General features: G+C 59.6%; 51 protein-coding genes (1 of these 51 cut by a window edge). 25 read left to right on the plus strand and 26 right to left on the minus strand.

Annotated elements, in window-relative coordinates; genetic code table 11:
• Positions 1-334: hypothetical protein (locus KDL09_RS24405; protein ID WP_294391284.1), on the plus strand; the 334-nt coding region annotated here is incomplete at its 5' end.
• Between the two features lie 67 nt (positions 335-401).
• Here the strand turns inward: KDL09_RS24405 and KDL09_RS24410 are convergent.
• Complete coding sequence (locus KDL09_RS24410; RefSeq protein ID WP_294391287.1) at positions 402-626, minus strand: hypothetical protein; 225 nt, start codon at positions 624-626, stop codon at positions 402-404.
• A 203-nt stretch (positions 627-829) separates the two neighbouring features.
• On the minus strand, positions 830-1,354 hold the full coding sequence (locus KDL09_RS24415) for a hypothetical protein (RefSeq protein ID WP_294391291.1): 525 nt from the start codon (positions 1,352-1,354) through the stop codon (positions 830-832).
• A gap of 122 nt (positions 1,355-1,476) precedes the next feature.
• Here KDL09_RS24415 and KDL09_RS24420 point away from each other — a divergent pair, with 122 nt between their 5' ends.
• The 3 genes from KDL09_RS24420 (at position 1,477) to KDL09_RS24430 (ending at position 3,894) form a co-directional block, all read left to right on the plus strand.
• Positions 1,477-2,532 carry an ROK family protein gene (locus KDL09_RS24420; protein ID WP_294391293.1) on the plus strand — a complete coding sequence of 352 codons (1,056 nt, stop codon included), beginning with the start codon at positions 1,477-1,479 and terminating at the stop codon, positions 2,530-2,532.
• A gap of 66 nt (positions 2,533-2,598) precedes the next feature.
• Positions 2,599-3,429 carry a cyclase family protein gene (locus tag KDL09_RS24425; protein ID WP_294391296.1) on the plus strand — a complete coding sequence of 277 codons (831 nt, stop codon included), beginning with the start codon at positions 2,599-2,601 and terminating at the stop codon, positions 3,427-3,429.
• Between the two features lie 3 nt (positions 3,430-3,432).
• On the plus strand, positions 3,433-3,894 hold the full coding sequence (locus KDL09_RS24430; RefSeq protein ID WP_294391303.1) for a CYTH domain-containing protein: 462 nt from the start codon (positions 3,433-3,435) through the stop codon (positions 3,892-3,894).
• 3 nt (positions 3,895-3,897) lie between these two features.
• Here KDL09_RS24430 and KDL09_RS24435 read toward each other — a convergent pair whose 3' ends face one another.
• Together KDL09_RS24435 and KDL09_RS24440 are read right to left on the minus strand one after the other, a co-directional pair.
• Positions 3,898-5,226: a carbon-nitrogen hydrolase family protein gene (locus KDL09_RS24435; protein WP_294391305.1), complete on the minus strand. Its 1,329-nt coding sequence runs from the start codon at positions 5,224-5,226 to the stop codon at positions 3,898-3,900.
• Between the two features lie 44 nt (positions 5,227-5,270).
• A complete protein-coding gene (locus KDL09_RS24440; protein ID WP_294391308.1) occupies positions 5,271-8,003 on the minus strand; it encodes a zinc-dependent metalloprotease in 2,733 nt (910 codons plus the stop codon).
• Between the two features lie 184 nt (positions 8,004-8,187).
• Here KDL09_RS24440 and KDL09_RS24445 point away from each other — a divergent pair, with 184 nt between their 5' ends.
• The 3 genes from KDL09_RS24445 (at position 8,188) to KDL09_RS24455 (ending at position 14,306) form a co-directional block, all read left to right on the plus strand.
• Complete coding sequence (locus KDL09_RS24445; RefSeq protein ID WP_294391311.1) at positions 8,188-10,371, plus strand: DUF1549 domain-containing protein; 2,184 nt, start codon at positions 8,188-8,190, stop codon at positions 10,369-10,371.
• A 24-nt stretch (positions 10,372-10,395) separates the two neighbouring features.
• Positions 10,396-11,694 (plus strand): DUF1501 domain-containing protein, encoded by a 1,299-nt coding sequence (locus KDL09_RS24450; RefSeq protein ID WP_294391313.1) that lies wholly within the window; start codon positions 10,396-10,398, stop codon positions 11,692-11,694.
• A gap of 74 nt (positions 11,695-11,768) precedes the next feature.
• On the plus strand, positions 11,769-14,306 hold the full coding sequence (locus tag KDL09_RS24455) for a tetratricopeptide repeat protein (protein WP_294391316.1): 2,538 nt from the start codon (positions 11,769-11,771) through the stop codon (positions 14,304-14,306).
• A gap of 115 nt (positions 14,307-14,421) precedes the next feature.
• On the opposite strand, the gene KDL09_RS24460 is transcribed toward KDL09_RS24455, so the two are convergent.
• From KDL09_RS24460 to KDL09_RS24485, 6 genes are all read right to left on the minus strand, one after another.
• Complete coding sequence (locus KDL09_RS24460) at positions 14,422-15,003, minus strand: hypothetical protein (RefSeq protein WP_294391319.1); 582 nt, start codon at positions 15,001-15,003, stop codon at positions 14,422-14,424.
• A 208-nt stretch (positions 15,004-15,211) separates the two neighbouring features.
• Positions 15,212-15,799, minus strand: coding sequence for a DUF4256 domain-containing protein (locus KDL09_RS24465; RefSeq protein ID WP_294391321.1), 588 nt, complete (start codon positions 15,797-15,799; stop codon positions 15,212-15,214).
• A 68-nt stretch (positions 15,800-15,867) separates the two neighbouring features.
• Complete coding sequence (locus KDL09_RS24470; RefSeq protein WP_294391323.1) at positions 15,868-16,734, minus strand: FAD:protein FMN transferase; 867 nt, start codon at positions 16,732-16,734, stop codon at positions 15,868-15,870.
• Positions 16,731-18,326 (minus strand): flippase activity-associated protein Agl23, encoded by a 1,596-nt coding sequence (locus KDL09_RS24475; protein ID WP_294391325.1) that lies wholly within the window; start codon positions 18,324-18,326, stop codon positions 16,731-16,733. Before KDL09_RS24475 ends, KDL09_RS24470 begins: the two co-directional genes overlap by 4 nt.
• Positions 18,327-18,364: 38 nt before the next feature.
• Positions 18,365-18,862 (minus strand): hypothetical protein, encoded by a 498-nt coding sequence (locus KDL09_RS24480; protein ID WP_294391326.1) that lies wholly within the window; start codon positions 18,860-18,862, stop codon positions 18,365-18,367.
• A 64-nt stretch (positions 18,863-18,926) separates the two neighbouring features.
• Positions 18,927-21,347: a fused MFS/spermidine synthase gene (locus KDL09_RS24485; RefSeq protein ID WP_294391330.1), complete on the minus strand. Its 2,421-nt coding sequence runs from the start codon at positions 21,345-21,347 to the stop codon at positions 18,927-18,929.
• Positions 21,348-21,507: 160 nt separating this feature from the next.
• Here KDL09_RS24485 and KDL09_RS24490 point away from each other — a divergent pair, with 160 nt between their 5' ends.
• Both KDL09_RS24490 and KDL09_RS24495 read left to right on the plus strand, forming a co-directional pair.
• Positions 21,508-22,308, plus strand: coding sequence for a class I SAM-dependent methyltransferase (locus KDL09_RS24490; protein WP_294391333.1), 801 nt, complete (start codon positions 21,508-21,510; stop codon positions 22,306-22,308).
• 141 nt (positions 22,309-22,449) lie between these two features.
• Complete coding sequence (locus KDL09_RS24495; RefSeq protein WP_294391340.1) at positions 22,450-22,824, plus strand: VOC family protein; 375 nt, start codon at positions 22,450-22,452, stop codon at positions 22,822-22,824.
• 77 nt (positions 22,825-22,901) lie between these two features.
• On the opposite strand, the gene KDL09_RS24500 is transcribed toward KDL09_RS24495, so the two are convergent.
• From KDL09_RS24500 to KDL09_RS24510, 3 genes are read right to left on the minus strand one after another with little or no spacing between them, the layout of a single operon-like run.
• Positions 22,902-23,396 (minus strand): thioredoxin family protein, encoded by a 495-nt coding sequence (locus KDL09_RS24500; protein WP_294391344.1) that lies wholly within the window; start codon positions 23,394-23,396, stop codon positions 22,902-22,904.
• A gap of 23 nt (positions 23,397-23,419) precedes the next feature.
• Complete coding sequence (gene dprA, locus KDL09_RS24505) at positions 23,420-24,520, minus strand: DNA-processing protein DprA (protein ID WP_294391347.1); 1,101 nt, start codon at positions 24,518-24,520, stop codon at positions 23,420-23,422.
• A 13-nt stretch (positions 24,521-24,533) separates the two neighbouring features.
• Complete coding sequence (locus KDL09_RS24510; protein WP_294391350.1) at positions 24,534-25,049, minus strand: hypothetical protein; 516 nt, start codon at positions 25,047-25,049, stop codon at positions 24,534-24,536.
• Between the two features lie 93 nt (positions 25,050-25,142).
• Here KDL09_RS24510 and purQ point away from each other — a divergent pair, with 93 nt between their 5' ends.
• Complete coding sequence (gene purQ / locus KDL09_RS24515; protein WP_294391353.1) at positions 25,143-25,853, plus strand: phosphoribosylformylglycinamidine synthase I; 711 nt, start codon at positions 25,143-25,145, stop codon at positions 25,851-25,853.
• A 6-nt stretch (positions 25,854-25,859) separates the two neighbouring features.
• On the opposite strand, the gene KDL09_RS24520 is transcribed toward purQ, so the two are convergent.
• The gene (locus KDL09_RS24520; RefSeq protein WP_294391355.1) at positions 25,860-26,348 is read right to left on the minus strand and encodes a hypothetical protein; all 489 of its coding nucleotides are present in this window, start codon (positions 26,346-26,348) and stop codon (positions 25,860-25,862) included.
• 194 nt (positions 26,349-26,542) lie between these two features.
• On the opposite strand from KDL09_RS24520, the gene KDL09_RS24525 reads away from it, so the two are divergent.
• The gene (locus KDL09_RS24525; protein WP_294391358.1) at positions 26,543-29,836 is read left to right on the plus strand and encodes a fused MFS/spermidine synthase; all 3,294 of its coding nucleotides are present in this window, start codon (positions 26,543-26,545) and stop codon (positions 29,834-29,836) included.
• Between the two features lie 64 nt (positions 29,837-29,900).
• A complete protein-coding gene (locus tag KDL09_RS24530; RefSeq protein WP_294391361.1) occupies positions 29,901-31,220 on the plus strand; it encodes an ABC transporter permease in 1,320 nt (439 codons plus the stop codon).
• 21 nt (positions 31,221-31,241) lie between these two features.
• On the opposite strand, the gene KDL09_RS24535 is transcribed toward KDL09_RS24530, so the two are convergent.
• The gene (locus KDL09_RS24535; RefSeq protein ID WP_294391364.1) at positions 31,242-32,633 is read right to left on the minus strand and encodes a deoxyribodipyrimidine photo-lyase; all 1,392 of its coding nucleotides are present in this window, start codon (positions 32,631-32,633) and stop codon (positions 31,242-31,244) included.
• A 158-nt stretch (positions 32,634-32,791) separates the two neighbouring features.
• Here KDL09_RS24535 and KDL09_RS24540 point away from each other — a divergent pair, with 158 nt between their 5' ends.
• From KDL09_RS24540 to ccsA, 5 genes are all read left to right on the plus strand, one after another.
• Positions 32,792-33,901 carry a c-type cytochrome domain-containing protein gene (locus KDL09_RS24540; protein ID WP_294391367.1) on the plus strand — a complete coding sequence of 370 codons (1,110 nt, stop codon included), beginning with the start codon at positions 32,792-32,794 and terminating at the stop codon, positions 33,899-33,901.
• A 50-nt stretch (positions 33,902-33,951) separates the two neighbouring features.
• Positions 33,952-35,964, plus strand: coding sequence for a c-type cytochrome domain-containing protein (locus tag KDL09_RS24545; RefSeq protein ID WP_294391370.1), 2,013 nt, complete (start codon positions 33,952-33,954; stop codon positions 35,962-35,964).
• Positions 35,965-36,114: 150 nt separating this feature from the next.
• Positions 36,115-36,768, plus strand: a complete 654-nt coding sequence (locus KDL09_RS24550; protein ID WP_294391375.1) for a hypothetical protein — start codon at positions 36,115-36,117, stop codon at positions 36,766-36,768.
• Between the two features lie 34 nt (positions 36,769-36,802).
• Entirely contained in the window at positions 36,803-38,113 is a 1,311-nt protein-coding gene (locus tag KDL09_RS24555; protein ID WP_294391378.1) for a cytochrome c biogenesis protein ResB, read from the plus strand.
• 18 nt (positions 38,114-38,131) lie between these two features.
• Positions 38,132-40,150: a cytochrome c biogenesis protein CcsA gene (ccsA, locus tag KDL09_RS24560; RefSeq protein ID WP_294391381.1), complete on the plus strand. Its 2,019-nt coding sequence runs from the start codon at positions 38,132-38,134 to the stop codon at positions 40,148-40,150.
• Positions 40,151-40,162: 12 nt separating this feature from the next.
• Here the strand turns inward: ccsA and KDL09_RS24565 are convergent, their stop codons facing one another.
• The 6 genes from KDL09_RS24565 to KDL09_RS24590 form a co-directional block, all read right to left on the minus strand.
• Complete coding sequence (locus tag KDL09_RS24565) at positions 40,163-40,798, minus strand: N-acetylmuramoyl-L-alanine amidase (RefSeq protein WP_294391384.1); 636 nt, start codon at positions 40,796-40,798, stop codon at positions 40,163-40,165.
• 178 nt (positions 40,799-40,976) lie between these two features.
• Positions 40,977-41,861, minus strand: coding sequence for a prepilin-type N-terminal cleavage/methylation domain-containing protein (locus KDL09_RS24570; protein WP_294391386.1), 885 nt, complete (start codon positions 41,859-41,861; stop codon positions 40,977-40,979).
• A gap of 241 nt (positions 41,862-42,102) precedes the next feature.
• On the minus strand, positions 42,103-42,921 hold the full coding sequence (locus KDL09_RS24575; RefSeq protein WP_294391390.1) for a prepilin-type N-terminal cleavage/methylation domain-containing protein: 819 nt from the start codon (positions 42,919-42,921) through the stop codon (positions 42,103-42,105).
• Between the two features lie 149 nt (positions 42,922-43,070).
• Positions 43,071-43,886, minus strand: coding sequence for a UDP-2,3-diacylglucosamine diphosphatase LpxI (lpxI, locus tag KDL09_RS24580; RefSeq protein ID WP_294391394.1), 816 nt, complete (start codon positions 43,884-43,886; stop codon positions 43,071-43,073).
• A 4-nt stretch (positions 43,887-43,890) separates the two neighbouring features.
• Positions 43,891-44,691, minus strand: coding sequence for a TatD family hydrolase (locus KDL09_RS24585; protein ID WP_294391397.1), 801 nt, complete (start codon positions 44,689-44,691; stop codon positions 43,891-43,893).
• A gap of 14 nt (positions 44,692-44,705) precedes the next feature.
• On the minus strand, positions 44,706-44,984 hold the full coding sequence (locus tag KDL09_RS24590; protein ID WP_294391400.1) for a hypothetical protein: 279 nt from the start codon (positions 44,982-44,984) through the stop codon (positions 44,706-44,708).
• A gap of 82 nt (positions 44,985-45,066) precedes the next feature.
• Here KDL09_RS24590 and moeB point away from each other — a divergent pair, with 82 nt between their 5' ends.
• Together moeB and KDL09_RS24600 are read left to right on the plus strand one after the other, a co-directional pair.
• Positions 45,067-46,203, plus strand: a complete 1,137-nt coding sequence (gene moeB, locus KDL09_RS24595) for a molybdopterin-synthase adenylyltransferase MoeB (protein ID WP_294391403.1) — start codon at positions 45,067-45,069, stop codon at positions 46,201-46,203.
• Positions 46,203-46,394: a Trm112 family protein gene (locus KDL09_RS24600; protein ID WP_294391404.1), complete on the plus strand. Its 192-nt coding sequence runs from the start codon at positions 46,203-46,205 to the stop codon at positions 46,392-46,394. The genes moeB and KDL09_RS24600 overlap by 1 nt, the downstream gene beginning before the upstream one ends.
• Here KDL09_RS24600 and KDL09_RS24605 read toward each other — a convergent pair.
• The 3 genes from KDL09_RS24605 to KDL09_RS24615 form a co-directional block, all read right to left on the minus strand.
• A complete protein-coding gene (locus KDL09_RS24605) occupies positions 46,377-47,270 on the minus strand; it encodes an alpha/beta hydrolase (RefSeq protein ID WP_294391406.1) in 894 nt (297 codons plus the stop codon). The genes KDL09_RS24600 and KDL09_RS24605 overlap by 18 nt on opposite strands.
• Positions 47,271-47,294: 24 nt before the next feature.
• Entirely contained in the window at positions 47,295-48,146 is an 852-nt protein-coding gene (locus KDL09_RS24610; RefSeq protein WP_294391409.1) for a TIGR00730 family Rossman fold protein, read from the minus strand.
• A 142-nt stretch (positions 48,147-48,288) separates the two neighbouring features.
• Positions 48,289-48,891 (minus strand): RNA-binding protein, encoded by a 603-nt coding sequence (locus tag KDL09_RS24615; protein WP_294391412.1) that lies wholly within the window; start codon positions 48,889-48,891, stop codon positions 48,289-48,291.
• A 449-nt stretch (positions 48,892-49,340) separates the two neighbouring features.
• Between KDL09_RS24615 and KDL09_RS24620 the strand changes: the two genes are divergently transcribed.
• Genes KDL09_RS24620 through KDL09_RS24630 form a run of 3 tightly spaced genes read left to right on the plus strand, consistent with a single transcriptional unit; the run spans position 49,341 to position 51,236 of the window.
• Positions 49,341-49,589, plus strand: coding sequence for a glutaredoxin family protein (locus tag KDL09_RS24620; protein ID WP_294391415.1), 249 nt, complete (start codon positions 49,341-49,343; stop codon positions 49,587-49,589).
• Positions 49,590-49,614: 25 nt separating this feature from the next.
• Positions 49,615-50,229: a DUF6580 family putative transport protein gene (locus KDL09_RS24625; protein ID WP_294391417.1), complete on the plus strand. Its 615-nt coding sequence runs from the start codon at positions 49,615-49,617 to the stop codon at positions 50,227-50,229.
• Entirely contained in the window at positions 50,226-51,236 is a 1,011-nt protein-coding gene (locus KDL09_RS24630; protein ID WP_294391420.1) for a spermidine/putrescine ABC transporter substrate-binding protein, read from the plus strand. Before KDL09_RS24625 ends, KDL09_RS24630 begins: the two co-directional genes overlap by 4 nt.
• 4 nt (positions 51,237-51,240) lie before the next feature.
• Here KDL09_RS24630 and KDL09_RS24635 read toward each other — a convergent pair whose 3' ends face one another.
• Entirely contained in the window at positions 51,241-52,494 is a 1,254-nt protein-coding gene (locus tag KDL09_RS24635; RefSeq protein ID WP_294391423.1) for a competence/damage-inducible protein A, read from the minus strand.
• 35 nt (positions 52,495-52,529) lie between these two features.
• The gene (locus KDL09_RS24640) at positions 52,530-53,162 is read right to left on the minus strand and encodes an AAA family ATPase (protein WP_294391425.1); all 633 of its coding nucleotides are present in this window, start codon (positions 53,160-53,162) and stop codon (positions 52,530-52,532) included.
• Between the two features lie 96 nt (positions 53,163-53,258).
• On the opposite strand from KDL09_RS24640, the gene KDL09_RS24645 reads away from it, so the two are divergent.
• The 3 genes in view from KDL09_RS24645 to KDL09_RS24655 are tightly spaced (at most 55 nt apart) and all read left to right on the plus strand, a layout consistent with a single transcriptional unit that may run on beyond the window.
• Complete coding sequence (locus KDL09_RS24645) at positions 53,259-53,678, plus strand: c-type cytochrome domain-containing protein (protein ID WP_294391428.1); 420 nt, start codon at positions 53,259-53,261, stop codon at positions 53,676-53,678.
• 55 nt (positions 53,679-53,733) lie between these two features.
• Positions 53,734-55,128, plus strand: a complete 1,395-nt coding sequence (locus KDL09_RS24650) for an aspartate aminotransferase family protein (protein ID WP_294391431.1) — start codon at positions 53,734-53,736, stop codon at positions 55,126-55,128.
• A gap of 17 nt (positions 55,129-55,145) precedes the next feature.
• Positions 55,146-57,064, plus strand: partial view of a DUF1553 domain-containing protein gene (locus tag KDL09_RS24655; protein WP_294391434.1) — the 5' portion only. 718 nt of this gene lie beyond the right edge of the window; only the first 1,919 of its 2,637 coding nucleotides appear in the window; the start codon lies at positions 55,146-55,148; the stop codon falls past the right edge of the window.

Genomic DNA, 57,064 nt, shown 5'->3' on the forward strand with positions numbered 1-57,064 from the left:
CGGTCGGATGGAGCAAACCATTGGTCGGATGGGGCAAACCATCGGTCGGATGGAGCAAACCATTGGTCGGATGGGGCAAACCATCGGTCGGATGGAGCAAACCATTGGTCGGATGGAGCAAACCATTGGTCGGATGGAGCAAACCATTGGTCGGATGGAGCAAACCATCGGTCGGATGGGGCAAACTACCGGTCGTATGGAGCAAACTACCGGTCGGATGGAGCAAACCATCGGTCGGATGACCTTGGAAAAGAGCTTTCCACGGGGGCTCCCGTTGGATTCCCCCCAGCAGGCAAGAGTTTTCCAGACCCGCCGGACGTTCCTTGGCCTCTGAAAAACAAAAAACTCCTGCCGCGGAGGTGAGTCCGCAGCAGGAGCGAATTCATACGAGAGACAGCGGCCTAGTGGTGATGGTGCTTGCTCGCGTAGTGCGTCGATTTGTACTTGGGCTTGATGCCGTGTGAGCTGGCGGGGTTATACCAGTTCGGATGGTGCCCTGCGGGAGAGTTCCAGCCGGGATGGTAACCGTAGCGTTTGGCGTGACCGGGCGGGACGCCGTAGGGGTAGCAGGAGGTCAGGGTCACCAGCAGGAGACCGAGACTGAGGCAGGCAAGTGCGCGTTTCATCGTCGTTCGGGGTTGATGGTTCCTCCATAGGTTACGCATCACCGCGCGGAGAGGGTGAGGTTTTCTGAGGGGGGGCGTGAGGCGTGACAGGGGCGGTGGGTGGAATCCAACCTTCTCCTGCGAGAGCCGCGGGAGGGCCGAAACCGGTCCTTTCATGATTGTGCGCCGCCTATCGCTCTGAGGGCAGGCTTCAAAGCCCAACCTCAGTAATTGTAGCCGTTGAAGCCACCAAATCCGCCACCGAATCCTGAATAGGACGACGAGGAGGGCGAGGCCCGCATGAGGGCCGAGTTCATCCGGAACGACGACTCTTGGTCCATCATGTTGGCTGTCTGATTGAGCGCGGCCGCTGCTGCCTGCCTCTCGGCCAGGTCTCGTGCAGCCCTCTCTTCCTCCAGCTGTTTCAGCTCCACGATCAGACTCGCGTGCTCTTTTTCACTGATCTTCCCCGCGTCGGCGGCGCGATTGATCGCCACGAGCTGCGGATGATCGGCCGCATAGCGTTTGAGGAAGGAGTCGATCTTTTTGGGATTCCACTTGTTCTCCAAAGGCTTGCCCTGGGATTTTTCCGCCACCAGCGCCTCCTCGCCGCCCTTGTGTGCGACGCCCAGTTCGACCGCTCTTCTGGCATAGGCTCTGGCTTCGGCCACACTGCCCGCTTCATAATTCGCCGGGGTCTGACAGGCTGAGAGGAATGCGATGTTCAGGAGAAGGAGGATGTGTTTCATGGGCCGGATTCTGGAGAGCGTGCTGTGAACCACAAGCCCAAGCAGCGGCGCTCACCAAAGCAAAGCGGCACGCATTCTTCTCGACCACAGCCGGTTCGCTCTCCAACTTCCGGCCCCCGATTATGCCCACCGTTACCCGCGACATCTTTCTCGGCACCGACTCCGGCGCCACCACTTCGAAAACCGGCGGCGTCTTTGCCAATGGCGAGCCTGTCTCACGCCAGCTCCGTCAAAGTTCGACCAACTCGCAGAACGGCACCGCGGCCGTGGTGGCGGGATGGGTGGAAGGTGCGGAAGGATTTCTGAAGGACAACGGCCTCACCTGGGACCGCGTGGCCGCCGCAGGTCTCGCACTGCCGGGGCCTTATCAGGCATACGGCATTCTCGACAAGTCCTCCAACCTTCCCGATGCGTTCACCGGCTGGAATTTCCATGCCGACTACTCGGCGGCGATCGCGAAGGCGGCGGGCCGTGAGATCCCGCTCTTCGTGGGGAACGACGGCGACCTCGGCGGTGTGGGCGAAGCGGCGCGAGTGCGCGGCGAGACGAAGGCCACCGTGCTTCTGCTCGCTCCGGGTTCGGGTCTGGGCGCGGCCTACGTGGATGCAAATGGCCTTCCGCTCACTGGCGATCACTTTGCCGGCATGGAAGGCGGTCACATGCCGATCCCGCGTCATCTTCTCGGTCATGGCCTCGATGAGGTGCCGGCATTTCGCTGCGGCTGTGGTCGCGACTGGGGCTGCATTGAAGCCTATTCCACGATCTCCGGCCTGCCGCAGTTCCTCGAGTTCTTCCTGCCAAAGCATCCGGAACATCCGCTCGCGTCGAGCACCGAAACGCCGAAGAACAAAGGCCTCTCCCTGCGCGGTCTGGCGCAAAAGGGCGACGAGCTCGCTCTCAAGATCTTCGACATCCAGGCGCGCGCGCTCGGCATCCATGTGGCGAATCTGTCGATGGCGCTGGATCCCGGCATCGTCGTCATCGGCGGCGGTCTGATGGATCCTGACAGCACCTCGCCCGAGTTCCGCGAGCGCTACCTCGGCGGCATCCGCGCCGCAGCGCTGCCCTACTTGTTTCCGAAGCAGCGCGCCGAACTAAAGCTCGTGCCTGCGACGCTCGGCGAACTCTCCCAGTCCATCGGCGCCGCGCTCGTCGCGCTTTATTCGCTGAAGGACTGAGCTCGTAAGCTCGCGCCTGCTCAATACGTCGTGGAAAAGGAGGCGGAACTCGGTTAGAACCCGGGCATGAAAGCGATTCTCTTTCCCCTCGGTCTTCTCGCTCTCGTTTCACTCGCCTGGATCTTCGATCCTGCCAAGGCGGCGCCGCCTGCCGCAGAGGTTTCTCCCTTTGCCGGAGGGCGGTGGATCGATCTCACGCACGAGTTCTCCTCGAAGTCGCTCTACTGGCCAACGGCGCAGCGGTTTGAACTCGAAGTGGAGTCCCACGCGTTTACCGATCGTGGTTACTTCTATGCGGCGAACCGCTACCGTGCCTCCGAGCACGGAGGCACGCATCTCGATGCTCCGATTCATTTCGCCGAGAAGGGGAAGACCGTGGACCAGATGCCCATCGAACAGTTCATCGGCGCGGCGGCCGTGGTGGATGTCTCGTCGAAGGCGGCGGCGAACGCCGACTATCTCGTGAGCGTGGCCGATCTGGATGAGTGGGAAAAGAAGCACGGGCGCATCCCTGACGACGCCATCTTGCTGCTGCGCACGGGCTTTGCCCAATACTGGCCGGATGCGAAGAAGTATCTCGGCACGGATCAACGCGGCGCGGAGGCGGTGGCGAATCTGCACTTCCCCGGCCTGCATCCGGACGCCGCGCGCTGGCTCGTGGCGGAACGCAAGATCAAGGCTGTTGGACTCGACACGGCGAGCATCGACTACGGCCAGTCCACGCTGTTCGAGAGCCATCGCATCCTGCTGGGGAAGAACATCCCCGCCTTTGAAAACGTGGGAGCGATGGACGAACTCCCGGCGACGGGCGCGTTCGTGATGGCGCTGCCGATGAAGATCAAGGACGGCAGCGGCGCACCGCTGCGCATCGTCGCATGGGTGCCGGAGAAACACTGAGTCATGGCCACCGAGATCGAACGCAAATACCTCCTCAAACCCGGCGCGTGGAGGCCGGAGAGCGAAGGACGTCGCCTGACGCAGGGCTATCTCTCACGTGATCCGGATCGCACGGTGCGCGTGCGCATCGCGGGTGAGGGGGCGTTCATGACGGTGAAGAGCCGGCGCACGGGCATCTCTCGCACGGAGATCGAGTTTCCCATCACGCTGGAGCAGGCGCGTGATCTGATGGCGCTCTGCTTTCAACCGGTGATCGACAAGACCCGCCATGAGGTGATGCACGACGGCATGCTGTGGGAGGTGGATGTCTTCCACGGTGCGAATGACGGACTCATCGTGGCAGAGATCGAACTGCCCGCCGAAGACACTCCGTTTACGCTGCCGGAGTGGATCGGTGAGGAGGTTTCCCACGATCTGCGCTACACGAACTCGCGGCTCTCGGCAGAGCCTTTCACCACGTGGTGAGGACTACTCCTTCAACGCGGGCGGGCGGTGGCTGGGGATCTGCGCTTTGAAGTCGCCGAGACTGTTCCAGTGGGAGGGCTCGTTGAGATCGACTTCGGCGACGGCGACGGAACCCCATGCGGTGGCCTGGGCGAGGACATCGCCATAGTGGTCGAAGATGCCGGAGATCATCCACTCGTACTTCGAAGCGTCCGTGTAGGTGCTGCTGACGATGTAAACATGGTTCTCACAGGCGCGTGCTTTGGCGAGGAGAGGATTGCAGCCCCAGACGGGCCAGGCGATGACTTCGGCGCCTTTGACGGTGAGGGCACGTGCGACTTCGGGGAAGAAACCGTCGTAGCAGACCATCATGCCGACCTTGCCAAAGCGGGTGTCGAACACGGGGTAATCGTGACCGGGCGTGATGCCGGCTTCGATCTCGCTGCGCGGAAGACTGACTTTGCGATATTTGCCGACGAGGCGGCCGTCGGGTCCGAGAAGGGCGGCGGTGTTGTAGAGCGTTTTGCCTTCACGTTCGACGAGGCCGGCGACGATGTAGAGGTCGTGCTTCTTGGCGAGTTCTCCGAAGTACTCGGTGCTCGGCCCGGGAACGGACTCGGCGCATTCCTCCATCTTTTTGCCGGTGCCATAGTAGGTGAGCGTTTCGCCGAGAACAACGAAGTCCGCCTTCTGCTTCGCGGCTTCGGCGATGAGCGGCGCATACTGCGGCGGTTTGTCAGACGGATTCTTGCCGTCCTTCGGCTGCAGATGAATCGTGGCGAGGCGGACCTTGCGCGGTGCGGGTGCGGGGATGGAAGTGAGCGCCACATCGCTCCATTCGACACGGGCGTTGGCCGCCCACTGCAGGTAGAGTTCGATCTTTGCCTGCTTCGCATTCGTCGGGGCACGAAGGACGCTTTCGCAGTGCATCCACTGATTCGTTTTCCCTTCCGGCATGTGCGGATACTCCGGTTCGGCACGCGGCGCTGTCCCTTTGGCGTATCCCTGCTTCGCGGGCTCCTCCCAGGTCACGGACTTACCGTTCGCATCCTGCCAGATGACCCGTGCATACACGCTGCGTCGTTCGACAGGCATGGTGCTGGCTTTCTTCCACGCGCTGAACTGGTAGTGCTTTCCGCCTTCGACCGGCAGCGTGCGCGTCCAGCAGCCGATCCATTGTTCGCCTTTGCCGGTTTCGAGCACCAGCGAGCCATGCCCATCGTGTCCGCCCTTCGAACTGACGACAGACTTCGGCGCCGCCTCTTCACGCGGGGACCAGAACGTCCATTCGTCGGACAAGGCCGCCTGAGAGGCTGTGGCGAAGAGGCAGAGCAGGGAAGCAAGCGCTTTCATGCCCACGTGTACGTTCACGCGGGCGTGAATCGCTCAATCCTGCCTCACTTCTCATCCAGCCCGCGGCGGATGCGATATTTGATCGCAAGCTGATGGGCCGGCGTGGTCGGGAATGTCAGGGCGCGGATGCGTTCGATTTGGAACAACGCGCTGCTTTGGATGGCGTGGTAGTAGCTGCTGTTGTGAGTGATGTTGAGCAGGCAGTTGAGGTAAAGAAGCTGGAGATTCTGCCGCATGGTGCTGATGGGTTTGGCGGGATCATCGCCGATGAAGATCGCGGTGGTCAGGTTGTTGAAGACCTCGTCCAGGCCGATTTCGTTGCCGTACAAGTTGCTGTCCATGATGCGGCGAAGGGTGTGGGAGTGCAGAAGGTGATCCAACAGGCTACGCTGAATCGTGAAGACACGATCGTGGAGCTTTGGATCCTCGCCTTCGTCTCGATGATCGAAACCGCGGCGTTGCAACTGAAGGTGCGAATAGAGTTCAGGCGGCGCGGCGAGCGCATCGGGGGCAAACGCGTACTTTGCCAGCACGGCGAGCGCCTGACGCTGTTTCGCGGCCTCGACGGGTTTGAACGGCGCTATGTCCGGTGCCTGTCCTTGGACAGCACGTTCGACATAGACACCACCGACGTAGCGCGACACGGCGTTGAGAGAGCTGCCGGCCTCTTTGGTCAACGATCCGAAGGCCTGTGCGACTTCCTGCCAGCTTTTGCCGGGATCGGACACGTCCTTGAGGATGTTGCCAATCTCGGTGCTGATGAGCGCGCAGCGCTGCTCGGCGTAGCCGATGGAATCGCTGCTCATGTCATAGAGCATCGCGCGGGGATCGATGGCCTTGCCGGACATGCGCATGTCATCGGCATCGTTGGCGAAGGCGAGTTCCGGTTTGTGCGACTGGCCGGCGATTTCGTCGAGGCGCTTCTGTTCCCCGACCGGATCTTCCAAAGCTTCGCTGTAACCGTAGTTGATGGCCCAGTGGTCATAAGGTCCGGGTTTGGTGGTGAAATACTGGCCCTGCTTCACGCCCTTTGGCGCGACATTGACCGGCGGGTAATCCATGACGGAACCGGTGAGGCCGACCTTCTCGGTGATGGCGGCATTGTGGATGTCTGCGAGGCTGTGAAGCTGGCTGGAGCGGAAGTTGTGGTTTAAGCCCAGCGTGTGGCCGACCTCGTGCAGACAGAGGTAGTAGAGCGATTCTTTGATGAGGCGGTCCACCTCGATGCGGTCGCTCTTTTGCAGACGCAGCATGGTCTGGCCAAACATGAGCCCCTGACGCGCTGAACCACAGGCCTCGCAGGCGTGCGGATCGAAAGGCATTGGATTGGCGGAATCCTCACTCGCCGTGCCGAGGTCTTCGAAGAGCTTCTTGGTCAGCAGGCGCTTGGTGATGAAGCTGTACTCCAGCATGATGTCCGCGCCGAGGATTTCGCCGGTGCGGGGATTGGCAAAGCTGGGGCCGTAGCCGCCGAAGGGAGGGTTCACGCTGCTCGTCCAGCGCAGCACGTTGTGCTCGATGTCACCTGCATCCCACTTGGCGTCGTCGGGCTGTTGCTTCACGACGACGGCGTCTTTGAAGCCTGCCGTTTCGTAGGCCTCGTTCCATTTGAGTACCGCCGCACGGATGGTGTCGCGGAACTCGACGGGCGTGGTGTTTTCGATCCAGAAGACGATTGGCTCCACAGGTTCGCTGAGCTTGGTGCCGGGCTTCTGTTTCACCAAACGCCAGCGGTGGATGACGTCGCGAAACGGCGCCGGATCGACGCTGGTCATGTCGGTGATCTGGTGGGTGAAGTATCCGATGCGCGGATCGTCGAGGCGCGGCTTGTAGTCGCTCTCCGGCATCGCGATGAGCGTGTGCTGCATCTTAACGCTGATGTAGCGCGGATTGGCCACGTCGGCGTCGGAACGCCACGAGGGCGTGGGGTTTTCAAACACGTACTCGACGGTGATGGCCGTGTTCTTTGGATAGCCGTGAATGTGCAGCCATTTGGACTTTGACTCGGAGAGCTTCCCAAGCACTGCCCTGTCACCACCGCTGTTGCCAAACTTCACCTGAGCGAGGTTTTCGCGCATGAACAGGTTTACAGCGGGAATCAGGTAGCCCTCGGCGTCTTCGGCCAGGATGCCCTCGCTGGCGAGAATCGCGTTGCTAGTGTTGGCGTTCTCGGCGCGGGCGAGCGGGCTTTGCGGGTCGAAATAGAGCTTCGTGTTCTGCTCGACGAGTTCGATGCGGTCAAAGATGCGCGCGAACCGGAAGACGAGCGAGTCGCCGTAGCGGCCGCGATTGTGTCCGGCGCCCACGGGACCGTCGACGCTGTGATTGAAGTAGATGAACTCGGGGCCGATCTGGTTTTTGGCGACGTACATCCAGAGCCCGCCCTTTTCCGGGTCGAAGTACGTGCGGAACAGGCCGTCCACGCGGCGGAAGTCCTTGGTGAACTCAGCGACGCTCTTGCGCTTGGGTTTTTCCTCGGCGGGTTTGGATGTCGTGGTATTCGGGGGCGTGGTAGAAGTTGGCGCAGGGGTTGAAGGGGGATTCGAGGGAGCCGGGGCAGGAGAAGGCTGCGGTTTGGCCGGAGCAGGCTTTGCCGGGTCGGGTTTAGGTTCCGGCTTCGGATCGCGCTGTGGCTCGGGTTTGGGTTCCGGCTTGCTTGGTTCGGGTTTGGCTGGCTCTGGCTTGGCCGGCGCTGGTTTAGGCTCAGGCTTCGGCTCTGGGGCCGCGTAGAGGGCCGTAATGGCGAGGAGATGGATCAAGGCAAGGCAGATGCGCATGGCGATATTAGGTTGGATCAGCGTGGAGTGTAACGAACAACGGTTCAGGATGCACTTCCTTGTGTAAGTTTGTTGAGGTGAAGGTCCCGTGGTCCGTGGCCCGTCAGGTTGGCGAGAAACAAATTCCGCTAAGAAGAGTTGAAAGCCAACGTTTCGCCCACTGAAACACCCCCTCACCCCCATCATGAACGCGCCCCTCCTCACCTCAGCGCTCTTCGTTACTCTTGGCATCGGCTGCCTCAGCGCCGCTTCGTTGCCCGAGAGTCAGAAGATCGACCAACTCCTGGCCAAAGACTGGGAAAAAGCCGGCTTGAAGCCAAATCCACCGGCTTCCGATGAAGTGCTGGTGCGCCGCCTGTATCTCGACATCGCCGGACGAATCCCGACCGTCGAAGAATCCCAGGCCTACCTGAAATCTTCCGATCCGCAGAAGCGCGCCAAGCTCATCGAGACGCTGCTCGCCTCGGATGGCTACACCAGCCACATGTTCAACTACTGGGCCGACATCCTGCGCCTCTCGGACAACGTCAAAGGCCGCCTCGCCGCCGAGGCCTACGAGGAGTGGCTCAAGAAGCAGATCAAGGACAACGCCCCCTACGACCAGTTCGTCCGCAACCTCCTCACCACCGACGGCGGCGTGTGGGACAGCGGCAGCATCGGCTTCTGGCAGCGGGACGAGAACAAACTCGATCATCTGGCCTACACCGTGCAGGTCTTCCTCGGCACCAGCATCGTATGCGCCCAGTGCCATGACCACCCCTTCGACAAGTGGACGCAGATGGACTACTACCACATGGCCGCCTTCACCTACGGCATGGACACCCGCAGCAAGGGCTTCAATCCGAAGACGGAAAAACCGAGGCAGGAGTTCGACAAGAAGCTCCTCGCCAGCATGACGCCGAAAGAGCGCAAAGCCTACATGGCCAAAATGCAGGCGGATCGCAAAAGTGCCGCCAAGGAAACGGAGACCGCCTCCATCAGCCGCGAAGACATGCAGAAGGTGAGGCAGGCGATGCAGGACGTCATGAAGCCCCTGCGCTACACCAGCGCCGAGTGGCAGGAGGGCAAACTTCCCACGCTGCCGCATGACTACAAATACAGCGACGCCAAACCCGGCGACAAGGTGGAGCCGAAGGCCATGTTCGGACCTGAGGCGGTGAAGAAGGAAGGTGAGAGCACCTTGCAGTCGTTCGCCAACTGGATGACCAGCCCCGAGAACCCGCGCTTCACCACCGTCATCGCCAATCGCATGTGGAAGAAGGCTTTTGGCATCGGTTTGATCGAACCGGTGGATGAAATCACTGACAGCACGGTCGCCAGCAATCCGGCGCTGATGGACTACCTCACCGCGCTGATGGTGGAGAAAAAATACTCGCTCAAGTCCTTCTTGCGCGTGCTTTACAACACCGACGCTTATCAACGTGCCGCGACCACCGAAGAAGTGCCGCTGGGTGAAACCTATCACTTCACCGGCCCGGTCCTGCGCCGCATGAGCGCCGAGCAGATCTGGGATTCGCTGGTGACGCTCACTCGCGGCAATGTCGATGACGCCGTCGATGCGGAGAACGAGCGCCTGCACCAGTACCTCAACGACCTGTCCATGTTCCTCGGCACCATCAAGGAAAAGGGTCCGACGGGATTGGTCGAGATCGCGAATCTGAATGCCGACAAGCTCGCGGCGAATCAGAAGAAGCTCGATGAAATGAAGGCGCAGATGGCCGCTGCCAAAGATAAAGGTGGCGACACCGCCGAGATGGCCAAGAAGCTCGCCCGCGAGGCCCAGCAACTCCGCAAGGAAACCGAGCGCGACTTTCTGGTCGCCCTCGTCGGCGAGGACCGCGCCAACGATCTTCGCCGCGGCTACAACGCGCCGAAGCCTGCGCAGCAGACGAAGCGTCCGCAACTCGACCGCAAGCAAATGGCCAGCATGACCCCGGAACAGCGCAAGGAGTTCATCAAAAGCCTCCAGAAAGGAGCCGGCAGCAAGGATGTGAACCTCGCCACCCGTGCCAGCGAGCAGCCCAGCCCAGCACGCCCTGGCACCTTCCTTCGCACCTTCGGGCAGAGCGATCGCGAACTCATCCAGAACGCCTCCGATGAAGCCTCGGTGCCGCAGGCTCTGTCCCTCTTGAACGGTCCCGTGGCCGACATCCTCAATAGCCCCACGTCGCAGCTCAATCAGGAGCTCGCCAAAGCGCAGACCACGCCGCAGAAGCTCGAAACGATCTACCTCGCCTTCCTCGGACGCCAGCCGAACGGCGATGAGAAGGCCATTCTCGATCAAGTCGCCCGTGAGCGTGGCGACAAGGCGGTGGCCGATGTCACCCACGCCCTCATCACCGGCAGCCAGTTCCTTTTCGTCCAGTAATCAAAACCCTCCGCCTCCATTCCCATGAAAGCTCTCCTCAACTCCTGCGACGAACTCTCCCGCCGCGACTTCGCCAAAAACATCGCCAAGACCTGTCTCGGCGTCTCCGTGATGAGCGCCCTCGCACCGCGTGGCTTTGCCGCTCCGTTTGAAGGTGCATCGAAAGCCAAACAGGCCGCCACCGCGAAACGCGTCATCTATTTGTACATGTCCGGTGGCATGACGCACCTCGACACCTTCGGGGTCGTGCCGGGTGCCGACACCATGGGCAGCACGAAGGCCATCAAGACTTCCGCCGACGGCGTGCAGATCAGTGAATACCTGCCCAACACCGCGAAGATGATGCATCGCGGCGCCATCATCAATTCGCTCAGCTCCACTCAGGGCGCGCATGCGCAGGGCAACTACTTCCAGCACACCAGCTACACCATGCGTGGCGCCACGCGGCATCCGTCGATGGGCGCGTGGTTGCAGAAGTTCCAAGGCAAGGGCAACGCCGACCTTCCGGGCTCCGTCATCATCACGGGTGACAGCAAGCATCCCGGTGGCGGCTTCTTTGAAGCTGCCTGCCAGCCGCTTATCCTCAACGATCCTGCGAAGGGGCTGCAAAACAGCCACAAGCCTGCGGACTTGAGCGATGCCGATTTCGACTACCGGCTCGGCCTTTCCGCGAAGCTCGACCAGTCTTTCCGCCAGACCTACAACTACAACGGCGTCAAAGCCTACTCGGAAGTCTACAAGGACGCCATCAAGGTCATGAAGAGCGAAGACCTCGACGCCTTCGACCTTTCCAAAGAATCTCCTGAAGCACATGCGACCTACGGCGACGGCAACTTCGCCCAAGGCTGCCTGCTGGCCCGCCGCCTGCTCGAGCACGGCGTTCGGTTCGTGGAAGTCACCCTCGGCGGCTGGGACATGCATCAGGACATCTACGCCCGCCTGCCGGAGCGTGCTGCGGATCTCGACCAGGCTCTCGGCGCGCTCCTCGCCGACCTCGACCGCCGCGGAATGCTCGACGATACGCTCGTCGTTCTCACCTCCGAATTCGGACGCACACCGAAGATCAATCAGAACGACGGCCGTGACCATTACCCGAAGGCCTTCAGCTCCGTCCTCTGGGGCGGTGGCATCGCCGGCGGTCAGGTCTACGGCAAGACGGACAAAGGCATCGAAGTCACCGAGAACAAAGTCAGCGTGCCCGACTTCAACGCCACGATCGCCTACGCCCTCGGCCTGCCGCTCGACCTTGTGCTCTACAGCAGCACGAAGCGTCCGTTCACCGTTACCGACAAGGGCCAGCCGCTTACCAACCTGTTTGGTTGATTCAAACAGTCACAGGGTTCGGCCAAACGGCACAACTCGTGCGAGAAGCGTGTGTTTGAACACGATTTGAAGCCATGCGTACGTTTCTCGCGGTCCTGCTCCTTTTCGCCACCACCGTCGTTTGGGGACAGCAGATCGACCTCGAAAAGATCTTTGAAGAGCGCAACCTCGGGCCGGTGGGGGATCTGCTGGCGCGTGGTGATTACGAACTCGTCGCGCGCATCGGCGAGGCGGCGGCGGAGAAGGGGCTGAAGTCGCCGGAGTGGCGCATCCTGCGGCTGAAGGCGCTGGTAGAGATGGGGCAGGTCGAAACAGCGCTGGAAGAAACAGCCAAGGCCCTGACGCTGTTTCCCGGGCACTTCGAGATTCTGATGCTACGCCATGACTTCGCAAAGATGATGGGCAGCTCGGACATTGTTGCGGAAGCGCTGAAAGGCCTGAACGAGGCCGCCAAGGCGAAGTCGGCCAAGGACCGGACTGCGATGGAAACGGTGATGCTGGGGCGTGCGGCGCTGGTGCTCGGTGCGGATGCGCAGAAGGTCACCTCCCAGTATTTCAAGGTGGCGCAGGGCAAGGATGCGAAGCTGGAGGTGGCGTATCTGGCGGAAGGACATCTGGCGCTCGAAAAGGACGATGCGAAACGTGCAGCGGATGTGTTCCGAGCCGGATTGAAGGCTCATGGCGAGACGGCTGATCTGCGCTTCGGACTGGCGAAAGCGTTTGGATCAAGCGATCGCGAAAAGGCGGTGGAGAACCTCAAGAAGGCGTTGGAATTGAATCCGAATCACAAGGCGTCGCACCTGCTGCGAGCGGAACTGCTGATTGGCGGAGAGAAATTTGTCGAGGCAGAGGCTGCGGTGCAGCAGGTGCTCGACTTTGACGAACAAAACCCGCTCGCCTGGTCATTGCGGGCCGTGGTGGCGCATCTCTTCTATGCGGATGAGAAGAAGATGAGTGGCGCGCGTGACGCAGCGCTCGAGCGTTGGAAGAAGAATCCCGAGGTGGATCACACGATCGGGCGCTGTTTGTCGCGGGCTTATCGTTTCGCGGAGAGCGCGTCACATCAGCGCAAGGCCCTCGAGTTTGATCCAAAGTATCTGCCGGCCAAGGTGCAGCTTTGTCATGACCTGCTGCGTTTGGGCGAAGAAGATGAAGCATGGAAACTGGCGGCGGCTATCCGTCAGGAGGACGGCTATAACATTCAGGCGCACAATCTCGGCCTGCTCGAGAAGGAGATGGGCGGCTATATCACGAAGACCTTTGACGACTTCGTGTTGAAGATGCCGAAGCGTGACTGGCCGATCTATGGCGAGCGTGCGCTGGCCCTGCTGCGCGAGGCGAAGACGATCCTGAGCGCGAAATATGGGCTCGATTTGAAGCGCCCGGTGCTGGTCGAGTTTTTCGGCGCTCAGCAGGACTTTGCCATCCGCACGTTCGGCGCGCTGGGCGGGCAGGGGATGTTGGGCGTGTGCTTTGGCACGGTGGTGACGATGAACAGTCCCGGCAGCCTCGCGCATGGCCGCAACAACTGGGAGAGCACGCTATGGCATGAGTTCTGCCACGTCATCACGCTCACCGTCACGAAGAACAAGATGCCGCGCTGGCTGAGCGAGGGCATCAGCGTTTATGAGGAGCGGCAGCGCGATCCCGCGTGGGGCATGCCGATGGATGCGACGTTTCGCGAGATGGTGCTCGATGAGGAGACGCTGACACCGATGTCGCGCTTGAGCGGAGCGTTCATGAATCCGGAGACGCAGGATCATCTCATGTTCGCCTACTTCGAGTCGAGCCAGGCCGTCGAGTATCTGCTGGAGAAGTTCGGCAAAGAAAAGTTCCAGGGCATCCTGCGCGATCTCGCCGCAGGGAAACGCATCAACGACGCGATCGCCGCCAATGCGGGTGACATGGAGAAGATCGAGGAGGACTTCGCCAAGTTCATCAAGGGCCGTGCGCTCGGTTTTGGTGCCAAGGCCGACTGGGAGGAACCGAAGCCGGAGGAACTGAACCCATTCGCAGAAGGCTCGTTTGCCGACTACGTGAAGAAGCATCCGAACAATCTCACCGCCATCCGCAAGTTTGCAGGCGAGATGATCGAGCAGAAAAACTGGCCGGAGGTGATCAAAACGGCCGACATTCTGATCCAATTGCTGCCCGAGGATTACAGCGCCGAGAGCGGCTACAGCCTCAAGGTGATGGCGCTGCGCCAGATGAAGCGCGAGGATGATGAAGTGGGAGTGCTGAGGAAGATCGCAGCGCATTCCTCCGGCGCACAAAGCGCCTTCCTGCGTTTGATCGAACTGGACGCGCCGAAACAGCGATGGGCGGAACTGCGAACCAACGCGCAACGTGCCACCGCGCTGAATCCGTTTTTGGTGACACCGCAAAAGGCGCTCGCCGACGCCAGCATGGCCCTGAAGGACAACGCCGCCGCCATCGCCGCCTGCGAACATCTGCTCATCCTCGATCCCGGCAGCGCCGCACAGACCCATTTCAAGCTCGCCCAGTTGCTCCGCGAATCCGATGCCACCGCCGCGAAGCGCCACCTGCTCGATTCACTCGCTTTGGCTCCACGCAATCGCGAAGGGTTGGCGATGCTGCGGGAATGGAGGTGAGGAAGTTTAACGTCTCGGATCAGCCGACGGCGAGCGGGAGGCGTCGATGACACGACAGATGCCATTCGAACCGTTGCCTGCATCCGTTTTGTTTGGCCTCGTTTTGACTGGTTTACTACTCCTCATATGGATTCCTGCCCAGGATGGTCTTCACTTCAGTCGCCTTCAATTCCCGTGTCTTTGTCTTCAACAGTTGCCCAATTACTCGGTCCAACGGCTGATAGGGGCCGCTCTCATCCAAACTCACTTCTCCCTTTGACGTTTTTGCCGTCAGATGAAAGACCTCGACATCAGTCGGCTCAATCTTCACCTTCCCGCTCTTTAGCAACTCCTCGGCCTTCTCTCGTGGTAGTGAGTCATAAATCTCGAGCGGATACTTATGCTCAAAGGTGGTTCTGGCTGCATCTTGGATGGCGTCGGAAAGTAGTTTCCAGTCTGCATCAGACAACCTCTCGTGCTGTTTGGCGGCTGTGGGATCTGCGGCTAAAGGTGGCTTTGTGACCACATCTCGTCGCAGGTGTATCGCAATGCCAATCACTGCACCGTAGTCTGTGACCAGCGCGGTAGAGACGGTCATCTCGGTCCAGTCACTTGCCAGAACCTTCTTCACTCGGTCGGCAAAGGTCGGCCCTGGGTCGCTCGCAAGGATAACGGAGGCTACAAGCAGCACAGGTGTAAGGATGTGAGGTAGCTGCATAGTGGGTGGCACTGTTCCTTGGCCTAACTAGTTGATGAGAAACAATTCTGTCGAGTACCAACGGACTTTCTACTTCATGGGTGTTGCTTTTGACGCACATTCCGGAGATGGGCGACAGAATTGTCGATGATGACGCATCGGCGCGTCATCATCTGCTGAAATGATTGACGGACATCATCACACACGCAAGACAGGATGGAGAGGCAGCTCAGACCCTCAGCGAGCCACGGAAGGCGCGGCTGCTGTAGTAGGACTCCGCGCCGTTGCACCCGATGAAGACGCGGCCGTAGCTGCGGCCGCCCCAGATCGCGCCGCCGAGTTTACGGATGTCGGCGGGAGTTTTTAGCCAGCTCGAACGTTTCGTGTCGAACTCGCCCAGCTTCTGCAACGCATGGTATTCCTCCTCCGTCAGAAGCTCGACACTCATGGCGGTGGCCATGCCGACGGCGCTGTCTTTCGGCTTGTGTTCCTTCCGCGATTCTAGCGCTTCATCGTCGTAGCAAAGGCTGGTGCGTCCGTTGGGTGTCTGTTCGGAGCAATCGACAAAGAGGTATTCGCCGGACTTTGCATCCTGGCCAACCACATCCGGCTCGCCACCTGTGCTTTCCATGAGGTGGAGTGACCACAGTTTGGCTGCTTTCTTCCCTAGACGTGCCTTGACCCCGGCCCAGTCGAGGCCCGCATGACGCTCCATGTTTTTCTCGAAGCGAGCTTTCAGGGTGGTGAGCAGTTCATCGCGTTGTGCGGCTGTCAGTTCATTCTCGGCTCCGGTATTCGTGGAGGTTTTCTTTTTCATTGCGCTGATGTGGAAAGGTGTTCTCGCCTGCCTTAACGTATCACTTCTCCGTGCTCTGGCGAGTTTCGCTACGCCTCGAGTTCCAGCGCCTCGACGCCTGCATAGCGCGAACACAGTGTGTCGATCTCCTCTTTTTCCATGACCATGAAGGCGGTCGAAAGGGCGTCCGACAACGCGGCGGTGGGAGCTAGGGCGTAGGTGCGGCGGTTTTTGAGCGGGACAGGTTGGAACAGGCGCGGGTTCATGATGTGGGCGCCTTTGACGGCAAAGCCGGAACCGCTGACAGCGCGATGATTGAGCGGGATGCGTTTTTCCCCGCCACCTAGCGTGATGCTCCAGGCCTCTTTGCCGCTCGGTGCTCCTTGGGCGAGCACGGTGCTGTCACCTGCGTTGAGGATGAAATTGTTGACCTTCCAATCCAGCAGCAGGTCGGCGCATTGATCGAGCGCGTAGCCTTTTCCCATGGCACCCAGGTCGAAGATCATGTTTGAGGCGTGCACGGTGACGCGCATGGTTTCCTCCTCGAGTTCGAAGCGATGGCTGCCGATGATCTGACGCGCCTGATCAATGACCTCTTTGCTGACCTGGCGTGGCTCGCCTTCGCGTGTGACGAACAGATTCATCAAGGGGCCGATGGTGATGTCGAAGGCACCCTGCGTTTCTTCATGCATGGCTTTGGCGAGGGCAAGGCAGTCCCACGCGGCCATGCCGACAAGGATGCTCTCACCGGCCTTGAGCTGGCCGAGGCGGTAGATGTCGCTGCTGGCGCGAAAGCGGCTGAGTTCGTCTTCGAGTCGGGCGATCTCTTGAAACACGGCCTGTGCAGCCTGCGCGGCATAGGTTTCATCGGCGTCCTCATGATTGATGACGACGTCGAAGGTGGTGGCCATCGCATTGCAGGTGAAGCGATGGTGCTGGGGGGCGGACTCGCTCACGGTGCGGTGGCTTCCTGCTCTTTGCGCAGTTTGTAACGGTCCCACAACGACTGCTCGACCCACATGTTGAGAAGAACGCCGGGGCGCAGGCCGAAGGGACCCTGCTTGAAATAGGTTTTGCCGTCGAACTTGGCCTCGACGGCGGGTGTCATGTCGGTTTCCGCGACGATGACGCGTGCATCAAGAGTTTCCGGCAGGGTTGACTCATAGCGGACGGTCTTGATGTCGCGCCAATACCAAGGCAGCGGCCAGCCGGCGTCACGGTTGACGACGAGCACGTTGAAGTTGTCGTCCGGCGCGATCTTCTGCAACTCGCGCAATTGCGGGCGGAGGCGCATGAGGTTGGTGGAGGTGTGCGAATAGACGTAGGGATTGCGCGAGTCGGCGGCGTAATTGTGAATGGCGATGTTCGTCTGCGCGATGAGGTGGTAGAGGCCGATGCCGAAAGCGATCCTGAAAGCGAGGCGGGGGATCCTGCCGGTGAGCGCACGGGAGATCGCGGCAGCGCCGACTCCGGCGAGGAGCGTGAGCGCATGCTGGGCGCTGAGGATGGACCACGGTGTCTTGTAGGCGAGGAAGGAGTAGACGGCGAAAAGCACCAGGGTGTAAACGGAGAGAAACACGAGGAAGGGCTGCCGCGTCGGGTGCTTCTGATGATTGCCCAAAAAGGAGTAGAGCATGCCGATGATGCCGAGCCCTCCGATCATGGCCTCGCTCCAGACGAGGCCGTCTTTGCGCCAGAAGATGAGCGTCAGGTAGTAGTGCCAGGGTTTCTCATGACCGCTGCCGCCGGAGCGCTCGAGGTAGTTCAGGTAGGTCAGGGCGCTGTCTTTCACGGCCTGCCAGTCTTTGAATCCGCCGGAGTAGATCGCGATGCTTGTCGCGATGGCGACGATGATGACCCACAGCCACGGCTTTGAAGCGCGGCTTTTGTTGAGGCCGATGTCGAAACCGCTGCGGCGGGGCGCGAAATCACCGATCGTCAACCTGGCGACGACAAAGCCGATGACACCGGCGACGACATTGATCGCAAAGGTCTCCTTCGTTGCATGCTGCATGCCGAGCGAGAATCCGGCAACGACGAGCCACCAGCGGCCACCACCTTGAGAATAGCGCCACAGCGCGGCGATGCTGAGCGTGATGAACAGCACCAGCGGCACCTCCATGATGAAGTAGCGCGAGTAATAGACCATCATCGGTGAGATGGAGATAAGCAGCATCGCGAGACCGGCGGCGTAACGGCCTAATGCGTCACGCAGGAGCAAGGTCGAGAGCAGGAGAAGAAGGCCGCAGATCACCGGCACGGTGCGGAGCTGGGCTTCGGTCCACGTCGAGGAGTCCCCCCATCCGGCGAGTCTGGCCCAGACGCGTGTGATGTAGTGCAGGCCGGGTCCGTGGAAATCCTTGGGGTCGTATTGAAAATGACCGGTCGCCTGAAACTCGGCGGACTTCATCGCGAGGATGGCTTCATCTGTGTGCATCGGCCGTTCGCCGAGGGACGGGAAACGATAGTAGGCGCCGAGGGCGAGCGAGATGATCGTGAAGAGGGTCAGGCCAAACAGGCTGAGAGAGTTTTTAGGGGGCGGGGGCATTTCGGACGACTAAGGCGAGATCAGAAGAACAATCGGGCTTACAACAGATCACGGCGTTCCACCAGCAGCATGCGCTGGCGGTTGCGGCGGAGAAAGAACTGCTCGCGTGTCGGTGGCAGCGTGTCGCTGCCGCCGTGTTCGATGACAACGGTGACATTCTGCGGCTGCACCTTCATTTCGAGGAAGCGAAGCAGCGGCGTGCCGCGAACGCGGAAGAAGCAGTGGAGCGGAATGTGAGGGTGCGCCGCATTCCACAACCAGCGTGCCGGTGCGAAGCGCTCTTCGTCCATCAGCGCGCACAGAATTTCGCGCATCAGCAGTTCGCCGTGCCTGCGCGACCACTTCCAGGCCTCGCGGCGGTTCATGAGCTCGTTGAACTTGGCCACCAGCGGATTTGAGTGCGCCTGCTCCATTTCCTGGATGATCTCGCCGGCATGCACCGCCATCGCCGCGCGGAACTCCTCACGGGTGATGCGGCCGCTGTCCAGCCAGCGGAAAAGCTGCTGCGGCGTGGGGACTGGATCGAGAGAAATCATCGCGATTCGCGCGAGTTTGGCGCGTTCGCGGGCGTTCGCAAATCGACTGTTCGCCCTTCGCGGCCTATTCTTCGGACTCCTTGGTGTTTTGCGGGATGTCGAGAATGCGCAGCAGGTTGTGATAGCGGTCGGTCCAGAGACGGACGTCGTGCTTCAATTCGATCTCGTTACCGACCAGTTCAGGCGGCGTGGCTTTGAGGAAAGCTTCGTTGCGCGTGACGAGGATGTAGTCGGTCGAATCATCATCACCGGAGGCTTCAGTGGCGATCCGGGTGGTTTTGAATCCGCCTTGGGCGGCGATTTTTTCGATCACCGGGGCAAGCACGAGATAACTGTTGGTGACATGCACGGCGATGATGCCGTCCGGCTTCATGTGACGGTCATAGATGGCGAAGGCCTCCTTTGTCAGCAGATGGACGGGCACGGAGTCGCCGCTGAAGGCATCCAGCAGGAGGACATCAAACTGCTGCGACTTTTCCGCATCGAGCGCCAGACGTGCATCCGAGGTGACGATCTCGATCTTTGCCCCGCGTTTCTCGGCGTCTTCGAGGTAGGTGAAGTACTTTTTGGCGATGCGCACCACGTCCGGGTTGATGTCGTAGAAGCGGAGCGTCTGGCCGTTTTGAGCGTAGCAGGAGACTGTGCCAGCCCCCATGCCGACGACACCAATTCGAGCGCCGGGTCGGTCTTTGATGCTGTCCAGCGCCTTGCCGATGCCTGTGTGATGGCCGTAGTAGGTCGTGGGCTCCTCGCGCAGGGCTGCGCCGAGATTCTGCATGCCGTGAATGATGCCGCCGTTGCTGAGCTGGCGGTACTTCATGTCCAGACCGCTGTCATAGTCCTCGGTGACTGAAAGCATGCCGTAGAAGTTGCGCACGCGTTCGAGCTTGTCGTCGTGCTTGAAGCCGAGGTCACACATCAGGAATACGACGAAGGTGAACAGCATGCCCAGCATCGTGAGGGTGAACAGTGCCGGGCGCATGAAGCCGCGCCGGATGATGCGCCAGACTAGAACGAGCAGGCAGATGCCGATGCCGATGAGCACGCCGTAGATCATGGCCGCCGGTGGCATGAGATCCGGCTTCACCTTCTTCTCCAGCGCCTCCTGAGTGAGGATGCCGTTTTGAATCAGCATCCAAGCTGCGAAACAAGTCACCGGGGCGACGACGAGGAGAAGCAGCCACTCCCACACGCGTTTCGCTTTCAATACGGAGCGAAGGAGAATGATGCAGGCCAGCAGGCCCACCGCGATGAGGCTGAGCGGCCACTCGGCAAAGGTGGTGAAAACACGCGGTGCTCCCAGGCTCACGAACAAACCTCCAAGCGCTCCACCGGCGGACATGAGCAGGTAGAATTCCGTGAGCCTTCGCGGTGCTGGTTTCAGCCGGGTGAGTTCTCCGTGGCAGAGCATGCAGGCCAGAAACATCGCGCCAAAGGCCCAGCCGAGTTCCCAGATGAAATTCGGCGTGAGGTCGATGTTGCTCAGATGGACCGTTTGCCCTGTGAGCTTTGTCACCCAGGGCTCCACGTTGGTGTGCATCATCTTTTCGAACTTGGTCCAGAACGGCTGCTTCTGCAGGCGGTCCGCTGTGCAGGTGATGAAAAGGACGGGCAGGGCCAGCAGCGCCCACAAGGCGCAGATTTTCGCATACCAGCGTTCGTGTTCGAAGCAGATGATGAAGGTCAGCAGGTAGAGGCTCAGCGGCACCACCCACAGGAAGGGAATCACCGCCACGTCCTGGCAGACGTGATTCGTGGCCGCCAGCAGCACGCAGCTCGCCAGCGCGGGCAGCAGCACCCAAAGGATGCGGCGCAACCAGCCGGGATGATCGGCCGCCTTGTCGATCACCTCTGGCGGTTTGGCCTCCGCTGCAATCGCGTGATGGCGGTCCATCCACACGCCGGCGAGGGAAAGGATGACGAAGGCGCCGAAGCCCACGGCCCAGAGGGTCGTCTGTTCCACCACGTCCCAATGCACCTCAAAGAACAGTGGGTAGCTCAGCAGCGCGGCCAGCGAACCGATGTTGGAGAGCGCATACAGCCGCCATGGACTTGCGCCGCCACTGGTGCGCGTGAACCACACCTGGACGAGCGGGCTTGTGCTGGAGAGCACGAAGTAGGGCAGTCCCACGCTCGCCAGCAGCAGGAGAAGGATGCGAAAGGCCGGATCTTCGTTGCCGGTGGGCTTCCACGCCTCGCCAGGTGCGATCGGAAGCATGGCGATGGCGGCTCCCAGCAGCAGGCCATGGAGAATGCCCTGCCAGCGGCGTGGCAGCAGGGTCAAAGCGTGGGCATACGCATAGCCTGCAAACAGCACCACCTGGAAGAACAGCATGCAAGTCGTCCAGACCCCGGGACTGCCGCCGAACCATGGCAGGATGAACTTGCTGATGATCGGCTGCACCTGAAACAGCAGGAAGGCGCTAAGCAGGCTCAGTGCCGCAAGGATCAGACCGGGAACGACACGGGATGGGGAGGAGGACATGGGTCGGGATGAAAGTGCACGCTCACACAATGGTTTCTTTTTGGGAAGTAAAAAGGATGCAAGAGGGAGGCCGGGCGCGGAATTCGGGTTCATCGTTTTGATTTTGTCATTCCGTCAGGGCCTTCTTGCTCCTACGCCTCCTTGTGCGACATCATGCCGCATGCCCCAGCCCCCACGCCGCCCGTTTCGCCCCCGGTCCTCACCACCGCGTGAGCACGGCACCTCGTGGGAGAAATCCGCCGACTGGTACGACCGCATCATCGGCGAGCGCGGATCGGAGCTCTATCAGGCCGTCGTCATTCCCGGCGCGCTCAAACTGCTCGCGCCGAAGCGCGGCGAGCGCGTGCTCGATCTCGGCTGCGGACAGGGCGTGTTCTGCCGCGCGCTTGCGCAGGCCGGTTGCCAGGTGACCGGCGTGGATGCCGCACCGACTTTGATTCAAAAGGCGCGGACCTATCCCGTGAAGCCGCCTGTGCGCTACCTCGCACGCGATGCGGCGCAGATCGAAGACCTCGGCGAGTTCGACGCCGCTTCCGCCATCCTCTGCGTGCAAAACATGGAGCACCTCGACGTCGTGGCAGCAGCCGCAGCGAAAGTGCTCAAGCCCGGCGGTCGCATGCTTTGGGTTGTCAATCATCCCGCCTTTCGCATCCCGCGCCAGTCGAGCTGGGGCCACGACGAGCCGCGCAAGATTCAATACCGCCGCACGGACGCCTATAGCAGCACGCTCAGCATCCCAATCGTCATGCATCCCGGCAAAGCGGACAGTGAAAGCACCACCTCCTTCCACCGCAGCCTGCAAACTCTCACCGGCACAGGTTTCAGCGCCGGACTCCGACTTGCCGGCATCGAGGAATGGTATTCCCACAAGGAGAGCCAGCCCGGTCCGCGTGCGCGTGCCGAGAATCGCGCACGGAAGGAGTTTCCACTGTTTCTGGCGCTGCTGTGGGAGAAGCGTTGAGTTCTGCCGAACTCAGCCTCGCTGATGCGGCGTGACCGTTGGAACATCTTTTGGGAGATGGGAAGTGCTCTGCGTGTCGCGCTCCGATCGTGCGGTGCAGCCACCTTGACACGGCAATCTGCGGCCCGTACCCATGCTGCCATGAGTGATTTGAACTTCGTACGAGTGAAGGGGATCGCCCTGGCCGTGGCTGATCTGGAGCGGGCCAACCGCTTTTATGGCGAAACGCTGGCGCTTCCGCCGGACACCATTCATCACATGGAATCCGCCTATTTGATTGGGGATGCGATTGTGATGCTGAAATCGCAGGCGGAGTGGTACGCCAGTCCGTCGGACCAATTGAATCCCCGGATTACCGTCGAAACGCAGGATGCCTTTGCCACTGAAGCGGCTTTGAAGGAGCGGGGCGTTACGATCTCCGATCCTGTGACTCTCTATGATGGCACTCCGGTTGGGGCCTTCCTCGACAGCGAGGGAAACAAGATCTGGTTTTGTTCTACTCCAAAAAGAGAATGATCATGACAGAGTCCCAGGGGGCTCTCATTCATGGCTGTGTCTGCCGTTGGAACTGAGCGAATCCGGCGAACCAACAATCACTTTTTTGGTGCCCAGCGATCTAGAAAAGCCTTCACTTTTTCCGGATTGTGGTGGTCGCCTTCCTCGAGCTGTTCGGTGTCTTGAATGGTGAGCTGGCGACCGTCGGCGTTCAACACGACGAGTGCGGGCAGGCCGTACTGGACAGGGTTTCCATATTTGGCGTCGATGTCCTGGTTGTGCTCTCCATTCACATCGAGAAGGACGACGACGTAGCTGCTCTTGAGCTTTGCGGCGATGTCGGGATTCGTGTCAAAGAGGTGGTGCAGGCGGTGGCACCAGCCGCACCAGTTCGCGCCGAACTGGAGGAGGACATGCTTGTGCTCCTGCTTCGCGACCACGAGCGCCGCGGCGATCTGCTTGGCGCCGTCGGCGGACTCGTCGTAAAGTACGGCGCGTGTCGGAGACTCAGCCGCTGGAGCATTGAGCCACCAGTTGGCAAAAACGAGCAGGGAGCAAAGACCCAGCAACGGCGGAAAGATGCGGTATTTCATGAATCGGGTTCTCTTAAACAGCTTCACACCAGCCTCACATATCTTCTGCCCGGCAACGCACGGATGAGGCGTTTCATCTCAAGGCGCATCAGGGTGGACGAGACGGTGGCCGGAGTGAGGCCTGATGTGGTGGTGATGTCGTTGATGTGGGCTTCGTCGGTGCTGATGGCCTTGTAGAGAATCTCTTCCTCCAGCGTGAGCGTGACGGCGGGGCGCGACTCTTCGAGCTTCGGAGCGGTGGGTGCGGTGGGGAAGAGCGTCATGAGATCATCAAGCACGTCGGCGCCGTCCATGATGAGCTTGGCACCCTGCTGGATAAGGCGGTTGCAGCCGGCGGAGGTGGGCTTGTCGATGGGGCCGGGCACGGCATAGACGGTGCGACCTTGCTCAGTGGCCTGCTGGGCGGTGATGAGAGAACCGCTGCGCAAGGGGGCTTCGACAACGATGAGACCGGTGCTCCAACCGGCGACGATGCGGTTGCGGTAGGGGAAGGTTTGTTTGTCGGCGATACGATCGACGGGGTATTCGCTGATGACCGCGCCGTTTTGCGCGATGCGTTCGGCGAGGGCCATGTTCTCCGGCGGATACAACTTGCCGATGCCGGAACCGATGACGGCGATGGTTCGGCCTTTCGCGGCGAGCGCGGCCTCATGGGCGGCGGTGTCGATGCCGCGGGCGAGGCCACTGACGACGGCGTAACCGGCGTAGGCGATCTGGAAGCTGAGCTTCTTCGTGGCGTTGAGTCCGTAATGCGTGGCATGGCGGCTGCCGACGATGCCGAGGGCGTTGTGATCGCGCTTGATGAGTTCGCCCCAGACATAGAGCACGAGAGGTGGATCGTGAATCTCACGCAGCAGGGGCGGGTAGAATTCATCCTCCTGCGTGAGGATGGTTAGGCCGCGATCTTGGATTTTCTTCAACTCGCCTGCGAGATCGATCTGGGATTCCCATCCGGCGATGTTCTCCGCCTGAGCGCGGCCGAAGCCCTCGATCTGAAGAATGTCGGAGGTCTTCGCGGTGAGGATGCGCTCAGGGCTGCCGAAGTGCTGCAGCAGCTTCCGCGCCCGCACGGAGCCGATCTGCGGAAGCAGGTTCAGCGCGATCCATGCCTCGGTGCGGGTCATGGGGCGTGGAGGCTCAGGCGGCGGTGACCGTGGCGGTCTCGCTGTTCTTCGCCGCGGCGGCGGCGGATTCAGGCAGGGCAACATTGCTTTGCCCAGAGCCGGAACCGATCAGCTTGCGGAAGATCTTCTGCGGGAAGGAATGGCCCTTTTCTTCGGCCTCCAACTGGCTGAGAGCGGCGGACTTCGCCATTTCCCAGGCGGGTGCGAATCCGGGAGCGCTGATGACCATCTGCTTTTCGGCACGGGCGAGGATTTCGAGCTCGCGCTGCATCTTGTTGTCCGAGCGCTCGTTGAGGCGGGCGACCTGCATCCTGAGGTTTTCATTTTCCTGCTTCAGCGCGGTGCGCTCTTTGCTGAGGTCCTGGGACTGCTTGGAATCAAGGTCGAGCTTGTCGCTGAGCATGCCTTTGTAGCGCTTCAGCTCGCGCTTGGTCTTAAAATGAGCCCACCATGACTGCACCAAGAAAATGCCGCAGAGCACGATGCCGTAGATGAAGGTGTTCTGGGGGGAGAGGAGTTCTTTGAACATAACCGGGAAAGCTAATGCATGCCCGTGTGTGTGCAACCGGGCAAAGCGGTTGCACGAGGCGGCGGCTTCGCCTAGATGCGGGGACGATTTCCCATGCCCCACGCCCTTCTTCTCAAATTCCCCGGAACCAACTGTGATGCCGAAACCGCCCGTGCACTGGAAGCGGCGGGGTTTACCGCCGAGGTGTTGCCGGTGGCGCTGCTGGAGCCGGGTTCGCTCGACCGGGCGCAGATGATCGTGTTCTCCGGCGGCTTCAGCTACGGCGACTACGTGATGTCGGGCCGGATCGCGCAATTGATCACGAAGTCGAAGCTCGGCGACAAGCTGAAGACGTTTGTGGAGAAGGGCGGTTATGCGCTGGGCATCTGCAACGGCTTTCAAATCCTCACGCAGCTCGATCTGCTGCCGAAGGGAAGTCTGATTCACAACACGAGCGGCCGCTTCATCTGTCGCTGGGTGGGTTTGAAGAAGACGAAGACCAAGGCGAGCCCGTATCTCAGCAAGCTGCCGGAGGATTTCGAACTGCCCGTCGCCCATGCGGAAGGCCGCTTGGTGACGGAAGGTGACGACGCGGCCAAGTATGTGAAGTCCGGCCACGCGGCTCTGCTTTACGCGACAAACGTGAATGGATCGACGAACGCGATTGCGGGCCTTCAGGATGACACGGGACGTGTGTTTGGTCTGATGCCGCATCCGGAGCGTTTCATCTTCAAGAGCCAGCACTACGATCCGGACTGGAACGGCGACACCCAGTTCGGCTGGGGGCACTACCTGTTCCAGTCGGCTCGCGAAGCGATGAATTAAACCGTCCTACATGGGCGGTGCAATGGGCGGCATGATCGAGCTTTTCCACACAGCTCCACGCCCAAAGAATGGCGGGGTGGAGACAAGGGCTAGGCGGCGTTTGTTGTAGGCGGTGTAGAGCCGGCTGTAGGTCTGACGCAGTCGTTGCCGGAGCGGTTCGTTTTCGGGCGTCATTGGCAGATGACGAATTTCTCGCTGCAGGTGGTAGATGCCCGACAGCAGAGTGATGAAACGGTAGTCGGGAGTTCCAGAAGCCGAGGTGGGGAAGTGGTGCTCCAAAGCGCTGCGGGTGGCACCATGGTAAACAATCACCCGCGTGTTGGTTCCTCTCGGACCCAGGAGAGGCTTTGCCATCGACTCCGGCCCGAAGTCATCGTATGTCAGCGGCACCACTCGCGAGACGAAGTTCTCGTGCCGTGACTCGCTGGTGCAGGCGGAAAGGCCGATGAAGAAGCAGACGCTGCTGAGGAGGTAGAATCTGAGTCGTGCTGGCATGGCAGGGGGATTCATTGGAAGTGTTCCTTACGCGGGGAGCGGGGCATGGCGAATGGTGAAACAGAAGCCGCAGTTCTTTGGGTGCCAATGGCCTGGCAATAGCCACCCGGGAGCAAGAAAGGGACAAATCTGTTGTAAATAAGTTTGATTATTTATGGTAATTAAATATAAATCATGTTAATTATATAACTTTTATGAACTCATCCGCCTCTTCTGCCACTCGTTCTCGGGCCCCGCTCACCCGATTTGCTCTGGCTGTAATCCTGCTGCTGTCCGGCTTTTGTTCGCTGGTCTATCAAACTGTCTGGCTGAGGGAGTTTCGCCTTGTGTTTGGCGGAGCGGCGCCAGCAGCCGCGGCGGTGATGGCGGTGTTCATGGGCGGACTCGGTTTCGGAGGAAAGCTTTTTGGCACTTGGGTGGAACGCGTGGGGCGCCCGTTTCGATTTTATGCCCGCCTGGAGGTGGGAATCGCGATCGCCGCAGTGGCGTCACCGGCAATGCTCGGTCTGGCTCGCTCGCTTTACTTGAAGACCGGTGGGACGGCCGGTATGGGGCTCGGGATGGCGACCTGCCTGCAGCTGCTCATGACGGCGCTGGTGCTCGGAATTCCCTGTTTCTTGATGGGGGGAACGCTTCCGGCGGCGATGAAGTTCGCGCAGTGTGACGATGATCCTAACCGCTCCACAACCGCGTTTTTCTACGGCATCAACATCGCCGGAGCAGTGACAGGTGCCGCCTTGAGCACCTTCTGGCTTCTTCCTTCGTTCGGGAACAACGCAGCGCTCACCATCGCCGTGCTGGTGAATCTGGGGATCGCTCTCGCAGCGGGAACGATTTCCATGTTTCAGGAAAAGCAGGAACGCCTCCAGCCCGTGACTGATGCCGACCAGACGGACGAAGTCTGCGTGGCGGCCAAGGCACCTCCTTCGTTTGTGCTCGCGGCGGCGTTCATGAGCGGCTTCACCTTCTTTGTGGCGGAACTCGTGTGGTATCGAATCTCGACGCCGCTGCTAGGAGGATCGGTTTATGGCTTCGGGCTCGTGCTTTGCGTCGTGCTGACGGGCATGGGAATCGGCGGGCTTCTGTATTCGCTGATCTTGAAAAAGGCGGAGCCGAGCATCGCAGGGTTTACGATTGTATCCGCTCTGCAGGCGCTGGCGGTGCTGGTGCCGTATGCGCTCGGAGATCGCATCGCGCATCTGGCGTTGATCCTCAATGACGCTCTTCGCGGCCTCGGCCTCGGTGAGATGGCCATGGGTTGGGCGGTGGTCATGGGCACATTGGCGTTCATTCCATCGCTGCTCAGCGGGATTCAATTTCCGCTGCTCGTGTCACTGCTGGGACGTGGCAACGCCGGGGTGGGTCAGCAACTGGGCCGGGCGTATCTTTGGAACACCTTTGGATCCATCACGGGTTCGCTGCTGGGAGGATTCATCCTCGTTCCGCTGCTCAGCTTGAAGGGTTGCTGGGTGCTGGCGGCCCTCCTGATCGCCACCATGTCCGCCGGATCGCTGTGGCTCCAGCTTCGTGGCAAATTGCAGAACGCCGGAGCGGTGAGCTCACGATTGACCTGGAATGGAGGACTCGCCGCCGCGGCGCTTGTCGTGTGTGGTTTCTGCGCGTTCGGTGCCACGGGACCCACGGCGGTGTGGATGCATACGCCCATCGGCTACGGCCGCGTGTCGCAGGAGTATCGTTCGGCGCTCGGATTGGAAACGTGGGAGCGCAATGCGCAGCGCGGGCTCGTGCAGGCTTACGACGGGCGCGAGACGAGTGTCGCGGTGGTGGACGGCTCGCAGTATTCGTTTTTGACCAACGGCAAAAGCGATGGCTCCGCCGTTGGCGATGCCGCCACACAGGTCATGCTGGGCATCACCGGCGCCATTTTGCATCCCGATCCGAAGAATGCCTGTGTGGTGGGACTGGGGACCGGCACCACGGCCGGCTGGCTGGCTGATGTTCCCGGGATGCAGCACGTCGATGTGCTCGAGTTGGAAGAGGAGATTCGCAAGGTGGCGCAGTTCTTCAATCCGGTGAGCCGCAACGCGATGAATCATCCGCGCATCAACAACATCACCGGCGACGCACGTGAGTTTTTGCTGACGAAAGGTCAAAACTACGACCTCATCGTCTCCGAGCCGTCGAATCCCTGCCGCGCCGGTGTGGCGAATCTCTACACGCGTGAGTTCTACCGCAATGCGAGTCAGCGCCTCACCCAGAACGGCATCTTCTGCCAGTGGCTGCAGGGCTACGAAGTCGAGCCCGCCACCATCACCACGGTCATCAGCACGCTGCGCCAGGTGTTTCCCAAGGTCGAGGTCTGGTCCACGCAGAGTGTGGACATGTTGCTCGTCTGCTCGAACGATGACGCCCCGTGGTCGCTCGAATCCATTCGCAAGCGTGTCAAAATCGAGCCGATGGCCGAAGCCGTGCGCCGGTTTTGGAAGACAGAGACCGCGGAGGGATTTTTGGCCGGCTGTCTCGCGAACAGCGACTACTGCACTGCGCTCGCGGCTTCCACCAAGGCCGTGAACACCGACGACATGAACCGTCTGGAGTTCAGTTTCGCCCGCAGCGTGGCCAAGAAGGTCAACTGCTCCTTTGATCTCGCCCGCGCTGCCACGCGAGCAGGCTGCTATCTGCCGAAGGTGGATGCCGTCGTGGACACGGATCTCTATCTCGCCGAGAGGGTTCACATGCCGGGACGCTTGTGGGAGTCTGCCAGCGCGGAGGTGCTGCCGGCGGACGCCGGGCCGGAGATTCATGCCCGCGTGGACATTCAGAAAAAATTCTGGAAGCAGCGCTATGCTGATTTCCTCGCGGCGCCCGCACCTGTCACCCCGGTTCTGGCGGACCGTGTTCTGCTGGCGCATGCCAAGGCCCGCACCGGCGCCCAGGATGCCTTTACCGCGATTGACGCTGTCACCTCTGTTTCGCTGGCAGATGCTCATTTTCTTCGTGCCATCACCTGCGAGGTACAGGAAAAAACGTCCGAGGTGCTGGTCCACCTGGAACGGGGTCTCGACAGCCTCATGGAGACGCCGTGGTGCCATCTTTCCCTGGTAGACGCCACCCTCGAAATCCTCTCCGAACTGTCCCAATCCAAAGCCGTTGTGCAGGATCCACGCTTCGCTGTGATCTTCGAGAAACTGGACCGCGACTACCCTGTCGGCGTCGGGCGGAACGTCCGTCTCGGGATGCGCTGTGAAATGGCCCTGCATCTGAAGGTGCCGCAGCAGCTCGCCGCCATCGAAAGCCTTGGCCAGCCCTATCCTTGGAACGGCCATGCTCTGGCCATGCGCGTCAGCGCCTACCTGCAGACGGGGGATCCCCGTCTGGGCATGGCCTTGAAAGACATGAATCGTTTCCTGGATCAGGGCGGCAAGATCGGTGGGGAATCGGCTCCGTTTGTCGTGCAGGTGAAAACCCCGGTGTCAAACACCGCCCCGGTGACGGAAATGGTGATCGGCTCGCAGGCGGGCGAGTGATCCGATTGAGGGCAGATCGTGGCAATTTCATGCGGTCTTGGCCGTATGAATAGGCCCCCCAAGCATGTCTTTTCTCGCCAGTCATCCGGTCCTCCGTCTCGTCGCCTCGCCGCAGCATCTGTGGCGTACGCTTTCGCTGGGCATCAAAACGATCTGGCTGCACAAGCTGCGCTCGTTTCTGACGGCGTTGGGCGTGGTGTTTGGGGTGGCTTCGGTGGTGGCCATGCTTGCGATTGGGGAAGGGGCAAGTCATGAGGCGCAGGAGCAGATCCGGAGGCTCGGCAGCCAGAACATCATCCTGCACAGCGTGAAGCCGCCGGACGGGCAGGGCTCCAGCGGTGAGTCGCGCAGCATGATCAGCGAGTACGGACTCACCACGCGCGATATCCAGCAAATCCGCCAGACTGTTCCAGGAATCAGCATCGTGGTGCCCAGCCGTTACGTCTCTGAAAACATCTGGAACCTCGATCGCAGCATTGACGGGCAGGTCATGGGCGTTCTGCCCATTTATCCCGAGATGCGGAACCGCCGAATGATCCAAGGGCGCTTTTTCACCGAGTTGGAAATGAACGACAGCGTTCCGGTTTGCGTGATCAACCAGACGGTTGCATCAAGGCTGTTTCCGCTCTCGACCCCCACGGGCAAGTCGGTTCGGGTGAAAGGGTTTTATTACAAGGTCATCGGGATCATTCAGGACGAGGGACAGATGGTTGGCACCGACGCCGCCAGCTCCTCGGCGGATTCACAGGCGCAGATCCTGATCCCTTTCGTGACTTTGATGGATCAGTACGGCGAGGTCTTCTTCCGTTATCGCACCGGTAGTTTTGAGGCGGAGAAGGTCCAGTTCCACGAGGCAGTCATCCGGGTCGAGGACGTCAAACAGGTCGAGAGTCGCGCTGAGGCCATTCGCCACCTGATGACGACGAATCACAAGAAGGAAGACTGGCGCATCATCGTGCCTGTTGAGCTGCTGAAACAGGCCGAGCGCACCAAGCAGATTTTCAGCATTGTGCTCGGAAGCATCGCCGCCATCTCGCTGCTTGTGGGGGGCATCGGCATCATGAACATCATGCTGGCCAGCGTCACTGAGCGCACGCGTGAGATCGGCATTCGTCGCGCTCTCGGCGCTCGTCAGGCCGACATCGTCGTGCAGTTCCTCATCGAGACCGTGCTGCTCGCCGGAGTCGGCGGCGTCCTCGGTGTCGCGCTTGGCCTGGGCATTCCGATGGCCGTTCAAAAATTTGCCGGAGTCACCACCATCATCAAGATGTGGTCGCCCATTCTCGCATTTTCCATCTCGGTGATCACCGGCATCGCCTTCGGCATCTACCCGGCGCGTCGTGCGGCACAGATGAATCCGGTGGAAGCTCTGCGTCACGAGTAGGGGTGGATCAGACGGGTGTGGTCAGCTTCGCTCCGCCTTGTGCTTCGCAAAAATCGCGAGGCAGCGATCGCGTTCGGTGTGGTGATCGACCATGGGGAGCGGGTAGCCTTTGGCGAGCGGGAGGCCGGGCTTCGGCGGTTCGTGGAGGAGCGGCGCGGGGACGTCCTTGAGTTCGGGCACCCACTTTTTGATGAACTCGCCAGCGGGATCGAAGCGGGCGCTTTGCAGCCAGGGGTTCTGAACGCGGAAGTAGGGCGCGGCATCGGCACCAGTGCCGGCGGACCATTGCCAGCCGCCGTTGTTGCTGGCGTTTTCACCATCGACGAGCTGCTGCATGAAGAAGGCCTCGCCCATGCGCCAGTCGCAATGCAGGTCCTTGGTGAGAAACATGGCGGTGATCATGCGCAGGCGGTTGTGCATGAGCCCGGTCTGCAAAAGCTGTCGCATGCCGGCATCGACGATGGGAAAGCCGGTGGTGCCGGTGGACCAGCGCTGGAACGCGGCGTCGGTGCCTGGCCAAGGGAGGCCGCGCCAGTCGGGATTGAACTCGTGCTCGAAAACTTCGGGATAAAACCACAGGATGGCAAAGTAGAACTCCCGCCACGCGAGTTCCTTGATGTAGGTGCTGCCTTTTTCGATCTGCGCGCAGCGATGATACAAATCGCGGATGCCAATGAGACCGTAGCGCAGGTCCTGGCTGAGCAGGGAGGTGGTCTGACCGGCGGGCGTGTTGCGATTCGCGCTGTAACCTTTGAGTATTCCTCCGTCGATGAAGTGCTTCATTCGATCCCGTGCGGCGCGTTCGCCGGAGGCGAGGATCTGCGCGGTGGGCGCGGGAAGATCCCAATGCGCGAGCGTTGGCGGCGGCAGGCTCATCACTTTTTCTTCGGCCTCCGCTCCGAGTGAGGTCACGCGGGGCAGGGGGGCGGTCTTGTCGAGATTGAGCCAGTTCTTCGAGTAAGGTGTGTAAACGCGATACGGCTGCCCACTGCCGGTGAGCACTGTTTCAGGCGCGTGCATGACGCTGTCGTCAAAGCCGTTGCACTCGATGCCGAGGCGTGTGCAGAGCGCGGCGATCTTTGCTTCCATCGCGCGACCGCAGGGATCGTAGTCGCGGTTGAAGTAGACCGCTCCAGCTTGGGTTTCGTGCACGAGGCGTTCCAGTTCGACATCGGCCTTGCCGCAGCGAATGATAAGGCGGCTGCCGATGGCTGCGATGTTCTTCGCGAGCGACTCGAGGTTGCCGCAGAGGAATTGCTGGCGATTTGGTCCTGTCCACCCGTGGCTGTTCTTCCAGTCGCTTAGCACATAGACAGGCACGACCTGATCGGCGTCCTTCTTGGCTGAATGTAGAGCAGTGTTGTCGGTAAGGCGCAGATCGCGGCGGAACCAGTGAATGACAGTTTTGGGCATGGGCGAGACGGGAAAGGACGACAAGATACGGTCGGTATTGAACAAAAGGCGTCTTCAAAGATGATGGTATCGACCATCAGGTTCGTGATGAATATTTCATTGGGCTGGCGTTACTAGAAGCGCCATATTTCCGTTTCTCCAACCCCCGACTCCAACCCATGTCTTCGCATTCGCCTGACACCGACGAACCGAAATCCTTTACAGCCGCCTGGATCGCCACGCTTCTTCTCGTCGTGGCATTTATCATTGGTCTGCTGATCTTTCCGCCGCTGTATGATGCGCCGCAGTCGGATCCCTCGGAGATGGTGCTGTTTGTCGGTCGGTTTCATCCAATCCTGCTGCATCTGCCGGTGGGTGTGCTGGGCCTGCTTTGTGTGTTTGAGCTCATCTGCTCGACTCGGCGCGGAGAGTCAAAGTTTGGTGAAGCCTCCCTGCTGATGCTCGTCGTGGGGGCGGCTGGTTCCGTGATGGCGGTGTTCGCCGGCATCATGCTCTCACGCGAGGGCGGCTATGTGGGCGGAAATTTCAGCCTGCATCAGACGATGGGGCTGATTGGCACGGCGGGCGTGCTTCTTTCGCTCGTAGTGCGCATCGTGGCGATGAGCCGTTACAGCAGTGAACTCCTCAACGCCTACCGTGCGCTCTACTTCATCAGTTTCGGGATCATGGGCCTTGGGGCGCATTTCGGCGGCAACATGAGCCATGGAAACAAGTTTCTTACCGAACATGCCCCTGAGTGGATCAAGGCCACCATGGTGAGCACGGAGAAGTGGATGCTGAGCTTTGTGGAAAAGCCCAAGGCAGAAGTGCCTCCTGAGATCAAGCCCGGGCCGGAGGTTAAACCGCCGGTTACGTCGGATGTTGGGGAGAAACCCACCCCACCGCCTGCCCCAACAGGTGACCAGAAGCTCGTATTTCAACACGTGATCCTGCCTATTCTCACGGCCAAGTGCAACAAGTGCCACAGTGAGGAAAAGTCGAAGGGTGAACTGCGGATGGATACCTATGAAATGGCGATGAAGGGCGGCGAAAACGGCAGCAACTTTGTCGCCGGCAATCTGAAGGATAGCCTTAGCATCGAGCGCATTCTGCTTCCGGACAGTGATGATGAACACATGCCGCCGGAGGGGAAAGACCAGCTGACGCCGGAAGAAATCGAACTGCTCAAGTGGTGGGTGCTTCAGGGCGCCAGCGGCACGCAGAAGGTCGACGATGCCAAAATCCCTGCGGAGCTTCAAACCACCGTTGATGGAATTCTGAAAGGCTAGTCCAATTTCCGCCTTTTGTTGCCTTGTTCTTTTTTGCTTCAAACAGTCTCATGAAACCAACCTCCCTCCTCTTCGCCCTGGCACTCGCCTTATCAGCGCATGCCGCCGATGACAAAGCCGCCGATCCCGCTGTTGCCGCGGCCATGCAGAAAGTGAACGCCACCGGTGCGTCGCTCATGCCCATTGCAGCTGACGCGAAGGCCTATCGTTTCACCGCATTGAATGTGGCCAAAGAATTTGGAGACGCTGGTCTCGATCCTCTGGCTCCCATTGCTGACAAGATCGCCTCGCTCGACATTGCGCGCAGCAAAGTGACGGATGCGGGTTTGGCGAAAATTGCCGGGATGAAGCATTTGAAGGAGCTGCATCTCGAAGGCACGGGCATTGGCGATGCAGGGCTTGATCATCTCAAGGGCCTGAGCGAGCTCGAATACATCAACCTCTACAACACCAAGGTCACCGACGCGGGCATCACGAAGCTTGCCGGCCTCGGCAAACTCAATGCGATCTATCTGTGGCAGAGCGGGGTGACCAAGGCCGGCGTGGCCGCTTTGAAAGCGAAGCTTCCGAAAGCGCACATCAACAACGGTTGGACTGCCGAGGACGATGCGAAGCCTGTGGCCGTGGTGGCTGCTGCTCCTGCCGCAGCACCTGCTAAACCTGCTGCCACACCGGCACCAACTGCTGCCAAACCGGCTGCCCCTGCAGCACCTGCCGCGGCCGGTGGCAAGCTTGATCCGGCGATTGCCGCGAAAGCAGTCATCTACAAAGACGTCGTAGCATCGATCATGGAGGCGAAGTGTGTTTCCTGCCACGGCACGGAGAAGAAGAAGGGCAAGCTGCAGCTTCACGACTACGCCTCGATCATGAAAGGTGGCGGTGACGGAGCCACGACGGTCATCGCCAAAAACGTCAAAGACAGCTTGATGTTGGTCCGCGCGAATCTGCCCACGGACGATGACGATCACATGCCGCCGAGCGACGAGCCTCAGCTTACCAAGGAAGAACTGGCGGTCCTGAAATGGTGGATTGAAACGGGTGCCTCAGAGACTGCCACCGTGGCATCCGTCAAGGCGCCAGCCGATGTCGAAGGAGCTCTTGCAGTGCTGCTTGCCAAAGGTCTTCCCAAGGCCAAGGCCGTTGCCAAAGATGAGAAACCCAAGCCGAAGCCGCTCACCGAAGCTGAGAAAAAGCAGGTCGCGGACGTCTCCGCAAAGATTCAGGCGCTCAATGCCTCGCTGATGCCGCTGGCACAGGACACTGAGCAGCTTCGTCTCGGCGTGATCAATGCCGCTGACAAATTTGGCGACAAGGAGCTGGCGCTCCTTGCTCCAATCGCCACACAGGTGGTCTGGGTTGATCTCTCGCGGAGTCAGATCACCGACGCTGCGGTGGATACGCTCATCAAGATGACCAACCTCGAGCGCCTGCATCTTGAAAACACCAAGATCACGGATGCCGGCATCGCAAAACTCGGCGCGCTTCAGAGTCTCGAGTATCTGAATCTCTACGGCACCAAGACAACCGACGGAGGGATTGCGAAGCTCGGTGCGGCCAAAGGATTGAAGAAGCTGTTTGTCTGGCAGACGGGCGTGACTCAGGCGGGTGCCAAGGCGCTCGAGGGCCAGATTCCTGGACTCAAGGTGAACGTTGGCCTCACTGAGGCGGAAATTGCCAAACTGACGGCTCCTCCGCCTGCGCCGCCCGCACCTCCACCTGCCCCGGCCAAGAAGGAAGAACCCAAGAAAGCGGATGCGAAGCCTGCTGCCGCAGGAGACGATGTCATCGCCACGATCATGAAGAAGTATCACAAAGGCGATGACGCCCTCTGCAAAAAAGTGGGCACGACCGCATCGGATGCGGATCTTGCCGCGCTGCTCAAAGGCTATCAGGAAATGTGCGCTTCCACGCCTCCGAAGGGAGACAAGGCCGCCTGGGTGAAGAAATGTCAGGCCCTGATTGGTGCCGTGAAGAAGGTTCAGGCCAAAGACCCTGCTGGTGCCGCTGCTTACAAGACGGCCGTGAACTGCAAAGCCTGCCACACCGACCACAAAGGTTCCTGAGACCTTTCGGCCGCGCAGAAACTGCTGCGCCGTCGCCTATTGGCGGCAGATCTCGCTCTGCTCACATCCTGTCTTCATCATTCGGCGTATCTCGATGGCATTCGCCGAGGATGTTGCTAAACATCCCGTCCTTCCATGCGTTCCAATTCGATGAAACTGCCCTTCGCTTGCTGCGCCTTTATCGGCCTACTCACCTCATGCCATCGTCTGGAGGAGCGTGAGGCCATCACGGAGTCGCGTGAGATATCCAGCTATGCCGTAAAGCCGCATATAGACATTCCAAGTTCCACGCGCTTTTTCGACGACGCCAAGGACGAACCTCAGCGTCGTCCCAACTTTCGCGACCTGCTTACGTGGACCGTCCCTGAGGGATGGAGCGAGTCCTCCACCCCGGACCCCATGGGTATGCGTTTGCTGGATCTCCGCTTTGGTCCAAATCAGGAGGGTGAGTGCTACATTTCACTGATGCCCGGTCCAGCAGGCGGACTTGAGGCCAATGTGAACCGCTGGCGCACGCAAATGGGCCAGCCGCCTTACACCGCGGAGGAGATCGCCAATCTGCCGAAGAAGCCGTTCTTTAATCGAGATGCAACTTTCGTGGCTTTTGATGGCGACTTTAAAGGCTTCGGTGCCGAGAGTGCCAAGACCGGCTATCGCATGCTCGGGCTGATCCATTCTGCCGAACAGGCCACCATCTTTGTGAAACTTACCGGCCCCAAGGAACTGGTCGATCAAAACGCCGCCGCCTTCGACGCCTTTTGCCAGTCCATCAAACCTAACGCCCCTTTGACCAAGCAAGAATAGCGTTGGCTGCACCCAGTCCTTTTTCCTCACACTCGTGTCCGCCTCATCCAAATCCCCCGTCGCGAAAGTCTTCGCCTTCCTGTCCAGCTTTGGGCTCGCCACTACGGTGCTTGCCATGCTGCTGCTGCTAACCTTCCTTGGAACTTTGGAGCAGGCAGAGCACGGGTTGGTTGCCAGCCAGGCGCGCTACTTTGAATCGGTGTTCATTGATCGCATCGACATCGGCGCCTGCTGGCGCGCGCTGGCTCTCAATGCGTATTGGGACATCGGCAATGTGTCTCTCCCTCTCTACATTGTTCCCGGTGGCTACACGTTGATGGCCATTCTCTTCGTGAATCTTCTTTTAGGGGGGGTCGTCCGGGTCCGCAAGTCACCCAAAACCATCGGTGTCATCATTTCTCATTTTGCGATCCTGTTTATGATCGCTGCCGGAGCCGTGACACATCATTTTGCGAAGGAGGGCAACATGAACCTGAGGGAAGGCGAGACCAGTGACGAGTTTATGAGCTTCCACGATCGCGTGATCGAGATCGAGAAGGTGCAGACGGATCAGAACGCCAAACGCAGCGTCTTGGTGATCGACGAGTCGAAGTTTGATGATCTGGCCGCAGGCAAAGGACGCACGTTCACCAGTGAGACTCTTCCGTTTGATCTTATGATCACGAACTGGAAGAAGAATGCTCAGCCCAAACGTGACTTGGATGGCAGCCGCAGTGATTCGGTGGACGGCTACTACATTCAGGAGATCAGCACCTTGGACGAGTCCGGCGCTGCCATGGCGGATGAGCAGCTCGCCAGTGCCTGCGTTGCGATCGCCAAAGATAAAAAGGGCGGAGAGGCGCAGAAGGGGATTCTGTGGGAGTTCGCGGCGGCACCGTGGACAGTGACTTTCGGTAACGACAAATACCTCATCTCGCTCGTGCACCGCACCTACAAGCTGCCTTTCGCCGTCCGCCTCGACCAAGCCGAGCAGGAGAAACACCCGGGCACGGAGCGTGCTCGCCGTTTCACCAGCAAGGTGACCAAGCTCAATGGCAGCCACGAAGAAAAGCGCGTCATCACGATGAACGAACCCGTTCGCAGCGAAGGCTACGCTGTCTTCCAGCAGACTTTCGACGACGGAACTCGCAGTGGCAGCGGAGTGAAAAGCAGCGGTTTCCAAATCGTCGAAAACCCGGCCGACCACTGGCCTCTCATCTCCTGCATCATTGTCGCCGAAGGCCTGCTGCTGCATTTCCTGATGATGCTGGCCCGCTTCATCCAGGTGAACCCTTGGAAATTTTCGCTCGGCCTAATCGCCGCCTTCAACGCCGCCTTCGCCCTGGCGATGTGGAAGTTGCTCTAAACTCGCGTATCACCTGACATGAAAACTCATTCTCTTGTTCTGCTCGCTCTGTTCGCCTGGAGCGCGCTCGTTTCTGCGGCGGAGCTTCCGCCCCTCGATCTGTTCCGCGACAAGGAGGTCGTTGAGACCTTTGCGGCGATTCCCGTTCAGGAGTCCGGGCGCATCAAACCTCTGGAAAACCTCGCCAGCTATCGTCTGTTGCGCTTTCGCGCCCGCCGAAGCATCTGGCTGACCGATGATGGTGAAATGGACGGCAAGCCGCTGGTGGATCCGGTCGCACAGAAGCCGATCACAAAGGAAGGGGGCAAGCCGGTGAAGCTGAGTTCCGTGGAATGGCTGCTGATGAGCTGGTTTCGTCCGGACATCGCCAAAACGGTGCCTCTCTTCAAAGTGGACAACTCTTCTGCGATCAGTGAACTCGGGTTGGAGGCCAAGGCCAAGCGCGACCAGTACACGTTCGCCGAGATCGAACCTGCCCGGCAAACGATGATGAAGAAGATGGGCGAATATCGCGAGATCCCGCCGCGAAAACAGACGCCTGAGCAGCGCATGATCGTCCAGCTTGCAGCCAATTTCTTGGACTATGAAATGATCATCGGACATTTCGATTTCATTCGCTCGCCTGTCGGCGAAAAGCCGGAAGGGCTGCCCGCAGGTGTCACGATGCCGGTGAGACTGTCAAAAAGTCTCAACACTCTCGTAGCCGCCATCCGGTCCAACAATGGACCGCCCATGCAAATACCGTGGTTCCGGGATTTTGCGAGAGGCGCGCTAGGCGCGATGATGAGCGGCAACGCTGAGCAGCAGCTTCGGATTTTCCCACCGGCATTGGGGCAGGGAAATGTGTGGAACGGGCCGGGTGAAATGATTTTTGGGGCGATCAACGGGGACAAGGACGTGGAGGCTGATCAGCTCGCTTGGTTGGCAATGTATGAAGACGTTTTTCTGGCTCTGCCGGAAGCAGCCAAGTTCAAAGCGGCGTCCAAGGCGCTGCTCATTAAAATTCAAGACGCCGCCAGGTTGCGCGGTGAAGGCCAGTTCATTGCTCTTGAGCGCCAATCAATGCATGCGGACTACTTCTTCTATGCGCAATGGATTTTCCTGGTGGGATTCATCGCCGTGGCGCTCACGTGGGTTTCTCCAGGTTCTCGCTTCGAGAAGCTGGCGAGAGTTTTCTCCTGGCTGTTGCTGGGAACTGCCACCGCACTTGCCGTGACCGGCGTGGTGATTCGCTGCATCATCATGCAGCGTCCACCGATCACAACTTTGTATGAGACCATTCTCTTTATCGGTTCGTCCGCCGCCTTGTTTGGGTTGATTGCCGAATGGATCACCAAGCGTGGGCTTGGGCTGCTTGTGGCGGCGATTGGCGGCACAGCCTGCATGTTCCTGTCGATCCAGTTTGAAGCCTCTGAAGCCACGGACACACTCCAGCAGCTTCAGGCGGTGTTGATCACTAACTTCTGGCTCTCCACGCATGTGCCGATGATCAACCTCGGCTACTCCGCTTGCATGGTGGCGGCGTTGATTTCGATGATCTATTTCATTCAGCGCATCTTCGGCGTGTTCAAAACCGGAGATGATGATGCACGGCTGCTGACTCGTGTGGCCTATGGCTTCATTGCCGCCGGGCTGTTTCTTGCACTTGTGGGCACGGTGCTAGGTGGCATCTGGGCCAACTACAGCTGGGGGCGTTTTTGGGGTTGGGATCCCAAGGAGAACGGAGCACTCATGATCGTCCTGATGTGCCTTGTCATTCTTCACGCACGACTCGGTGGCTACATCCGGGAGATTGGCCTGCACTGCTGCAATCTGATCCTCGGATGCATCGTGATCTTTTCCTGGTTCGGTGTCAATCAACTCGGCGTGGGGCTGCACGCTTACGGTTTCACCGATGGGACATGGCCGAAGATCTACGCCTTTTGGCTCAGCCAGTTCGTGCTGCTTGTTTACGGGGTGGTTTTGTCCCTGAGTGAACGAGGAAAGAAGAAAGTGGTGCAGGAAGACGCGGTACTTAAGGAGTCTCCGGCGAACTAAAGCGGCCGGTGGTTACTTCGACTTTTTGAAGGCGATGATTCCCTGAGCGATGCCCTCGGCAATGCGGGCGCGGAACTCGCCGGTGAGCATGCGGGCGCGCTCGCTGGAGTTGCTGACGAAGCCGCACTCGACCAGAACTGCCGGATTCTTCGTGGTAGCGCGGATGACGTGAAATCCGGCGCTTTTGACACCGCGGTTCGTCATGTTGGTGCGCTGAACCAGATAGGCCTGAATGTAAGCGGCCAGCATGTAACTGGAGGAAAAATGGTAGTAGGTTTCGGCACCCGCGCCGCTGCCACCACGGTTGTAGTTGTAGTGGATGCTGACGAAGATCGCGTTGCGCTTGCTGTTGCCCAGAGCGGAGCGGTCCTGCAAGGGAATGAACACGTCCCTGCTGCGGGACATGATGACCTTCAGACCTTCCTTTTTGAGAAGTTCCTCGACACGGCGGGCGGTGTCCAAAGCAAGATGCTTTTCATAAACGTAACCAATGGCCGCGCCGCGGTCATGAGCACCGTGTCCGGGGTCGAGAATCACCGTATCAAAGCCGTTCGCCCCTGTGGCCAGAAGCAAGGTGCCTGCCGCAGCCCATATGACGCCTTTCCGAAGGCGGTTCAAACAGGAGTGAAAGCGGGAGATGTACAGCATGTGATACGGGAGGGTGACAGACGTTCACAGAATTACTCCAAAAACTCGTCTGTTCCACAGTAAGCGAAGGAGCGCTGAACGGGTCAAGTGTTTTGCCCGGAAACCACCGCAACACGGCACAAAAAAAGCCGCCGGATGGTGCACATCCGGCGGCGTCGAATCTAGGATGGATCAATTCTTACTGATTGCCCAGAGGAGAGGGCGGAAGGCCGCCGGGCTGTCCCAGAGGGGCTGGAGGCAAGCCGCCGGGTTGCTGTGGGAAACCGCCGGGCTGAGCTTGAGGGAATCCCCCGGGTTGCTGGCCAAATGGTGCTGGAGGGAGGCCGCCCTGGCCTGGAGGCATGTTGTAGCTGCCGCCACCTTGAGCCTGACCGAGCACGATGTTCAACACGCGCTGCGTTTGGCCTTGCGAAGCTTGGGTGAAGGTGTTCATGCCGCCAGCCATGACTTTAGGGCCTACGATGCCTTTTTTACCATTAAGCGCTTCCACAGCGACGCTGCCGTCGTTACGGCCGATGATGATCTTTCCACCGGGCCAAGTGCGGCCGGGCTTGATCTGGCCTGCAGCATCTGCGTTCCAGTTGGGCGGCCAGCTATTTCCAATGGGGTTTTCAAACACAATGGGCATGTTGCCAACCGTGGTGTCGGTCTGGCCGGCGGTCATGGCCCAGTGGTTCTCACCTGGAAGCAGGGCCTGACCGTAGGTAGGTGCTTGGCCGATGCTGTTGTTGTCGATTGTGTTGTAGCCTGCCGGGCATCCGAAAATACGCTCATCGGTGACAATCTGCTCCATCACCAAGAACCGGAAGGCATCATTGGCGGAGGCGGCAATGCCACCGGTCATCGGATTGGCCACCGAGTCAGGGTAGGCGCTGTTGTTGTCCTTGGAGAACTGCTTGAGCGAGAGGATGATCTGCTTGCAGTTGTTGACCCCTTTCATCTGATTGCCCTGCGTTTGGACCATGGTGAAGGCGGGCACGGCCAAGCTCGCGAGAATCGCGATGATCGTGATCACCACCAACAGCTCAATCAGAGTGAAGGCTTGGTTTCGTTTTGTTTTCATGGGATGCGTATGTTTTTTTATGGGTTGGTTATGATGTTATTAGGACACCGGAATTAATCCGATACCCTTTCAATTACACCCAACCGGAGTCTGAAATGCGAGAAAAAAATGACACCATCTGTGGGCTTGGGGGTTGAGTCATCGGCGATGCCAAGAGAGGGGAAGGAGCCGCATGCAATCCAAGCACTAAAAAGCCGCCGGATGGAGTGCATCCGACGGCGTGGAATGTCTTCAGGTTAGATTACCGGCCCAAAGGCGAAGGTGGCAGGGCGCTGGGAATATCCCCCGGAGCCGGAGGAGCGCCGGTCGGTCCGCCAAGAGGGGGCGCGCCAGAGGCGAGAGGGGGGAATGGTCTGGGAGGAGCTGCAGTATTGCTGTACGCCACAGGCAAAACGCGCTGTGGGATGCCGTCGGAGGCCTGGGTGAACAGGTTGGAACCACCGGCCATGACTTGGGGGCCGACCAAGCCCTTCATGCCAGACAGAGATTCGACGGCGACGCTGCCGTCGTTGCGACCAATGATGATCTTGCCACCTGACCAAGTGCGGCCAGGAGCGATCTTGCCCGCCATATCTGCATTCCAAAGCGGAGGCCAGCTTGGGGTGGCTGGGTTTTCAAACACGAGGGGCATGTTGCCCGCCGCAGTGTCCGTCAGGCCGGCGGTCATGGCCCAATGGTTTTCACCGGGCGTCAAGGCATGTCCATAGTTGGGGCTCTGACCGATGTTGCCATCCGGGTTGTAACCGGCGGGGCAGCCGAAGATGCGCTCATCTGGCACGATCTTTTCTTGGATCATGTAGCGGAAGGCGTCATTGGCGTTTTGTGCCAAGCTCCCGGTCAGCGGATTGGCCACTGAGTCGGGATACATGCTGCCATGGTCCTTTGAGAACAGTTTCATCGAGACGATGATCTGTCTGGCGTTGTTGACGCCTCTTCCCTGATTGGCCAGCATCTGAACATAGGTGTAGGTGGGAACGGCCAATCCCGCGAGAATCGCGATGATTGTGATCACCACCAACAACTCGATCAGAGTGAAGGCGTTGTTTCGTTTCGTTTTCATTGTATGCGTATGTTTATCTATCGTTTGGTTTATTATGTTATGTGACTGACGGAATACTCCGCCGGCCGACCCAATTAGACCCAAACGGGGGCCGAAATACGAGACAAGAGTTTAGCCATCCAAGGCTTGGCGACGGGCGTATCTGCAGCTCACGCCAGCGCCAACAGAGTCACTTTGTGCTCTTGGCAAAGCCGGAAAACTTCCGCATACCCTAGGAGCAGGGTCATGCCTGCCTCCACGGCGATCAGATCCACCCCTGCGGCCGCCGCCGTTCGGATTGTGTCTGGTCCGACGACGGGTACATCAAAACGCATATCTTGATTCGGCTTTGAAACCTTCACCATCGTTGCTCCGCCACGCCCGAGGGCTCCTCCGCGCTTGACCGCCTCGTTCGTGCCCTCAAAGGCCTCAACGGCCAGGACAGTGCCGTTTTTGACCACGACCGTCTGCCCAATGTCGAGGCGGCTGCTTTCCTTGGCGATTTTAAAACCGTATTCCGCATCTTCCTGCCGCCGCTTCTTGATCTGTGGCCCCGCCACATGACCTGTCTTGGGCATAAGGTCTTCGAGGAAGGTGGTGGCCGGGAGAAGAGTGATGGCATCTTTGGCCAGTTCGTTGGCGATGCCACCAAAGAGCGTCTCCGCGTTTCGCTGCTTCAGCTTTGCCATCATGATGAGCGTGCGGAAGTCCGGGCGCAGGTCGAAGAGGTTCTTCGGCGCGATCTGCCCCACCATCACCGTCTGCGTCACACCCTGCTTTTTGAAGAAGGTAATCATCTTCCCGAGTTGTCCCACGCGGAACCATTCGATGGCATCGACCATGCCCGCGAGTTCCGGCTTTGTCTCATTCGTGAAGGCTGCAGCCACCAACTTCTTCACGCCTGCCTTCCGTGCTGCATGCACAAACGTTTCTGGATAAATGCCGTTTCCGGCGATGAGGGCCACACAGTCGAGATTCACGCTCATCGGCTCAAAGAGAAAACTTGGGGCTCTGCTTCATGAAGGTGCTGGGATTGTCCCACGCCACCTTTTGTACCATGGCCTCGCTCCAGCCGCGCTGGCGCATGGCCTGCATGGTCTTCGGCACGGCGAGGGGATCGCTGATGCCCCAGTCGCAGGCGCTGTTCATCCAGATGCGTTCGGCGTGCCGGTGCTCCAACATGTCGATGGCACGGTTGGGTGTGCATTTGCTCTCAGGATAGAGCGTGATGCCGGCCCAAAACCCGTGATCAAGTACATGGTCGATCGTATGCTCCTCGACGTGGTCGATGATGACACGCTCCGGCTTGATCTTGGGGAAGTTTTTCAACGCATCGACAATCAGCCGCGTGCCTTTGAGCTTATCTTCGAGGTGCGGCGTGTGAATAAGAACGAGCTGGTCGTAGTCCTGCGCCACCTGCACGTGCTGTTCGAAGATCTTCAGCTCGTTGCGGCTGTTCTTGTTCAAGCCGATCTCGCCGATGCCCAGCACTCCCGGTTTGTCGATGAATTGTGGAATCAGAGCGATGACGTCGTCAGCGAGCTTCAAGTCCTCGGCCTCCTTCGGATTGATGCAAAGCCAGCAGTAGTGCTGGATGCCGAACTTTGCGGCGCGCTTCGGCTCATACTCGGTGATCTGACGGAAGTAGTCGTAAAAGCCGTCGGCGCTGGCCCGGTCAAAGCCGGCCCAGAAGGCGGGTTCGCAGATTGCCTGACAACCGGCGATGGCCATGCGTTCGTAGTCGTCCGTCGTGCGGCTGACCATGTGGCCGTGGGGTTCGATGTATTTCATGTCTGGCGGAAAAGTCAGGCTTTAAAGGCTCCAATCGCACCTTGCATGGTGGCTTTGGCGACCGGTTCCGTGCTCGGATCGCTGAAATTTAGCAGCACGTTTTTCGCACGCTCAGGCTCATTTCGAGAGAGCAGGGCGATGGCGTTTTTCAACGCCTTGACGCGGAAATCACCGTCCTGACCGGACTTTTGGACGCGGTCGAGAAAAGCAGCGAGGTCGATGAGCTTTGAACGCGAGTCCATGAAGCCCAGATCGACCAGATTGACTTGGGTTGGGGGAGACCAATCAGGCATGTGAGGAGTTTAGGCATGGCCCGCGCCACCGCAACCGCTGGATCATTGCGCTTACGCTTCAGCATGCCATGATAGGCGGCTCATGACCGACCTCAGCACCGACGAACTGCGCCGCTATGCCCGGCATCTCGCCATTCCCGAATTCGGGATGGAGGGCCAGCGCAAGCTCAAGGCGGCACGCGTGCTCTGCATCGGAGCTGGAGGCTTGGGATCGCCGATCACCATGTATCTTGCCGCAGCTGGGATCGGGGGGCTGGGGCTGGTGGATCCGGACGTGGTCGAAGTCACCAACCTGCAGCGGCAGATTCTCTTTGGGCAGAAAGATCTCGGTCGAAAGAAGCTGGAGGCCGCCCGTGAGCACCTGCTCGACATTAATCCGCACCTTGATGTGCAGGTTTATCCGGAACTTTTCACTGCGGCGAACGCCATGCGAATCGCGGCAGACTACGACGTCATAATCGACGGGACGGACAACTTTCCCACGCGCTACTTGAGCAACGATGTGGCGGTTTGGCTCAAGAAGCCGAACGTCTACGGCAGCATCCTGCGCTTCGACGGACAGGTGGGTGTTTTTGCCCCACATTTGGGGGCGCCTTGCTACCGCTGCATGTGTCCGCAGCCGCCGCCGCCCGGTCTGGTGCCGTCGTGTGCGGAAGGCGGGGTGCTCGGCGTGCTTCCCGGACTCATCGGCACCATGCAGGCTCTCGAAGCGATCAAGCTCATCACCGGTATCGGCCAGCCGCTGCTCGGAAAATTGCTGCACGTCGATACACTCAGCATGCGCTTCCGCACGCTCACACTGCGCCGCGATCCCGACTGCCCTGTCTGTGGCAATACCCCCACCATCACTGAACCCATCGATTATCAGGGCTTCTGCGGCATTTCCGCCGCAGCTCCCGAAGTTCCAGCCATGACTGTTCACGAACTCAAACAGCTCCGAGATGCAGGAGACGATCATTTCCTTCTCGATGTGCGCGAGCCGCACGAGCGGGCCATTTCGTATATCGAAGGTGCCGTGCTCATTCCTCTCGGAGAGCTGGACAACCGGGCCAAGGAAATTCCCCGGGGCAGACGCATCCTCGTTCACTGCAAAAGCGGCGGTCGCAGTGCGCGTGCTGTCAGCAGACTGCGCGAACTCGGATTTGATGATGTCTGGAACATCTCAGGCGGCATCATCGCCTGGGCGCGTGAAATCGACCCCACCATGGCTGAATACTGATGCCCGACGAAACTCCATGGCTTGAGGACTTTCTTCCCTTGATGCGCTGCCCGGACACGCATCAGCCGTTGCGACGAGCAACGGAGGAAGAGTGTGCTTTGAACAAGGTCGAAGCGGCGCTCGTGACCGAGGATGGGTCCCGTGTTTTCGTCATCGATGAGGGGATCCCGATCTTACTTCCCCGTCAGTGACTCAGGTTCCGCCTTTTGCATCGCCGCCGTGATGATCTGTTCGGCGTGCGTGATCGGCAGAGAATAGTGACCGTCGATTTCAGACCAGTGGGTTTCGGCCTGCGGAATCAGCTCAGCAATCTGCCGGGTGTAGGTCCAGGCGATGTTCCGGTCCTGTTTGCCGTGCCAGAAACGGATGGGAAAGTTGAGCTGGCTGACTTCGAATCCCCATTCGCTTAGGTAGATGTCAGCATCGGCGATGACGCTGCGTGGACCGCGATTTAGCGCTCCCAGTGTCGCATCACGAACGACGTCGTAGATGCCAGGCAAGAGGAGAACCCTCCGATCCTCTTCACCAAGTAATTTCAAGAGCCATCGCAGTGGCGCCTTCTGCGGGTTGCCCTTTGCCACCAGTCCACCAAGGCGCAAAACGGTTCCCAGAACCGTGGGCAGGTAGTGACGCAGCTGGATCATGAAACGATAGAGCCAGAACATTTCCCGATCTCCGAGGAACTTCAGCGGAGGGGCACCGCAAATGATGGAAGCGGAGAGCAGGCGCTTGGGCATCTTCAAGGCCGTGACCAGCACATAGGGGCCGCCGCCGGACCAACCGATGATGTGGTAATTGTCCGCGCCGACATGAGCTGCGAGTTGGGCGAACGTCTCCGGCCAGTCGAACAAGGTGCGGCCGAGTTGGAAATCGGAAAGCCCAATGCCGGGACGATCTGGGCAGATGAGCCGCATCCCATGTTTTTTTGCCGGTTCATCAAATAGAGAGCCCTGCACACGTGAAGACGGCCAGCCGTGGAAGTAGAACGCCACTTCACCCTTGGGGTCACCAAATTCCGCATAGCCGAGTTTGCGGCCATTCGAGAGGGTGAGTGTGTGATCAGCCATGCGTCGGTGGGGGAGTTAGGTGGTTCACGAGCCGCCTTCAAGCGCGGTTTCACCGAGCAACGGGCTGCTCTTAGGCACCCGGTGGCGGCGAAGGTCGAACTGTTTCACCGCTTTCACCTGCAAGTGCGCGACCGCCTCCTCCACCGAATCAGTCCATTTGATCAAGTCGAGATCCTCCGGGCTGATCGTGGCTCCCTTGAGCATGTGATCCATGAACTGTCGCATCTCCGCCCAAAACTGGCTGCCCATGATGACGATGGGGAAGCTTCTGAGCTTTTTGGTTTGAATGAGTGTCAGCGCCTCAAACATTTCATCCATGGTGCCGAATCCACCCGGCATGATGATGAATCCGTAGCTGTATTTGATGAGCAGTGTCTTGCGAACAAAGAAGTGCTCCATCGTCACCCAGCGGTCGAGGTAAGGGTTGTGACTTTGTTCGAAAGGCAGGCGGATGTTGCAGCCAACACTCCGTCCGTGCACGTCCTTGGCACCACGGTTTGCAGCCTCCATGATGCCTGGGCCGCCGCCGGTCAGCACGGTAAATCCCATTTTCGCCAGTGCAGCCCCCATCTCTCGCGCCAGTTTGTAATAGGGATGATCTTCCTCGAAACGGGCGGAACCAAAAACGGTGATGCAGGGGCCGACGAAGTGCAGGGCGCGAAATCCGCGCATGAAGTCGCGTGACACGCTGAACAGCAGCTGCAGATCTCGTAAGCGGCGGTTGGGTCCGCTGAGGAGTTCACGATCCTGAAGCAGGTTGCAGAACTTTTCGTCTTCTTCCAAGTCCGCAGACGAGACTTGGCCGTCGGGAACATGAGGTGTTGTTGATCCGGAGGGGGATTCGGATTCTCGATCGAGGAGCTTGGGAGCAGGCATGATTGGGGCAACTACTTTGGAGGTCGTTTAACGCGATTTTGTTCAGAGTTAAGTTTGATTTCTGCAAGCAGGTCCAGCCAAGAAAAAGCCCGCAGATTCAATCAAGAACCTGCGGGCATTGGGGATCAATGTCTTCCGCAAATCAGGCTGCCTGCGCTTCTTCTTCAGAAGGTGCGTCGCTGCTGCTGTCACCGCGGGTGTTTGGCTTGGCGCCACTTAGCTGCAGGGGACGGCCCATGAAATCCTTGCCGCTGAGTTCCTGGCAGGCGCGGCGTGCCTCATCGACGCTGCCCATGGTCACAAAGGCAAAACCTTTGGAGCGTTGGGTACGGCTGTTGACGACGACCTCGGCATTGCGCACAGCGCCCACGCCGTTGAAGAGTTCGAACAGGTCGCTTTCCGTCGCGTCATAGGACAGATTGCCGACATAGAGACGATCGGTGGTGATGTCCGCCGGATTCACGGGAGCAGGAGCCTCGCGACGTGGGCGCGGCTCGCGCTGCGGACGGGGATTGTCGTTGGTGGAACGTGGGCCGGAGCTGCTGCGGTCTGCCTGAGGGCGGCTTTTGGACTTGGACTGACCGAGACCAAAGAGGCTCAGGATCTTCTGGAAGAAAGAAGGAGCGGAACTGCGGCCTTCACGGGTCGGGCGTGGACCGTCAGGACGGGGGCCACGGGAGCGGTTGCGATTGCGATTGCGGCGGCGATTGTTGCCTCCGCCGTTGCGATTCGGATAGTCTGACATGGGATGAGTTAGCGTATGGGTGGGTTGCGTGTTCGGGCAGGGCCGGGGTGCTGGTAGGGGCGGCGGGCGGGAACGGGCGGCTTGCCTCTTCCACGGTTCCGCGGCACGCGGCGGACCGCACGAGCGGTCTGCCACAGCACCACAACGGGCTGCTGCAGTTTTCAAAGCCGGGCCGCGCGGGCCCTGCCGGCTCAAAAGTCACACCGGCGAGCACTTGCCGCACGCTGGGGGGGACTTTCGGGCGTTCCATCCTCTGGAATGCTCCCTTCAGCGCAGTCTGGGGTCGGAGATGGCGCATTGGGGTTCTACATTCAAAGGGACGGGCTTCGGAGCACTGGATAAATCGCTCTGAAAACAGCGGGCGGATTCTAAACAGGGCAGGGGGGTGGTCAACCGCGAATCCCGGACACTCGGCTTGCCCTCCGCGACCAACGCGGCATCATGGGCTGATGGTCAAACCTATTGTCTATGTCAAAACCGGCTGCCCGTGGTGTGAGGAGGTTGTTGAGTACCTCGACGCCCGCCGCATTCCCTTTGAACAGATCACCGTTTCTGGCAATCGCGACGCCATGCAGGCCATGATCGACCTCAGCGGCCAGAGCAAGGCTCCCACCATGGACTGGGATGGCGAGGTCCTGGCCGACTTTGGCGTCGACGAGCTCGTTCCCTTTCTGCGGAAGAAAGGACTGGCCGCTTAATTTATCCCTCCCTCAACCTGCTTTTATGATCTCATCCGATTCTCGTTCCTCACGCGCATTCCTTCTGCCTCTCATTTTGGTCCTTGCCGCTGCCGCGTTCCGCTGGGCCAAGCTCAAAGGCTACATCACCATCGAGGCGCTCGAAAACTTCTCACCTTGGATGGCGCTGGCGTTCACCGGAACGCTGGTGTTTCCGAAACGCGTTTCGTTCGTGTGCATTCCTGCTCTGCTCTTCGTCATCGGCATGGTGGCCACCTCTGTGAGTGACGTATTGCACTGGGAGGCTGTGGCAGTTTACGGCTGTTTCGGTCTCGCTGCATGGCTTGCGGCTCGCTGGCGTGGCAAGGTCGGCCTTGTGGGAGGTCTGCTTGGCGTGATCGGCTGCTCCATCGGCTTTTACGTGGTCACGAACACCGTGTCATGGCTCGCAGAGCCGTCGTACGCCAAAAGCCTTGCCGGCTGGTTGCAGGCGCTCACCACCGGCATCGGCCTTCCCGGCCTGCCGCCCACGACTTGGTTTCTGCGCCAGTCGTTGATCAGCGATCTCGCGTTCTCCTGTCTTCTGCTCGCCGCCTACAACACAGAGGCCGCCATTCGTCGGCAGCAGGCCATTCCTCTGCTTCGCTCATCCGCTGCATGAAGTCGCTGGCGCTGCTTCTTTTGTTCGCGGCCAGTGCATTCGCCGAGACTTTGCACATCTACACCTGGGCTGACTACATCAGCCCGGATGTGGTGAAAAAGTTCGAGCAACAACAGGGATGCAAGGTGGTCATCGACACCTTCGACTCGAACGAAAGCATGTTCGCGAAGTTCAAGGCCGGCGCTGCAGGCTATGATCTCGTCTTTCCCACCGCATACATGATTCAGGTCATGTCGGCGCAGGGCATGCTCGCGACGCTCGATCATGCGCTGATTCCCAATCTGCCGAACATCGATCCTGCTGTTCTGAGCAAGGTTCGTGATCAAAAAATGGAACACAGCGTGCCGTACACGCTCGGTTATGCCGTGATCGGGTTACGTCAGGACAAGATCAAGGACGCCGAACCCACCTGGGCCATGTTTGATCGCGTGGAACTCGCGGGGCGTGTGACCCTGCTGGACGATATGCGTGAAAGCATCGGCGCGGCGCTCAAGTCTCTAGGCTACAGCATCAACACCCGCGATGATGCCCAGCTTGCCGAAGCTCAAGAGGTGCTCATTCGCTGGAAGAAGAACATCGCCCGCTTTGACAATGAAGGCTACAAAGCCGGCATCGACTCCGCCGAATTTCGACTCGTCCACGGATACAGCGGAGACCTCTTTCAGGTGCAGATGGAGAACCCTAAGGTGGCGATCATGATTCCTCGCGAAGGTGTCACCATCGGTTGTGACGAAATGGTCATTCCCAAGACTGCCAAACAATCCGCGCTGGCACATGCCTTCATCAACTTTGTCCTCGATCCCGACATCGCTGCCGAAAACATGGAGTGGATGGGCTACTACTGCCCCAACAAACCCGCGCTTGCCAAAGTCAGCGCCGAGTTCCTCAAAAATCCCGCTGTGACCATTCCTGAAGAACTGCAGGCAAAGTGCGAGGTCATCGAAGACCTAGGTCCGGATCTCGCGAAGTATACAAAGGTGTGGGACGCAGTTAAAGCCGCACGCTAGACGATCAAGGACGCAACGCGATTCCCATCAGTCGACGTCGGAGCATTTCCAGCGCAGCTTGGGAGGTCAGAAGTTTGAAACGGTCTCGAGAACCCGGTGAAAAACGTTTCTGAGCCCAGGTCTCAGCGTTCTTCGATGCCAGCGCGATCCATACGGTGCCCACCGGCTTCTCGGGCGTGCCGCCAGTCGGTCCGGCGATTCCCGTGACGGAAATCGCGTGATCGGCACCGCTTTTCTTCAGCGCTCCTTCCGCCATCGCTCGTGCGACTTCTTCACTCACGGCACCATGGGTTTCGATCAGTTCCGCCGACACGCCGAGGTGCTGCTGCTTTGCTTCGTTTGCGTAGGTTACCCAGCCGTGGCCGAACACACGCGAGGAGCCGCTGACGTCGGTGATGCGGCTCGCAATGGTGCCGCCAGTGCAGGATTCGGCGGTCGAGACCCATTCGCCACGATCCGTGAGCAGTTGCACGATCACTTCCTCGATGATTCTCCGGTCTTCAGACACGATGCAGTCACCGAGGGCGCCTCGTACAACTGCCGCTCCAGCATTCACCGCCGCAGATGGTCCGGCGAGTCGCACATCGACATCGCCATTCCGAATGCAATAACCGAGGTCGAGCCCCGCAATCGCCTCCAGTTGCTTTTCCACCGCTTCGACGATGTCGGATTCGCCCACGCCGGTCACTTTGAGATAAAGGACACGGCGGGAAGCACCATCGGGCAGCCACTCGCGCAATCGGGTTTCGACCTCGTTTTCGACCATGGGTTTCAATTCCCGTGGAGGACCGGGGAGAAGGAAAAGATGAGCGTTCCAACCCAGCGGCGCCCCGAGTTCGGCTGGGAAATACAACCCCGGTGCAGTGCCGAAGGCGTTGGGCAGTACAGTTGCGCCGCGTGGCACCATCGCCTGCCGCTTCGTGGCTTCGCTGACGGGTTTGCCGCGTTTGGCAAAGTAGGCACTCAGGTGCTCCATCACGCCCGCGTTCAGTTCCATGTCGAGGCTCAGCAGTTCGGCGGTGGATTCGCGGGTGAGGTCGTCATTGGTGGGGCCAAGGCCGCCGGAAACCAGCACCACATCCGAACGTTGCGCCGCCTCGGCAATCGCCACGCGAATGATGGCGCCATCGGGAACGATTGTCTGTCGCGCGACCTGAACGCCGAGCGCAGCCAGTCGCTGGCCGATCCAGGCCGCGTTGGTGTTGATGGTGTCTCCGAGGAGCAATTCGGTTCCGGTGTTGACGAGTTCGACTCTCATTGTGGCCTGTCATTACGTCCACGGAGTCGAATCGATCAACGCTTCTTTCGCCTCTCATGGCATCCCAGCTCGCTCACAATGCCGTCCAGCACCGCCAGACCGAACGAGATCTTTTTAAAGAACGAAGCGTTATGGGGCACCAGCATGAACTTTGGATGCTGTGACCACAGCCTTCGAAGCTTGTGATCCAGTTCCACGGCCTTTTCCATCGATTCATTGCGGATGGGGTTGCCGCCTTCGATTCCCATACCGCCGACCGCAGCGCTTTCGAAAAAAATCACCGCATCATAGCGCGCCAGTTCCTGCTTCAGGGTGCTGCCCATTTCATCGAAGAAATGGTGGGGTTCGCCAGGCCAGTAGGCGGCCCCGTCCACCGTTCCACGGTCGCACAGAAGCACGCGCTCAGGGTAGAGCGCGGCCTGCACGTCCTCAAGATTGCGCTGCACTTCGTAGATGGCGCGCTGTGCGGCGTGAATGGCCTGTGGTTCGTTTGAACGCGGGAAACCACCGCTAAAAACCATTGTGGCGGCCTCCGGCACCAGCACCACCTTGTCGCCCATCTCGCGGCGGAACAAATCGGCCGCCGTGGTCTTGCCGCCGCCCGGGCCGCCGGTCAGCACGATGCGGCAGTGGCCGTTCCGATGAGTGGGGTGTTTGCGTTTCATCATGGGACTTCGCCACACGCCGTTGCTCGCGTCAAGCGGAGGCCCAACTTTGCACAAACCAGGCATAGCCTGCTTTCCACTGTTCGTTATGCTTCGGCCATGATCCTCCGTCTTCTTCCAGCCTTGTTTGTCGTCACCGCCTGCTCGCTGCTTCCCGCCAGTAAAAGCGGGCGTGAGCAGTACTTCCGCACTCAAGTCAAACCTGTGCTGCAGCAGCACTGTCTGCAGTGCCACAACGGCAGCCTTCCTCCTCCGGTGCTCAATCTCACCAGCAAAGCGGCCGCCTTCAAACGCAGCGCCAGCGGCCGCGACTACATTCTACCTGGCGATCCCGACTGCAGCCTGTTGATCAGCGCAGTGCAACGCGGCGGCACGCATCCCAAGATGATGCCTCGAACCGAGGTCAGCCTCACCGAAGATCAAATCGGTGCCCTGCGCGAATGGATCGAAGACGGCGCGTATTGGCCCGATGGCGAACAGGGCATGTTGCGTGCGCAGAGAAGCGGCGAGAACCCGTGAGCGCACAAAAATACCGCGACTCGCTGCAAAGCGCGTAGCAGCGTGATTCCAGCGCATGCATCATCGTCGCATGGGCAAAGAATTCAGCATCACTCCTCAAACCGTTCCGCATGTCGAAACGAAGCATCGTCGCATCTGCACTCCGCTTCCGCATCCAGACTCCATCGCCACTTTGGAGAAGCTGCGCCATCATGAGCCGCAGTCGATGCGTGGAATGCCGCCCATCGTTTGGGACAAGGCGCAGGACATTTACATTTTCGACAAATACGGCAATCGCTGGCTCGACTGGAGCAGCGGCGTGCTGGTGACGAATGCGGGACATGCCGCGCCGGAAATCTGCAAGGCAATGATCGACCAGATCAACAGCGGCCTCATTCACAACTACGTCTTCCCGAGCGAGGAGCGTGCGGATGCAGTTGAAGTGATCGCTTCTGTGTCGCCGAAGGAATTGAACAAGATTTTTCTCCTCAGCACCGGCAGCGAAGCCACCGAATGCGCGATCAAGCTGAGCCGCGCGCATGGCATCAAGGTCGGAGGCACGACGAAGATCGGCATTATCGGCTTCACGCGCGGCTTTCACGGCCGCACGCTCGCCAGCCAGCAGGCAGGCGGCATGGCGGGACAGAAGACATGGATCGTCAATGAAGACCCGGCGATCATCAACGCACCGTTCCCGGACGGCTACTGGACTGAGGACGTCAGTTTTGAAAGCTTCCTCAAAGCCATCGCGGATCGCGGTTTGAAACCGGAGAACATCGCGGGCGTCATCATGGAAAGCTATCAGGGCGTGGGGCCTGACTTCGCGCCGGTCGAGTACATTCAGAAACTGCGTGCGTGGTGCGACGAGCATCAGGTCGTGCTGACCTTTGACGAGGTGCAGGCTGGTTTTGGCCGCACGGGCAAGTTCTGGGCGTTCGAACATTACGGTGTGACGCCAGACATCATCTGCTGCGGCAAGGGCATCAGCAGCGGCATGCCGCTTAGCGCGGTGATTGGCAAGGAAGCCGTCATGGACCAGTTCGGCCCCGGCAGCATGACCAGCACGCACACCGGCAATCCGGTTTGCTGCGCCGCCGCCAGCGCGAACATCCGCAAGATCCTTGACGAAGACCTCACCGGCAACGCCGCGCGCCTCGGCCCGATTTTGCACGAACGCTGTAAGGCGATCCAGAAACGTCATCCGAGCGTGATCGGTCACGTGACCTGCGCAGGCCTCGTTGCGGGCATGCAGACCATTGTTCCCGGCAAGAAAGAGCCGAATCACGACCTCGCCCATCGTATCATCGAGCTGTGCTACCAGCGTGGCCTGCTGCTCTTCGCTCCCGTCGGTGCCTGGGGCCAGACCGTGAAGATCTGCCCGCCGCTCACCGTCACTCAGGAAGCTCTTGAGGAGGCCTGCGACGTGCTCGATACGGCAGTAGATGACGCGGTTCGAGAAATGTCGGCCTGAGCCTGCGTATGTTAGGCATGCAAGGAACGCTCCTGCTTTTGCCACTGATGTTCGTCACAGCCTTTCCGGCTGCGGCGGCTCCACTGACGTTTGAGAGGGACGTGCGCCCCATTTTAAAGGCGCACTGCTTTCAATGTCACGGCGAGGAAGGGGAGATGAAGGGCGGACTCGATGTGAGGCTGGCGCATTTTCTCGTCAAAGGCGGCAAGCACGGCCCTGCCATTGTGGCGGGTGATGCGGCAAAAAGTCATCTGCTCGAACTGGTGAAGGAAGGCGAGATGCCCAAGGGCAAGGCCAAGCTGCCGGACAAGGATATTGCCACACTCGAGACTTGGATTGCCGAGGGGGCGAAGACTTCACGTCCTGAGCCGGAGAAACTCGGTCCTGAACATGCTTTCACTGATGAGGAGCGTGCATGGTGGTCGCTTCAGCCCATTTCGAATCCGAAGACTCCTGTCAAAAAGGGAACGGAGGGCATTGATTCCTTCATCGCTGCGAAGCTGGGTGAGAAAGGTCTTTCGTTCTCCCCCGAAGCTGATCCGGTGACTTTCATTCGTCGTGCGAGCCTTGATCTGACCGGTCTGCCGCCGAGCCCTGAAGAAGTGGACGCCTTCGTTGCTGCTTACATCAAGCATCCGGAATCCAGCATCCAGAATCTCATCGACCGGCTGCTCGCATCGCCTCACTACGGCGAGATGTGGGGGCGTCATTGGCTCGATGCGGCGGGTTACGCAGACAGCGAAGGTTACGGTGAGAAGGACTTGGAGCGCAAATGGGCGTGGAAGTATCGCGACTATGTCATCGACGCGCTCAACAAGGACAAACCCTTCGACCAGTTCGTTCGCGAACAGCTTGCGGGTGATGAGATGATCTCGAAGCCGTTCGACAAGGAGTCGCCGGATGCGATCGAGAAACTCGCCGCCACCGGGTTCCTGCGCATGTCGCCGAACGGCACAGGCGAGAAGAACGATGCGGTGACGCAGAACGCAAACATCGCCGACACGGTCAAAATGATCGGCACATCGCTCTATGGGCTCACCATTGGCTGCGCCCAGTGTCACGATCATCGTTATGATCCGATCTCGCAGGCGGACTACTATCATCTGCGCGCGGTGTTTGAGCCGGGATTCGACACGAAGGTGTGGCGTTCGCCTGCCGGACGTTTGGTTTCATTGCTCACCGATGCGGAGGCCAAGGAAGCGGCAAAGATTGAGGCCGAGGCCAAGAAGATCGATGAGGCCCGCTTGAAAAAGACAGAAGAGTTTATCACCGAGGTGCTCGAAAAGGAACTGCTCAAGGCGCCAGAAAGCGAACGTGACGCCCTGCGCACCGCGTATCGTGCCGAAGTCAAAAAGCGCACCGCCGATCAGACGAAGTTGCTCAAGGCCTGGCCGCGTATCAACCAACTCAGTGCCGGATCGCTCTATCTTTACGACACGACCTACAAGACGAAGCATGCGGCCGAGTTGAAGACCATGTCCGAGGATGCGGCGAAGGTTCGTGCGACAAAGCCGAAGGAGGAATTCCTCCACGCCTTCGTCGAACTGCCGAAAACACCGGAGACGGTGCCCGCGACTTATGTTTTCAATCGTGGTCAGCACGATCAGCCGAAGGAAAAAGTCGGTCCGAGCGATCTCAGTGTTCTCGCGGGACAGCGGAAGGTCGAGTTGCCGGAAAAGGATCCCAAACTCGCCACCACGGGCCGCCGTCTGGCTTTGGCGAACGCATTGACCGACGGCAGGCATCCATTGGTCGCACGCGTGATGGTGAACCGCGTGTGGATGCATCATTTCGGCAAGGGCATCGTGGCCACGCCAGGAGATTTTGGCCAGCTCGGCAGCCAGCCCACGCATCCGCAGTTGCTCGACTGGCTTGCATCCGAATTCGTGCGCACCGGCTGGAGCCTGAAGCATCTGCACCGCCTCATCATGACCTC

Source organism: Prosthecobacter sp. (assembly GCF_020439865.1).
In the GTDB taxonomy this organism is placed as follows: Bacteria; Verrucomicrobiota; Verrucomicrobiia; order Verrucomicrobiales; family Verrucomicrobiaceae; genus Prosthecobacter.

Coding starts and splice junctions, on each gene's coding strand:
- KDL09_RS24410 (WP_294391287.1), bottom strand. CDS start 626: ATGAAACGCGCACTTGCCTGCCTCAGTCTCGGTCTCCTGCTGGTGACC.
- KDL09_RS24415 (WP_294391291.1), bottom strand. CDS start 1,354: ATGAAACACATCCTCCTTCTCCTGAACATCGCATTCCTCTCAGCCTGT.
- KDL09_RS24420 (WP_294391293.1), top strand. CDS start 1,477: ATGCCCACCGTTACCCGCGACATCTTTCTCGGCACCGACTCCGGCGCC.
- KDL09_RS24425 (WP_294391296.1), top strand. CDS start 2,599: ATGAAAGCGATTCTCTTTCCCCTCGGTCTTCTCGCTCTCGTTTCACTC.
- KDL09_RS24430 (WP_294391303.1), top strand. CDS start 3,433: ATGGCCACCGAGATCGAACGCAAATACCTCCTCAAACCCGGCGCGTGG.
- KDL09_RS24435 (WP_294391305.1), bottom strand. CDS start 5,226: ATGAAAGCGCTTGCTTCCCTGCTCTGCCTCTTCGCCACAGCCTCTCAG.
- KDL09_RS24440 (WP_294391308.1), bottom strand. CDS start 8,003: ATGCGCATCTGCCTTGCCTTGATCCATCTCCTCGCCATTACGGCCCTC.
- KDL09_RS24445 (WP_294391311.1), top strand. CDS start 8,188: ATGAACGCGCCCCTCCTCACCTCAGCGCTCTTCGTTACTCTTGGCATC.
- KDL09_RS24450 (WP_294391313.1), top strand. CDS start 10,396: ATGAAAGCTCTCCTCAACTCCTGCGACGAACTCTCCCGCCGCGACTTC.
- KDL09_RS24455 (WP_294391316.1), top strand. CDS start 11,769: ATGCGTACGTTTCTCGCGGTCCTGCTCCTTTTCGCCACCACCGTCGTT.
- KDL09_RS24460 (WP_294391319.1), bottom strand. CDS start 15,003: ATGCAGCTACCTCACATCCTTACACCTGTGCTGCTTGTAGCCTCCGTT.
- KDL09_RS24465 (WP_294391321.1), bottom strand. CDS start 15,799: ATGAAAAAGAAAACCTCCACGAATACCGGAGCCGAGAATGAACTGACA.
- KDL09_RS24475 (WP_294391325.1), bottom strand. CDS start 18,326: ATGCCCCCGCCCCCTAAAAACTCTCTCAGCCTGTTTGGCCTGACCCTC.
- KDL09_RS24480 (WP_294391326.1), bottom strand. CDS start 18,862: ATGATTTCTCTCGATCCAGTCCCCACGCCGCAGCAGCTTTTCCGCTGG.
- KDL09_RS24485 (WP_294391330.1), bottom strand. CDS start 21,347: ATGTCCTCCTCCCCATCCCGTGTCGTTCCCGGTCTGATCCTTGCGGCA.
- KDL09_RS24490 (WP_294391333.1), top strand. CDS start 21,508: ATGCCCCAGCCCCCACGCCGCCCGTTTCGCCCCCGGTCCTCACCACCG.
- KDL09_RS24495 (WP_294391340.1), top strand. CDS start 22,450: ATGAGTGATTTGAACTTCGTACGAGTGAAGGGGATCGCCCTGGCCGTG.
- KDL09_RS24500 (WP_294391344.1), bottom strand. CDS start 23,396: ATGAAATACCGCATCTTTCCGCCGTTGCTGGGTCTTTGCTCCCTGCTC.
- dprA (WP_294391347.1), bottom strand. CDS start 24,520: ATGACCCGCACCGAGGCATGGATCGCGCTGAACCTGCTTCCGCAGATC.
- KDL09_RS24510 (WP_294391350.1), bottom strand. CDS start 25,049: ATGTTCAAAGAACTCCTCTCCCCCCAGAACACCTTCATCTACGGCATC.
- purQ (WP_294391353.1), top strand. CDS start 25,143: ATGCCCCACGCCCTTCTTCTCAAATTCCCCGGAACCAACTGTGATGCC.
- KDL09_RS24520 (WP_294391355.1), bottom strand. CDS start 26,348: ATGCCAGCACGACTCAGATTCTACCTCCTCAGCAGCGTCTGCTTCTTC.
- KDL09_RS24525 (WP_294391358.1), top strand. CDS start 26,543: ATGAACTCATCCGCCTCTTCTGCCACTCGTTCTCGGGCCCCGCTCACC.
- KDL09_RS24530 (WP_294391361.1), top strand. CDS start 29,901: ATGTCTTTTCTCGCCAGTCATCCGGTCCTCCGTCTCGTCGCCTCGCCG.
- KDL09_RS24535 (WP_294391364.1), bottom strand. CDS start 32,633: ATGCCCAAAACTGTCATTCACTGGTTCCGCCGCGATCTGCGCCTTACC.
- KDL09_RS24540 (WP_294391367.1), top strand. CDS start 32,792: ATGTCTTCGCATTCGCCTGACACCGACGAACCGAAATCCTTTACAGCC.
- KDL09_RS24545 (WP_294391370.1), top strand. CDS start 33,952: ATGAAACCAACCTCCCTCCTCTTCGCCCTGGCACTCGCCTTATCAGCG.
- KDL09_RS24550 (WP_294391375.1), top strand. CDS start 36,115: ATGAAACTGCCCTTCGCTTGCTGCGCCTTTATCGGCCTACTCACCTCA.
- ccsA (WP_294391381.1), top strand. CDS start 38,132: ATGAAAACTCATTCTCTTGTTCTGCTCGCTCTGTTCGCCTGGAGCGCG.
- KDL09_RS24565 (WP_294391384.1), bottom strand. CDS start 40,798: ATGCTGTACATCTCCCGCTTTCACTCCTGTTTGAACCGCCTTCGGAAA.
- KDL09_RS24570 (WP_294391386.1), bottom strand. CDS start 41,861: ATGAAAACAAAACGAAACCAAGCCTTCACTCTGATTGAGCTGTTGGTG.
- KDL09_RS24575 (WP_294391390.1), bottom strand. CDS start 42,921: ATGAAAACGAAACGAAACAACGCCTTCACTCTGATCGAGTTGTTGGTG.
- lpxI (WP_294391394.1), bottom strand. CDS start 43,886: ATGAGCGTGAATCTCGACTGTGTGGCCCTCATCGCCGGAAACGGCATT.
- KDL09_RS24585 (WP_294391397.1), bottom strand. CDS start 44,691: ATGAAATACATCGAACCCCACGGCCACATGGTCAGCCGCACGACGGAC.
- KDL09_RS24590 (WP_294391400.1), bottom strand. CDS start 44,984: ATGCCTGATTGGTCTCCCCCAACCCAAGTCAATCTGGTCGATCTGGGC.
- moeB (WP_294391403.1), top strand. CDS start 45,067: ATGACCGACCTCAGCACCGACGAACTGCGCCGCTATGCCCGGCATCTC.
- KDL09_RS24600 (WP_294391404.1), top strand. CDS start 46,203: ATGCCCGACGAAACTCCATGGCTTGAGGACTTTCTTCCCTTGATGCGC.
- KDL09_RS24605 (WP_294391406.1), bottom strand. CDS start 47,270: ATGGCTGATCACACACTCACCCTCTCGAATGGCCGCAAACTCGGCTAT.
- KDL09_RS24610 (WP_294391409.1), bottom strand. CDS start 48,146: ATGCCTGCTCCCAAGCTCCTCGATCGAGAATCCGAATCCCCCTCCGGA.
- KDL09_RS24615 (WP_294391412.1), bottom strand. CDS start 48,891: ATGTCAGACTATCCGAATCGCAACGGCGGAGGCAACAATCGCCGCCGC.
- KDL09_RS24620 (WP_294391415.1), top strand. CDS start 49,341: ATGGTCAAACCTATTGTCTATGTCAAAACCGGCTGCCCGTGGTGTGAG.
- KDL09_RS24625 (WP_294391417.1), top strand. CDS start 49,615: ATGATCTCATCCGATTCTCGTTCCTCACGCGCATTCCTTCTGCCTCTC.
- KDL09_RS24630 (WP_294391420.1), top strand. CDS start 50,226: ATGAAGTCGCTGGCGCTGCTTCTTTTGTTCGCGGCCAGTGCATTCGCC.
- KDL09_RS24635 (WP_294391423.1), bottom strand. CDS start 52,494: ATGAGAGTCGAACTCGTCAACACCGGAACCGAATTGCTCCTCGGAGAC.
- KDL09_RS24640 (WP_294391425.1), bottom strand. CDS start 53,162: ATGATGAAACGCAAACACCCCACTCATCGGAACGGCCACTGCCGCATC.
- KDL09_RS24645 (WP_294391428.1), top strand. CDS start 53,259: ATGATCCTCCGTCTTCTTCCAGCCTTGTTTGTCGTCACCGCCTGCTCG.
- KDL09_RS24650 (WP_294391431.1), top strand. CDS start 53,734: ATGCATCATCGTCGCATGGGCAAAGAATTCAGCATCACTCCTCAAACC.